The organism is Humidesulfovibrio idahonensis, from assembly GCF_054657715.1.
The window spans coordinates 114,511-171,510 of record NZ_BAAHYE010000003.1 but is presented as its reverse complement, the minus strand read 5'-3'; the positions used below and the strand labels follow the sequence as shown (position 1 = coordinate 171,510).

Genomic DNA, 57,000 nt, shown 5'->3' with positions numbered 1-57,000 from the left:
TCCGTCCGGCGCCCTGCGCTACGTGCCCTGGCGCGACATCACCCGCGAGGGCCGCCCGGGCGCGGCGACGCTGACGGCGCTTTCCGCCGCCAAGGCCAAGGCCTGCGTCGAGTGCCACGTGCCGTCCGGCAGAAAATCAACCCGCCGCTGAGCCCATTGAGGAGCGCAACATGACCATCACCGCTGGAGGCTTTGCCGGAAAGGTGCTGCGGGTGGACCTCTCCACCGGGAAGATCAGCACCCAGGACACCAGGGAAAAGTACGGGGCCATGCTGGGCGGCACAGGGCTCGGCTACCAGGTGCTGTGGGAGGAGGTGCCCGCGGGCACCGGCCCCTTCGACGTCGCCAACAAGCTTGTCTTCGCCACCGGCGCGCTGGCCGGCACCAGCGTGCCATGCAGCGGCCGCACTGCCATCACCACCATCTTTCCCTCCTGCTGGCCCAAGGCCCTGGTGGGCTCTGGCCACATGGGCGGCCAGTTCGCGGCCAAGCTCAAATATGCGGGGTACGACGCCATCATTGTGGAGGGCAAAGCCGAGAGGCCGGTGTGGCTGTTCATCCGCGACGGCCGCGTGGAGCTGCGCGACGCCGCGTTCCTGTGGGGCAGCGGCATCCACCGCACCACCCTTGAGATCAGCCAGGAGATGGGCGCGGACTGTGCGGTGGCGGCCATCGGCCAAGCGGGAGAAAAGCTCGCGCCGCTGGCAACCGTGGTCAACTCCCTGTCCCACTCCGCCGGCGGGGTGGGCGGCGTCTTGGGGTCCAAGAATCTCAAGGCCATAGGCGTGCAGGGCAGCGGCGGGCTGCGCATTGCGGGAGACAAGGAGCAGTGGGAGCGGCTCGTCAAGTTCCACCTTTCCATTCTGGGGGCCAACAACCAGCATGTGGTGCCAAGCTTCCCCAGCCCGGAGTCCGAGTACTACAACCCCGGCTCGCGCTGGGTGGGCGAACCCGGCAAGCGCTGGGGCGCGGCCAGCCCCCCCGTGGAGATCACCGGCAGCATCCGCGACATGAGCCGCATTTCTTACCGCACCAACAGCGCGGCCTTCTTCCTGGGCGAGCAGGCCTGGAAGCACACCGTGCGCGGCAACGGCTGCACCTCCTGTCCCATCCGCTGCCACACCACCCTCAAGGTTCCGGCCATGGCCACCAAATACGGCCTGAACGAGGTGGCCCAGGGCACCTGCATCGCCCTCAACTTCGGCCGGTTCTTCTTCCCGACCCTGCCCGGCGGCCCCAAGGGCGAGGCCGCGCTGGAAGCCTGCATGATCGGCATGAACATGGCCGACGACATGGGCATATGGAGCAACTACGGCCAGCTCCAGCGCGATTTCATCAAGCTCTCGCACGACGGCGTGTTCCAGGCCAAGCTCGGCTCGGCCGAGTACGCCGCCATTCCCTGGGACAAATGGCGCGCGGGCGACCCCGCGTTCCTGCTGGACATCATTCCGCGCATCGGCGAGCGGCGGGGCGAGCTGGGTCTGGTGCTCAGCGAGGGCTCCGGCGGCCCCTTCGACCACTGGGGCATCTCCGAGGAGTCCTGGGGCGCGGACCACGCCACCACCTACTGGAAGATGGGCCACCCCAAGCACCACGCCAACGAGGACGACGGCCAGTGCGGGGTCATCATCAACACCCAGTACAACCGCGACGCCCAATGCCACTCCCACACCAACTTCGTGCGCAACGGCTTGCCCGTGCACGAGCAGAAGCGCCTGGCCGGGGAGCTGTGGGGCTCGCCGGACTCCGTGGACGCCCCGGGCCACTACACGCGCATGAACAAGTACAAGGCCCAGCGCGCAAAGTGGGCGCTGATCCGCAAGGAGCTGCACGACTGCCTGGGGCTCTGCAACTGGATGGGGCCGTGGGTGGCTTCGCCCATCAAGGAGCGCGGCTACCGCGGCGACAACAGCCTGGAGTCCCGCTTTTTCAGCCTGGCCACGGGCCTGAGCCTCGACCGCGAGGAGCTGGACGCGGCCGGAGAACGCGTGTTCACCCTGCACCGCGCCCTGACCATCCGCGACATGGCCACCGCCGACATGCGCGCCGCCCATGACCACGTGCCCCGCTGGGTCTACGAGGACCCGAAGGGCGCGCAGCCCTTCACCCCGGGCACCATCCGCATGGACCGGGACGACATGGGCGTGGCCATGGACATGTTCTACGAGGTCATGGGCTGGGACAAGGCCACTGGCGCGCCCACCCGGGAAGCATACGCGCGGCTGGGGCTGGCGGACGTGGGCACGGCCCTGCACGCCAAAAATCTCGTGCCGGGGGACAAGTCATGACGTCCGAGGCCACGGCCGACTTCACCGGGGCTGCGGTGGAAGCCGTGCGCGAGGCCAGCCTCCATGGCCGCCTGGCGACCCGGGAAGACGTGCTTGCGGCCATGGAGGCCGACGGTTTTTTCCTCTCGCCCGTGGGGCTGGAAGCTGAAGCCCAGGCGCCACCGCCCGAAGACCGGGACGCACTGCTGGCTTCAGCCCTCGCCACGGCTCCGGGCATCATCGCCTTCCAGGGCCTCTCCGGCCAGACGTTCTACCACGCGCCGGACCTGCTCAGCCGGACCTTTGCGGGCATTCTGGACCGCAAGGGCTCCCCGCTTCTGCTCATGGCCGAGGAGATCCGCGCCAACTCCCGCGACTATCCCCGTCCCGTGCCGGTGGAGCTCTTCGAGGCGCCCCCCTTCGACCTGACTCCGGAGGAGATCGAAAGCGTCCTGAAGGGCATGGCGGCAAGTCCCGACTATCAGGACATCGCCTCCACCACGGCGCACACCGGGGCCGTCTATCTCTTCTCCACCCGCCACCTGGAGCAAAGCTATGCGGCGTTCCTTGCCCAGCGGGAAGAATCACTCGTCATGAACCCATAGCCGCAGTCGTCGGCGTCTTTGTTGCAGACCAGGATGAGGGAGCGTTCAGAAATAACGCGGTCAGGCAGCAATAGGGGAGCAGGCAACAAAAAACGGTCACGCCCCGAAAGACGTAACCGTTTGAACTTACATGGTGGGCAATGGGCGGCTCGAACGCCCGACCTTCGGCTCCGGAGGCCGACGCTCTATCCAACTGAGCTAATTGCCCGTAAGGACCGCTTAGCTACCCTTTCGGCCAGTGGCTGTCAAGGCGGAGGTCAGCGCTCTACATGCCCAGGCTGGCCAGCAGGTCGTCCACGGAGCCCTGGCTGCTGTCGAGTTGGGGGCCCTGCAGCGTGGAGAGCTGGTCCTTGGCCTTGGCCTGCAGGTGGGTGAAGTCCGACTCGCCGGCCGGGGCCTCGGTGCGCGCCTTGATCATGAGCCCTGTGGTCATGTACACATCAAGCACGATCTTCTCAATCTTCTTGATGGTTTCGATGATGATCTTGATGCGCTGGCCCGTGAGGTCCTGAAAGCTCAGGGTGGTCATGATGCTCATGAGGTCCTGGCTGAGGGAACTGTTGATCTCGGCCAGAGATTCGCGCTCGGCCTTGGAAACGCCGCCCTTTTCAAAGGATTTGACGATGCCGGCCAGCGTGTCGGAAAGGGTCTGCAGATTTTCGATGGTGTCGATGATCTTGACCGTGGCGCTTTCCGTGGTCTGCAAAATGGCGTCGAGCTGGTTGGAGGCCTGGCTGAACAGCTCGTTCGGATCCTCGGTGGTGGCGATGGGTCCGTTGGCGGTCTTTGCGACCTTGATTTCCTTGTAGATTTCCTTGAAGCCCTTTTGCAGGTCCTCGTTCACGCGGCGATAGAACTCGCCTTCGAGCAGGGCGCCGGAAAGGGTCTTGGAAATCTCACGCTCCACGGCGGCGGTCAGCGTCACGCGCAGGTCGTTCGTCAGCTGGTCGGCCACGCGCTGCATAAGCTCGCGCAGGAGTTCGTTGTCTTCCGCCACGGCTGCCTCCTGGGGCATGGATCAGTTCAGGTCGTTTTCGTTCATGTCCACAATCATGGCGCGCACCGGGCACACCCGGGTGCACATGCCGCAGGCCGAGCACTTCTCCACGTCGAAGATCACCTGCCGGGTCTCCAGGTCGACGCTGAGGGCCTTGGTGCGGCACAGCGAGGTGCACACGCCGCAGTGCATGCACAGGTCCTCGTCGCGGGAGACCTTCTGGGCGGCCGGGGTGATCTTGACCCCGTTCTCCTTCAAATAGGAGAGGCCCTTGTGGAAGTTCTCCTCGCGGCCGGTCAGCTCCAGGGTCAGGCTGCCCTCGTGCCTGGGGCTTATGTCCGCCTTGAGGATATTGAAGCTCAAATTGAACAGGAGCGCGAGGTTGCACACCACCGGCCTGCCGCAGGCTTCAGGCGGGAAGGAGAGGTAGATGATCTTGCGGAATGCCGAAACTTCTTCCGTCATGCTGCTGCCTTCGAGTCACATCCGGCGTGGCGCCGGGGCTACTTGTGGTCCTTCAAGAACTTCTTGGCGCTGGTGGCTTCCGGCGAGCTGGGGAAGCGCTCGATCAGGTCCTGCATCACCGCGCGGCCGGCCTTGTCCTTGCCGATCTTGAAGAAGGCCATGCCCTGCTTCAGCACCGCGGACTTGTACTTGGAGCTCTTTGGGTACTTCTCGATGACTTCCTGGTAGGCCAGCACGGCCTTGCCGTAGTCCTGCAGATTGTACGCGCATTCGCCCACCCAGTAAGTGGCGGCGGAGGTGTTGGGATGCTTCTTGAACGTCGTGGCGAACTCGGAATAATACTGGCGCGCCTCTTCGTACTTGTGCGCCTTGAAGGCCTGGTCGGCCTTGGCGAACAGGGCCTCGGCCGTGTCGGTCTTGATGCCCTCGTGTTCCTTGGCGGCGGGCTTGGCTGCCTCTGCCTTGGCGGGCGCGGTCTTGGCGCCCTTGTCCGCGGCGGCGGCATCCGTGTGCTGGGCCGGCGCGCCGTTGTCCAAATTCATGCCGAACTGGCTTTGCAGCGCGGTCTTGATGTTCTGCACGTCGTTGGCCACATCGACAAGATTCGGGCCGCCCGAGGCGGAGTTGGTCATGGCGCTCAGCTTGACGGTCAGGGTGTCGAGCTTTTCCTGCATCTTGGCGATCTGCACGCGCACGGACTCAAGCTCGGCCCAGGTGTTGGCCTGCTTGGCCTGCACGGGCGAGGTGCTCTTCTGAATCTCGTCGCGCAGCTGCTCCTGCGACTGGGCCAGCTGCTCCTCGAGCTTCTGCACCGTGCGGCGGTTCTCCTGGCGGTCCCGGTAGGACTGGTTCTGCAGGGTCTCCAGGTCGGATTTGGTGGCGCAGCCCGCAAGCAGGGCTGCCAGGCTGATGGCCAGGACGATGTTGCGGCTCGTGGTCGGCTTCATCAGATTTTCCTCCCTCTTTTTCTGCCAAAGATCAAATACGCCAGACCGCCCAAAAAAGGAACCATGACGGCGAGCTGGATCCACCCGAACTTGGCGTTGCTGGAGCCGAAGTCGCGATGGAAGGCGTCCCAGATGGCGTACAGGCTGACGGCGACGAACAGGGCCACCACGCCAAGGATGGCTATCCACTGCGAGGGGGCCAGGGCCGGTATAGTGAACATGCCAGGTCCTTCCTTGTTAGGCGTGGCGCTTTGTTGCGCTGCGCTTCTCGCGCTGGTTCTTCATGTACATGGAGATGATGATGGCGAACGCCCCGCAGGTGATGGCGATGTCCGCCACGTTGAACGCGGGCCAGTGGTACGTGCCCACGTAGAAGTCCAGAAAGTCGACCACGAAGCCGAAGCGGATGCGGTCGATGAGATTGCCCAGAGCGCCGCCCAGCACGAGGCCGAGGCCCCAGATGAAGAAGCGGTCGCCCTTGTCGGCGGAGGAAAGCAGGAAGTAGATGAAGCCCACGGCGAAAACGGTGACCGCCGCGAAGAACCATATCTGCCAACTGCTGTCCGGATTGTTCAGGAATCCGAAGGCCGCGCCCTTGTTCAGCACGTGCGCCAGGTTGAAGAACCCCGGAATGACGGGGTCCGTGTCCCATAGGGCGTACTTGCGCTGGATCACCGCCTTGGTGATCTGGTCCGGCACGATGATGCTCGCGGCCAGGATGGCCGCGGTTTTCAGACGCGCATCCACGGCTACAGCTCCCGCACAACCTTGGTGCAGCGCGGGCAGATGTCCGGGTGCGCGGCCTCTGTGCCCAGCTGCTCGTCGTAGCGCCAGCAACGCTGGCACTTGGCGCCCGCCGCCTTGGCGGCCACGATCTTGACCGGCGCGGGCAGCCCCTCGACGGCGTTCATGCCTTCCGGCGCGGCGTCGTAAGGCTCCACCAGCACCTTGGAGGCGATGAAGAACTCCTTCAGGCCCTCGTCGCCCAGGGAGGCGGCGAAGTTCTGCAGATCCTTTTCCAGGTAAAGCGTCACCTGGGTTTCCAGGGAGTGGCCGATGTCTCCGGCCTTGCGCATGGGCTCCACGGTCTTGGTCACCTCGCCGCGCACGGCGAGCAGCAGCTCGAACTCCTGGCGCACCGCGTCGGACAGGGCCGGGGCGGCTTCGGGCAGGCGCATGGTGAACACGCTTTTGCCGCCGGGCCGCAGGTGTGCGGGCAGGGTCTGGTAGGCTTCCTCCGCGGTGAAGGAGAGCACCGGAGCCATGTCGTGCAGCAGAATGAGCAGCGCGCGCCAAAGCACGGTCTGGGCGCTTTTGCGGTCCTGCCCGGCGCACACGTAAAGCCGGTCCTTGATGATGTCGAGGTAGAAGGCCGAGAGGTCCACCGTGCACAGGTTGTGCAGCGTGTGGTAAACCTTGTGGAACTCGAAGTCCTCGTAGGCCTGGGCGATGGTCTTGTGGCGGCGCTCCATCAGGTCGAGGGCGAAGCGGTCGATGGGCAGCATGGCCTCGGGCGCCACGCCATCCTTGGCCGGGTCGAAGTCGGCCAAATTGCCCAGCAGAAAGCGCGCCGTGTTGCGGATGCGCCGGTAGGCGTCCACGAGGCGCGAGAGGATCTCGTCGGAGATGCGGACGTCTTCCTGGTAGTTGACGGCCGAAACCCACATGCGCAGGATCTCTGCGCCGTATTTGTCGATGATCTCCTGCGGGGCGATGACGTTGCCGATGGACTTGGACATCTTGCGGCCTTCGCCGTCCACCACGTAGCCGTGGGTGAGCACGGCCTTGTAAGGCGGAACGCCGCGCGTGCCGACAGAGGCCAAAAGCGAGCTGTGGAACCAGCCGCGGTGCTGGTCCGAGCCTTCCATGTACAAATCGGCCGGGAAGGAGAGCTCCGGGCGCTGCTCCAGAACGGCGGCAAAGCTCGTGCCGGAGTCGAACCACACGTCAAGGATGTCGGTTTCGCGGCGCCAGTGCTCGCGGCCGCACTTGGGGCACTTCAGGCCCGCGGGCACGATCTCTTCCAGCGGGGCCTCGAACCAGTAATCGCAGCCGGTGGGATGCGTGGCGAACTTGTCCACCACGCCGAACACCCAGGAGGGCTCGAAATAGGCCTCGTCGCAGTCCTCGCAGATGAGGGCCACGATGGGCACGCCCCAGTTGCGCTGGCGCGAGATGCACCAGTCCGGGCGGTTTTCGATCATGTTGCCGATGCGCTCCTCGCCCCAGGTGGGAATCCAGCGCACGTCGTTGTGCAGGGCGGAAAGCGCCTTCTTGCGCAGGTCGTTCGCTTCCATGCTGATGAACCACTGGGTGGTGGCGCGGAAGATGACCGGCTCTTTGCAGCGCCAGCAGTGCGGGTAGGAGTGGCTGATCTTCTCCTGCGCAAGCAAGTGCCCGACCTGCTTCAGCTTCTCGATGACCTTGGGATTGGCCTCAAAGACATTGAGTCCCGCGAAGAACTCCACGTCGGTGAGGAAGCGGCCCGCGTCGTCGAGGGGGGAGTAGACCTCAAGGCCGTATTTCAGGCCCACGTCGTAGTCCTCGCGGCCGTGGCCGGGCGCGGTGTGCACGCAGCCGGTGCCGGCGTCCAGGGTCACGTGGTCGCCCAGGATGATGGGGGACTTGCGCTTGTAGAACGGGTGGCAGGCCTCCAGGCCCTCAAGCTTGGCGCCGGGCACCGTGGCCAGCACCTTGGGGGTGTCCCAGCCGAAGATCTCCGCGCAGGGAGCCAGCAGGCGCGCGGCCATGAGGTACGTGCAGCCGTTCGCCTCGGCGAAGACGTAGTCGAATTCCGGGTGGACGCACACGCCCATGTTGTCGGGCAGGGTCCAGGGGGTGGTGGTCCAAATGACCACGAAGGTCTTGGCCGGGTCGTACTTGGCCCCGGCAGGCAAAAGCCCCTGCACGCGCTTGTCGGTCAGGGGAAAGCGCACGTAGACGGAAGGCGAGGAGTGGTCGGCGTACTCCACCTCGGCCTCGGCCAGGGCGGTGTGGCACGAGCAGCACCAGTAGATGGGCTTCTTGCCCCGGATGACCGAGCCCTTTTCCATGAAGCGGCCCAGCTCTCTCGCCGTGGCGGCCTCGTACTTGGGGTCCAGGGTCTTGTAGGGCTCGTCCCAGGTGCCAAGAACGCCCAGGCGCTTGAACTCGTTGCGCTGGATGTCCAGAAATTTCAGGGCGTATTCGCGGCAGAGCTTGCGCACCACCAGGGCGGGCAGCTCCTTCTTCTTCTTTTTGAGCTCGGTCTCGACCTTGTGCTCAATGGGCAGGCCGTGGCAGTCCCAACCGGGCACATACTGGGCCTGGCGGCCGGACATGTTGCGCGACTTGACGATGATGTCCTTCAACGTCTTGTTCATGGCCGTGCCCATGTGGATGTTGCCGTTGGCATAGGGCGGGCCGTCGTGCAGGACGTAGGTCTTGTTGCCCTCGTTGGCCTGAACCATCGCTCCATAGGCGTCTTCCTGCGCCCAGAACTTGAGGGTTTCCGGCTCTTTCTGCTTCAAGTTGGCCTTCATGGGAAAGCCGGTCTGCGGCAGCTTGAGGGTATGCTTATAGTCGCTCATGTGGTGTTCGATCCTCCGCTGGGCGCCAGGCGTGAGAGCGTGCCGGGTCGCCGGTTCTTGAGACGGGGTAACTTGGAACATCGCGGGCCGGAAGTCAAGCCGCCGCGCACAACGCGCCGCCAGCCAGGCCGGGGCGCGGCGCGCGCAAAGACGGCAGCGCCGCGGCCCTACTTCGAGGTGTGGGTGTACACTCCGTCCCAGCCCTCGGCGGGCGGATGCTCCGTGAGCGTGTCGCAGCGCTCCATGTACAAATCGTAGAGCACGGCGTTGCCGGTCAGCTCCTTGAGTTCGGCAAAGGCGCTCTTGGCCTCGGCGAAGCGCATGGCCCGGTACAGGGCCAGGGCGTCGGCGTGCTTGGTCATTTCCACCGCGCGCTCCGCCGCCTGTTCGTGGGTCATGGCCGTGCAGATGGTGATGGGCTCGTGCTTGCCCTTCACGCGCACGGCGTCGAGCTCCATGTAGGCGTAGGTGTCGCCGCAGGCCTCGCGCATGGCCTCGCTGATGATGAGCACCTGGCCGTAGTACTTGGTCAGGCCCTCCAGCCGGGAGGTCAGGTTCACGTTGTCGCCGATCAGCGTGTAGTCGAACAGGTCGGCCGAGCCCATGTTGCCCACGCGCACGCGGCCGCAGTGCAGGCCCACGCCGATCTTGATGGTCAGGCCGAACTTCTCCTGAAAGCCCACGTTCAGGGTCTTCAGGTGTTCCAGCATTTGCAGGGCGGAGCTCACGGCCTTCTTCTGGTGCTCGGGCACGTCGAGGGGCGCGTTCCAAAAGGCCATGATGGCGTCGCCGATGAACTTGTCGAGGGTGCCCATGTTTTGAGTGATGACCTTGGTCATGGGCGTCAGGTAGTCGTGCAGCAGGTCCGTCACCTGGGTCGGGGTCAGCTTTTCGCTCATGGTGGTAAAGCTGCGCACGTCCGAGAACATGACCGTCACTTCCTTTTCCTGGCCTTGCAGGCTCAAGGACTCGGGCGAGTCGTAGATCTGCTTGATGACCGCCGGGGCGAGGTAGTGCGAGAAGGCGCCGTGGATGAACTTCTTCTGCTTTTCCTCGCGCCAGAACTTCATGAGCGTGAGCAGGCCGAAGTTGGCCGCAAGAATGATGTAGGAGTAGAGCGGAGAGATGTACACGCGCTGGTGGCCCATGAGGTAGGCCGTGCCCTCCCACATGCCGAAGGCCATGCCCACCAGGGGCAGAACGATCCACACAGCCTTGGCCCAGCACACCAGCAGGGTGATGGCGATGCCCGCGAAAAGCGTCAGCGCCAGCTCCACGGCCGGGGCGTAGTCGGGAATGGAGATGAAGTCCTGGGTGAGGATGTTGTCGATGATGGTGGCGTGGGTCTCCACGCCGGGATACACGGCGGTGAAGGGCGTTGCGCGCAGGTCCTTGAGCCCCGCCGCGCTGGTGCCGATGAAGGCGATCTTGCCGTTCAGCAGCGCCGGGTCCGCCTTGCCCTCGAGGATGTCCACGGCGCTGATGTACGGGAACATGTTGCCGCCGCCGCGATAGTTCACCAGCATCTGCCCGGCGCGATCCACGGGGATGACCGTGCCGCCGTAGCGCATGGAGTCCGTGCCCTGGGTGTCGAGCTTGAGCAGGACCCCCGGGTCGCCCGTGGCCTGCATGAGGGTGGCCAGGGCCAGGCTGGGATAGATCTTGCCTTGGTAGTTGATGAGCAGGGCCACGCGCCGGAGGATGCCGTCCGGGTCGGGCGTGGCGTTGAAGAAGCCCGTGGCGGTTGCGGCATCGGCCAGCACGGGCAACGGGCACACCACGCCGAAGGCCGAGTGCAGGGCCTGCTCCGGCGTGGGCGCGCCGGGCGCGGCCAGCACGGCCACCTGCGCGGGCTTTATGCCGCAGTCCGCCGTGTGGGCCTGCTGGTCGGCCTCGGCCTTGGAGAAGGAGAAATAATACCCCAGCACGTAGGGCTTGCCCTGCAGCACATTGGCCAAAAGAACGTCGTGATCCTCCAGCGCCTTGGGCAGGCCCGTGAAGTCCACGTTCACCTGCAGCTCCTGCTTGAGCTGCTGCCGGAGCAGCGAGGGCGAGGTGCGGTCGGGTTCGGCCAGCACAACGTCCATGCCCACGGCAAGTGCTCCGCCCTGGCGGATTTTCTCCAGCAGCAGCGCCACGCGGTAGCGCGGCCAGGGCCACTGGCCAAGAGCGGCGAGGCTCTTTTCGTCGATGTCCACAATGACCGGCACGCCGGAGGTCTTGCTGGTGTGCTGGCGCCGCAGGTGTTGGTCATAAATTTTGTAGTCCAGGAAACGCAGAATGCCCGGCTGCATGATGTAGAGAACGACCATGAGCAGGGAGGTGCAAATCCCGGTGAGCAGCAGCGGGAATTTGTCGCCTTTAGCAATCTTTTTGAATATATTGGACATATTTCCTCCGGCGTTGTCCACGGCAAAATTCTTGGCGGATGGGAATTCAAATCGTGTGCGTACTTGCGTTTTAAATGTCCGTAGTGTATTGCGCAATCAAATAATTCGATACATTCAGGGCACGAAAACGTCCATGCGCTGTTCCTCATTATTCGGAAGGAAAAGAAAGGCATGAACTTGCAAAAAAATTCCCGTCGCAAAATATGGGGTCGCCTGTTTGTGGCCGCCGTGTTTTCTCTCGCGTTCTCGACAGCGGCTCTGTGCGCGGAGGATGCGGACGACAGCCGGCCCAAGCAGAAGGATGTCCCGGTCACGCTCAAGGAATCCGTCGCGGTGCTCATGCAGACCCACGACCGCATCAAGTCCGCGGAGGCCACCTTCAAGTCCGCGGAGCATATGGAAGCCCGCGCCAAAGGTCTGTGGTATCCGCGCCTGAACGCCGTCGTCGACGGGGGCCGAGAGGACATCAACAAGCACGAGTCCGCCACCAGCACCGGCATGAACCGCAACGTGGAGACCCTTTCCGCCAATCAGCTTTTGTACGATTTCGGCGGCGCCAGCGGCGCCATCGACCAGGCCAAGGGCCAGCGCAACGAAGCCAAGGCCAAGCTTGAGCAAGTGCGCCAGGAAATCTCCATGCAGGGCGTCTCCGCCTACCTGGGGCTCATCCGCTCGCGCGAGATGCTGCGCTACGCCGTGCGCTCTGAAGACAACATCAAGCGGCTTTCCGGCATGCAGGAGGCTTTGGTCGAGCGCGGCGTGGGCCTTTCCTACGAGGAACTGCAGATCAAGGCCCAGCTGGCCGGAGCCCAGGCGCACCGCGTCAACGTGGAGCGCTCCATGGTCGCCGCGCGCAACAGCTACCGCTCCGTGTTCCAGGTGGACATCACCGACGCCCAGATCGACAGCCTGCTTCTGCCCTCCATGCCCAAGACCCAGATGCCCGGCACCATGGACGCCGCCGTGGAGAAGGCGCTTGACGCCAACCCCTCGCTGTTGGAGCTGCAATTCGCCATCGGCAGCCGCCAGGGCGACCTCGCCGCGCGCGAATCGGCCATGTATCCCAAGTTCGAGGCCGTGGCCGAGGCCCAGCGCAAGGAGAACGACCAGGGCGAAGCCGGAGTGCGCACCGAAGGACGCGCCGGACTGCAGGTCTCCTACAATCTTTTCCAGGGCTTCCGCGATGTGGAGAACACCCGCGCGGCCAGAAGCGACATAACCTCCGTGCGCAAGTCTTTGCTGGACCGCCGGCGCACCGTGGAGGAGCGCGTGCGCAACGCCTGGAACGACATGACGACCCTCAACACCACTGTGGCCCTGTACGACAACCAGGCCAACATCACCTGGTCCTTCCTCGAACTGGTGAAGAAGAAGAAGGCCATGGGCGGCGACGTGAACCTGCTGGACATCCTCGTGGGCGAGCGCGACTACATCTCGGCCACCAGCTCCAAGGTCACCGCGGACATCGACCTCATCACCGCCGCGTACACGCTGTTCTACCAGATGGGTCAGCTCCGCCCGGATGTCATCGAAAACTGAGCGCGGCCAGCACGTGCCGCGCGTTCCGCATTGTTTGGCCATCCCTGCCGCGCCGGTTGATCGGAAACGCCCATGAAGGAACTGCTCCGCCGCCTGTCGCTTTGCCCCCGCCTCGCCTGGGAGATTCTGGCCGCCTCTTTTCTGTCCAACCTCATGTCCCTGTCCACGTCCATCTATGTCATTCTGGTGCTGAACCGCTACGTGGGCTACGGCTCGGACGGCACCCTGTACACCCTCACCTCCGGCGTGCTCATCGCCTCGGCCCTGGGCTTCGCCTTCACCGAGGTGCGCGGACGGCTGGCCGGCGCGGTGAGCCAGGCCTCGGACGAGGACCTGAACGAGCGCACCCTGGCCGCCCTTGCCCGCGCGCGGCTGAACGACCTGAACCGCCTGCCGCCCGGCCGCCACCAGGAGATGCTGGGCGCGCTGGCCACGGTTCAGGGCGCCTACGACGCCACCAACATTTCCGCCGTGCTCGACGCGCCCTTCATGGTCATGTTCCTGCTGGCCATCGCCCTCATCAATCCGTGGCTCATGCTCATCACCTTCATCGCCGTGTCGGTGTCGGTGGTCATCACCCTGGCCGGGGTGCGCCAGGGCGAAACCGACGCCCTGGCCCTGCGCAAGCAGTCCCAGGAGCATTCGAACCTCATGACCTCCGCCGTCGCCGGAGCCGAGACCGTGCGCGCCTTTTTGGGCGCGGGCTTCATCCAGCGCGCTTGGCGCAGGCAGCTTGCCGCATTGGCCGATCTGCGCGAGGTCATCGACCGCCGCCGCGTGCGTGGGCGCATGCGCCTGGAGACCTCCACCGTGCTGCTGCGCGTGTCCATCTACGCCGTGGGCGCCATGCTGGCCGTCTCCGGCGAGATGAACGTGGGCGGGCTCATCGGCGCAAGCATCTTGTCAAGCAAGGTGCTCGGCATGGCCACGGGCTTTCTGCACGCCTACCTGACCACGCGCCGGGGCGAGGAGGCCTTGCTGCGCCTGCGCGAGTTCCATTCCATGCCGCTGGAGCCGCTTTCCGGCGCGGCCCTGCGCCAGTTCTCCGGGCGCTTGGAGTTCCGCGACATCGGCTTCGCTTATTCCGGCACGGCCAGCCCGCTGTTCGAGTCCCTGAATTTCGTCCTTGCGCCGGGCAGCGTTCTTGCGGTCACGGGCTTCAACGGCTCGGGCAAGTCGACCTTCTGCAAGCTGGCTGCGGGCCTTTTGGAGCCTGGCCGGGGGCAGGTGCTGGCCGATGGCGTTGACCTGCGCCAGATGGCCCCGGACTGGTGGCGCCGGCAGCTGCTGTATGTGCCGCAGGAACCCACGTTCTTGAACGCCACGGTACGCGAGAACATCACCCTGGCCGAGCCCGAGCCGGAAAGCGCGGAGAGCCAGGACCGGCTGCACCGTGCCGTGCGCGCCGCGGCCCTGCGCCGCTTCCTCGACACCAGCCGCCAGGGCCTGGACATGGACATCGTGGAGGGCGGCCGCACGCTGCCCGTGGGCATCCGCAGGCGCATCGCCCTGGCGCGGGCGCTGATGAACCCCGGCCGTCTGGCCGTGCTGGACGACCCGACCGAAGGGCTGGACGCCGAGGGCTGCCAGGCCGTGTACGCCGTGCTGAACGGCCTGGCCCAGGCCAAGATCACGCTCATCGTGTCCACGGCTGACCCGAATATTTTGAAGGGCGCGGGCTTTGTGCTGAACATGAACGAAAAGCCCACGCCGGTGTTCGCACAGGTGCGGCGGGAAAAGGCGGAGGAGCTCTGATGGACGAGCCCGTCGCCAGCGTTCTCGGGCCGGAGGCCGGCATGTGCAAGGTGGACGCCACGCTGGTGGCCCACCGGCGCTTTCTGTACCTGTGCTTCTGCCTGTTCGTGCTCTCGTTCTTCTGGTCCATCTGCACGGATCTGGACATCGTGAGCGAGGCCGGGGGCGAGGTCATTCCGCAGACCAAGGTCAAACGGGTGCAGCACCTTGAGGGCGGCATCGTGCGCGAGATTCTGGTGCACGAGGGCGACGCCGTGAAGCAGGACCAGCCCCTGGTGGTGCTGGACGCCGCTGCGGCCGACGCCTCCACCGAGGAACTGGACGTGCGCCTCGTCTCTTTGCAGATCGAGGCCGCCCGCCTGGACGCGGAGTCCAAGGGCCTGGCAGCGCCGGTGTTTGCGCCGGAGCTGGCCGACAAGCACCGCGACCTTGTGGATCAGGCCATGAATTTGTTCCAGGCCCGGCGCAAGCGCTTGCAGACCGACACCGCCACGCTGCTGGAGAAGGTCCGCCAGCGCGAGCAGGACGTTCAGGAGACCAGCGCCCGGCTCGACAACCTGCGCCGCAACCTGCCCCATGTGGTGCATCAGGTGGAGCGCAGCCAGGAACTCATCCGCGAGCGGCTGGTGAAAGAGGACGAGCTCATCGGCCGCATCAAGGAGCGCAACAACACCGAGAGCGCCATCCGCGAGAACTCCGCCGCGCTCTCGCGCGCCAGCGCGGCCCTCGCCGCCGCCAAGGAGGACCTGGGCCGCGTGCAGGACGCCTTCCGCGAGGACGTGGAGAACGAGCTCAAGAAGGTCCAGCGCGAGCTCATGGAGCTGACCCAGCGCATGAAGAAGTTCCGCGACAGCCAGAACCGCACGGTGCTGCGCGCGCCGGAAGCGGGCGTGGTGAAGAGCCTCAGCGTGCTGAGCGAGGGCGAGGTCGTCATGCCGGGCATGACCGTGGCCGAAATCGTGCCCAGCGGCGACAAGCTGGTCATCGAGGCCCACCTGCCCATTCAGGACATCGGCTACGTGCGGCCGGGGCAGCGCGCCGTGATCAAGCTGGCCTCGCGCGACGCCAGGCGCTTCGGCAACATCGAGGGCAAGGTGCTGCACGTGAGCCCGGACGCCGTGACCCAGACCACCGCGGCCGGAGTGAACACCTTCTATAAGGTGCTGGTGGAGACGGACGCGGACCATTTCTCGCGCAAGGCCAACCGCTACGATCTGTTCCCGGGCATGCGCGTCATCGTGGGCATCCACATCGGCTCGCGCTCGGTGCTGGGCTATTTTCTCGATCCCTTCCTGGAGGCCATGAGCGGCTCCATGCACGAGCGGTAGAGAACGGCGAAAGGGCCGGGGCGGGCTGCCGCCGCGTGCGAAAAAAAAGCCTCCAGACGGAGGCTTTTGCAAGCATCTTCAGAGGTGGGGGAGAGGGCGCCGGAGCTAGGCGGGCTTGTTCAGCAAAACGCCCGTCATCTTCTTCATGGAAGCGGAAAGCTTGAGCATTTCATCCTGCGGAATCTGGCGCAGAACCTTTTCGCTCTTCTTGTCCACAACTTCCACCTGGATAGTGTGTCCCGAATCGTCGAGCACGCGGATCTTGAGCCCGGTGTCGTTGTTCAGGAACTTTTGCTCCAACTGTTGCGCGGCTTCCTTGGCGCTGGTCTTGTCCGCGCCGACCTGGGCGGCCTTGGAGCGCTCATCGGTCGCCTCCACCGCCTTGGCGGTCGCGGCGGCGCTTCCTTGCGCTTCAGCCGGGGCGGCGCTTGCTGCGCCGGCCTGGTTGGAGGTGCCGACCTGACTTGTGGTGTCGGCCTGATTGGCGGTGCTTGCCTGGCTGACGGCTGTGCTGCTGACTGCGGCGGTTTCGGCCAGGGAGTACCCCTGCCTGACATCCGTGTCCGAGGGGTTGACGTTCATGGTCCATACCTCTTTTGTTAGATCACTGTCGCAAGGTTGGTCTTGCCCTTACGATACGTCTATCGGCATAATTAATGCGAAACTTTAGAGGGACCCCTCGATATAGTTTTGCTTGAATATCAGGTGGATGCGTTTTAAACACCTGGAAAGCCACAGGTGGCTTGCCGCTACGCTTGCGTTTTGATATCAGAGCAGGCTGAGCATTCCAGCAAAACGCGATGTGATTCTTTTACTCCGGGGGGAGCATGAAAAGATTTCTGGCCGTTGTTGTTTTGGCGTTAAGCTTGTGCGCGCAGGCGTTCGCCTCGTCCGCCGGGCCCACCATGCCCGCGGACGAAGCCATGAAGATGCTGAAGGACGGCAACGCGCGCTATGCCGGCGGCGCGTCCACCTACCCGCACCAGGGGGCGGACCGCCGGGCCGAGACAGCCAAGGGCGGCCAGCACCCCGTGGCCACCATCATCGGCTGCTCCGACTCCCGCGCGCCCCTTGAGGTCGTGTTCGACCAGGGCGTGGGCGATATTTTCGTCATCCGCGTCGCGGGCAACCTTGCCGGGCCGGACGAGCTGGGCTCCATCGAATACGGCGTTGGGCACCTGGGCACGCCCGTGGTGCTGGTGCTGGGCCACACCAGCTGCGGCGCGGTGACGGCGGCGGTGCAGAACGCCAAGGTCCACGGCAACATCCCCACGCTCATCAACCAGATCAAGCCCGCCGTGGCCAAGGCCCGGAGCTGGACGCCCACGGCCACGGGCGATGATTTGCTGAACAAGAGCATCAAGGCCAACGTGTGGCTGACCATGGAGAATATTCTGCGCAAGAGCGTCGAGGTGCGCGAGTTTGTGAAGAACGGCCAGGTGCTGCTCGTGGGCGGCATTTACGACCTGACCACCGGCAAGGTGGAATGGCTGGGCCAGCACCCGGAGCAGGGCAAGATTTTGGCCACCGCGCATATCGTCCATAAGCCCAAGCCTAAGCCGAAGCCCAAGCCCAAGGCCGAGGGCGACGCGGCCGAGGAGCAGGGCGACGCCAAGCACGATGCCGACGCCAAGGCCGAGTCCAAGGCCGACGCCAAGATTGAAGCCAAGGTGAACGGCAAGGGCGCCAAGGCCGGCGCCAAGGCCAAGACCGGCGCCAAGGCGGAAGCCAAGGACGAGATCAATCCCAACGCCCATTCCGACGGCGGCGGCGAACTGCTTGCGCCGGAGGTCGACCCGCCCGTCAAGCCCGCGAAGACCAAGCACAAGTAGCGCGGCCGCCGGGCCAGCAGAGCATCAAAAGGGGAGACGGCCTTACGCCGGGCTCCCCTTTTTTTCCTGAGGAAACAAATGGGCGAGAAGCGCCTGAATCCGCGCCAGCTCGGCTTTGTGCAACGCGGCGTCGTACCCTGGTGAAAGCGCGTTCATGAAACCATGCGCGCTGCCGGGAATAACCAGGGCGTTGTGGCCAAGGCCGCGCAGCCGCGCCGCCAGTTCGGCAGGGTCAAAGGACGCCTCTTTTTCCGCAAAGATGAGCCGCGTCTGGCGCCGGGGCTCCAGGTGCGCATGCTCGCGGATGCGCGAGCCGTAATACAGCTCGGCGCGTTTTGGCAGCCAGGGCTCCAGTTCGGCGTCGGCCAGGCACAGCCACAGGGCCGTGGCCCCGGCGCTGAAGCCCAGGGCCAAATCGAAGCAGTGTGGCGCGGCCTCCAAGGCCTCGCGCACGCGCGCCGCATAGGCGGCCACGCCGCCCGCCTCGACAAAAGCCGCGTAGCCCTCGGTCTCGTCTCGGAACGTGCGGTTGAAGGGATGCGGCGATACGAAGGTGATCGTCAGCTCCTCGGCTTCAATAAGATGATGGTCGTGCCGCTTGCGGCTGGCTGCCCCGCGCTTTGGCGGCTTGGGGGCGGCTTCGAGTGGAGCGAGGGACAGGCGGAGTTCCGGGGTGATGCCGAAGACATCGGCGGCGACGAGGATGCTGGGGGCGCGCATGTCCCAGCATAGGCCGGGGAGGGCCGCGCGTAAAGGGGCGGGGCAGACCTCCGGCCACTCGCCGCCCTTGACCTTGCGCCGGGTTTTTTTTAGCGTCAAAGACTTCGTGAGTCCCAGGCGCGTCCACTTGGCGCAGCGCCGGGGCTCCCCCCCACAATCGCGCACACAGGGAGACCCGACATGGTTCAGAAAGCGGAAAAGATCTGGTTCGACGGCAAGCTGGTGCCCTGGGAAGAGGCCAACGTCCATGTCCTCACCCACACCCTGCACTACGGCTGCGGCGTGTTTGAAGGCATCCGCGCTTATGAGTGCACCGACGGCCGCAGCGCGGTATACCGCCTGCGCGAGCACATGCAGCGCCTCATCGACTCCGCGCACATTCTGAACATGAAGATTCCCTTCAGCCTCGACGAAATGGTCCAGGCCGTCATCGACACCCTGGTGGTGAACAAGATGAAGGCCGGCTACATCCGGCCCCTGGTGTTCATCGGCGACGGCGTCATGGGCGTGCACCCGGGCACCAACCCCATCCGCCTGGCCATAGCCACCTGGCCCTGGGGCGCCTACCTGGGCGACGACGCGCTCTTGAAGGGCATCAACATCAAGACCAGCAGCTTCTGCCGCCACCACGTGAACGCCATGATGACCAAGGCCAAGGCCTGCGGCAACTACGTGAACTCCGTGCTGGCCAAAACCGAGGCCGTGGCCGACGGCTACCACGAGGCGCTGATGCTCGACACCCAGGGCTTCGTCTCCGAGGCCACGGGCGAGAACATCTTCGTCATCAAGAACGAGGTCATCAAGACCACGCCGCTGACCAGCGTGCTGCCGGGCATCACCCGCGACAGCATCATGACCCTGGCGCGCGAGTTGGGCTACGAGGTGGTGGAGCAGCTCTTCACCCGCGACGAGCTCTACGTGGCCGACGAGGCCTTCTTCAGCGGCACCGCGGCCGAGATCACGCCCATCCGCGAAGTGGACCGCCGCACCATCGGCGCGGGCACGGCCGGACCCATCACCCAGCTGCTGCAGAAGGAATACTTCCGCATCGTCAAGGGCGAGAACCCGGACTACGCCTCCTGGCTGCACGAATACAGCTTCTAAGCCCACACGGGCCGGGGCAGGCGCGGAACAATCTCCCGCCCGCCCCGGTCCACAACGACACGGAGCCCCCCGCAATGTCGAGCCTCACCGCCAAATACCGGCCCCGCCGCTTCGCCGAAGTCGCCGGCCAGGAGGCGGTCAAGGCCATCCTTTCCCGCGCCGCGGCCACGGGCAAAATCGCCCCGGCGTATATGTTCAGCGGCACGCGCGGGGTGGGCAAAACCACCATCGCCCGCATCTTCGCCAAGGCCCTCAACTGCGAAAAAGCCCCGGCGGCCGAGCCCTGCAACGAGTGCCGCCTGTGCCGCCAAGCCAACGCGGGCAGCGCCGTGGACATCATCGAGATCGACGCGGCCAGCCACGGCGGCGTGGGCGATGTGCGCGCGCTCAAAGAGGACGTGGGCTACGCCCCCCTGGAGGGCCGCTACAAGGTCTTCATCATCGACGAAGCGCACATGCTCTCCACCGCGGCCTTCAACGCCCTGCTCAAGACGTTGGAGGAGCCGCCCGCGCGCGTCACCTTCATTTTGGCCAGCACCGAGGCCCACAAATTTCCCGCCACCATTCTCTCGCGCTGCCAGCACTATGTGTTCAAGATGCTGCCCCAGGCGGAGCTCGGCGCGCACCTGGAGAAGATCCTCAAAGCCGAGAACCTGGAGTACGAGGCGGGCGCGGTGCGCATCATCGCCCGGCGCGGCGCGGGCAGCGTGCGCGACAGCATTTCGCTGCTCGGCCAGGCCCTGGCCTACAGCGCGGGCGCGCTCATCGAGAGCGAGGTGCGCTCCTGCCTTGGCTTGGCCGGGCAGGAGGTCTTCTTCGCCCTCATGGAGGCCATTGCCACGCGCGACCTGCCGCTGCTTTCACGCACCCTGCGCGGCGTGCTCGACCAGGGCCTGGACCTCGGATTCTTCCTGCGCGAGCTTTCGGGCTGCTGGCGCAACATGTTCCTGCTGCGCCAGGCCGGCGAGGCCATTGTGCCCGAGCTGGGCCTGCCCGCGGAGGAAGCCGCCCAGTGGTTCGACTGGGCCGGGCGCTTCACCCCGGCGCATATCCACGCCTGCTGGCAAATGACCCTGGACGGCCAGCAGCGCGTCATCAAGAGCCTGGAGCCCGCGCAGGCCCTGGAGCTGTTGTTGCTCAACCTGGCCTGCCTGCCGGACTTGCTGCCCCTGGCCGCCCTTGGCGGCGGGTCGGCGGCGCCCGGGCCCGCGTCCCCGAATTCCACGCCGCCCAGGTCCACCCCGCAGGGATCCGGCGGAGGCGGCTCCGCACCGAATAGTTCCGGGCCGGGCAGTTCCGGGCCGGGCAACTCGGCACCGAACAACTCGGCACCGTCCAGGCCCGCACCGGGCGCAGGCTCCGGCTACGGCGGCGGCTCCGTGAACGGTGCCGCGCCGCGCGCCTCGGCCGCGCCCGCTGCTCCCGCTCCGCAGGCTGCGCCGATCGCTGCGTCGGCCGCTGCGCAGACGTCTCCTGTTGCGCCGCCGCCTTGGCAGAACCCCGCGCCCCAGGCCTCGGCCCAGCCGAGCGAGGAAGCGCAGTACGATGCGCCGGACACGGACCCCGCGTCTCCGGCCCAGCCGGTCCACGCCGCGGAGTCGAGTCCTGCCGGATATGGCGCGGCTTCGGCGCCAACGGGCTCGGACGCTTCCGGGGCGCTGAACGACGCGGCGGCAGTTCCCGCGGACAGCGCCCAAGGCGGGCCGACAGCGGATGCGTCCGCCCCGGCTCCTGTCTCGCCCTCTGCCCCGGCCCCGGCCGCTTCTGGCGGAGCGCGCAGCTGGGAGGGCTTCGTGGAGTTCGTGGCGGGCAAAAACGGCGCCGTCACCGGGCTCAGCCAGGCCAAGGGCGAGCTGTGCGGCAGCGAGCTTGTGCTCACCTGCTTCAACGAGACCCACAGCGGCATGATGGAGAACGGCGACAACAACGTGCGCCTGCGCAGGCTCATGGCCGAATATTTCGGCCCGGACGTCACCCTGGCCTTCACCTGCGTCGACCGCGAGCCGGTCAAGTCCGACGGGCTCATCCAGCGCGAGATGCAGGAGCACCCCGTGGTGCAGCGCGTGCGCGAGACCTTTGAGTGCCGCGACCCGGCCCTGGTGTACCCCAGACATTAACCGATAGTCCGGCGCGCCCTTCGCGCCGCCAAACCCCCATACGCAACCATTCGGAGGATACCCATGCACGGAATGCAGGACATGCTGCGTCAGGCCCAGATCATGCAGAAAAAGATGGCCGCTGTTCAGGAGGAGCTCAAGACCCGCGAGGTGGAGGCCACCAGCGGCGGCGGCATGGTCACCGTGCGCGCCAAGGGCAGCCAGGAGATCGTGGCCATCACCATCGACAAGAGCGTTGTCGAGGCGGGCGATGTGGAGATGCTGCAGGACCTGGTCCTTGCCGCCGTCACCGACGCCATGAAAAAGGCCAAGGTCATGATGGAAGAGGAAATGTCCAAGATCACCGGCGGCTTCAAAGTCCCCGGCATGTTCTAAGGCATGTCCGTCGACCGGCTGCCCGGACCCTTGCGCGAGGTGGCCGAGCATCTCTCGAAGCTGCCCGGCCTGGGACCGAAATCCGCCCTGCGCGCCGCCCTCGCCCTGCTCAAGCTCCCGCGTGAGCAGGCCGAGGCCGTGGGCCGCTCGGTGCTGACCCTGCGCGAGCGCCTGTGCCTGTGCTCCACCTGCGCCAGCCTGGCGGAGAGCGATCCCTGCCCCATCTGCGCGGACCCGGAACGCAACCACGAGCAGCTCTGCGTGGTTTCGGAGTGGGACTCGCTTCTGGCGCTGGAGGAGATGGGCCTGTTCAAGGGCACGTACCTCGTGCTGGGCGGCCTGCTTTCGCCCCTGGACGGCGTGGGGCCCCAGGCTCTGGAGTTCGACCTGCTGCGCCGCAGGCTCGACGCGGGCCAGGTGCGCGAGCTGATCCTGGCCCTGGGCTCCACCCTGGACGCGGAGACCACCGCCTCGCACATCAAGAACATGGCCGACCAGGGCTACCCCGGCGTGTCCGTTTCGCGCCTGGCCCAAGGCATCCCCATGGGGTCCGAGGTGAAGTACATGGACCGCGAAACCCTGCGCCAGTCCCTGATGCACCGCCAGGCGGTGTGACCGGATGTCCGCCAGCATCAAGGCCGAGGTCCATTCCGTCGTCTACCACAACCCGGACAACGGGTATGCGGTGGTGCGCGTGCGCGCCAAGGACGAACCCGGCATTCTCACGGTGGTGGGCTGCCTGGGACAAGTGCAGCCCGGCGAGTTTTTGGAGATAGAAGGGGAGTGGAAGACCCACCCCAAGTTCGGCCGCCAGATGGAGGCCACAAGCTTCAAGCAGACCTACCCGGCCACGGCCAACGGCGTGGTGCGCTTCCTTAAAAGCTCGCTCAAGGGCGTGGGCGAAAAAACCGCCGAGGCTCTGGTGAACCACTTCGGCGTGGCCGTGCTGGATATCCTCGACACCGACCCGGACCGCCTGCGCAAGGTCAAGGGCATCACCAAAAAGCGTCTGGAGGGCATGGTCGAGTCCTGGCGCTCCCAGCGCGAGGTGAAGAGCCTCATCGTTTTTCTGCACAGCCACGACGTGCCGCCCACCTATGCCTCGCGCATCTTCAAGCTCTACGGCGCCCAGAGCGAGGAAAAGCTGCGCGCCAATCCCTATGAGCTGGCCTATCTCATCCGGGGCGTGGGCTTCCGCACCGCGGACAACATGGCCCTCAAGCTCGGCTTTGAGCCCGACGCGCCGGAGCGCGTGGAGGCCGCCCTGGGCTATGTGCTCATCATGCAGGGCGAGCGGGGCGGGCACATGTTCTGCCCCGAAGAGGCCCTGTTCAAGGAATGCGCGCGCATGCTCGGCGTGGACAACCGCACCCTGCTGGAAGAAGGCCTGGAGGCCCTGGAGCGCAAGAAGCGCGTGCATGTGGAGGACCTGCCGGAGCAGAACGTCACCCGCGCCGTGTTCCTTATGACCAACTACCGGGCCGAGCGCGAGATCGCCCAGCGGCTCTTCGGGCTCGTCAGCCACCCTGCGCCGGTCTCCCGCGCCGGGGTCAAGCAGGCCCTGCCCAAGATCGAGTCGGCGCTGGGCTTCGACCTCTCGCGCGAGCAGCGCGACGCCGTGTTCGAGGCCTGCGTGAACAAGGTCTTCATCATCACCGGCGGGCCGGGCACGGGCAAAACCACCATCACCCGGGCCATCGTCGCCGCGCTCACCCAGCTGAAGCTCAAGGTCAAGCTGGCCGCGCCCACGGGCCGTGCCGCCAAGCGCCTCTCCGAGGCCACGGGCGAGCCGGCCCAGACCCTGCACCGGCTCTTGCTCTACTCGCCGGAGCATGGCTTCTACCACTGCGAGGACCAGAAGCTCTCGGCCGAGGTGCTGCTGGTGGACGAGGTGTCCATGCTGGACGCCGGGTTGTTCCTCGCCGTGTTGCGGGCGCTGCCCGTCACCTGCCGGCTCATCCTCGTGGGCGACGTGAACCAGCTGCCGAGCGTTGGCGCGGGCAATGTCCTGGCCGACCTCATCAACAGCGGCAAGGTGCCAAAGGCTGTTTTGACGCACATTTTCCGCCAAGCCCAGGAAAGTTCCATCGTGGTCAACGCCCACCGCTTCAACGCCGGGCAGTTCCCCATCCAGAGCCCCAAGGAGCCGCCCGAGGCGGATTTCTTCTGGGTGGCGCAGGAGCAGCCCCTCAAGGTGCAGCAGGCCATTTTGGACATGGTGTGCGAGCGCATACCCGAGCGCTACGGGCTGAACCCCATGCGCGACGTGCAGGTGCTGACGCCCATGCACAAGGGCGAGGTGGGCACCAGCGCCCTGAACCAGCTGTTGCAGGAGCGCCTGAACCCCAAGCGCGGGCTGGAGCTCAAGCGCGGCTATGCCACCTTCCGCCCCGGCGACCGCGTTTTGCAGCTGCGCAACAACTACGACAAGGACGTGTTCAACGGCGACCTGGGCTGGGTGCACGAGGTGGACCCGGAGGAGGGCACGCTGTCGGTCGACTTCGACGGCAACCTGGTGGCCTTCGACGCCACGGAGCTGGAGGATTTGACCCTGGCCTACGCCGTGTCCGTGCACAAGTCCCAGGGCTGCGAATACCCGGCCATCGTGGTGCCGGTGGTGACGCAGCATTACGTGCTGCTGATGCGCAACCTGCTGTACACGGCGCTCACGCGGGCGCGCAAGCTGGCCGTGTTCATCGGATCCGAAAAGGCCCTGGCCATCGGGCTTGAGAACGTCACCTCCGGCGCGCGCATGACGCACCTGCAACACCGCATCCGCCAGATATTCACCGGCAATCTTCTGGGCTGAGGCAGCTTTTTTCCCTTTCCGCTCTTCACATTCCGAATGACAATGCGTATTTCAAATACTCGTAGAATCGCAACCGAAGCTACCCGTGCCTGAACCAACGCACCCAAAAGGAGACGCGCAATGCTGAGCAAGAAGATGGAGAAGGCCTTCAACGACCAGATCAAATGGGAATACTATTCCGCGTATCTGTACCTGTCCCTGTCCGCCTACTTCCAGAACCTCGGCCTGCCGGGCTTTGCCAACTGGATGGACGTGCAGTTCCAGGAAGAGCAGTTCCACGCGCGCAAGATGTTCGACTACGTGAACTCCAAGGGAACCCGCGTGACGCTGCAGGCCATCGAAGCCCCGGCCAACACCTGGAAATCGCCCCTGGCGGCCTTTGAGTTCGCGCTGAACCACGAGTATCAGGTCACCAAGCGCATCAACGACCTGGTGACCCTGGCCCAGAAGGAGAACGACCACGCCTCGGCCATCTTCCTGCAGTGGTTCGTAACCGAGCAGGTGGAGGAGGAAGCCAACTTCGGCGACACCGTGAGCAAGCTGAAGCTCGTGGGCGACGGCGGCGGCCTGTTCATGCTCGACCGCGAGCTGGCCACCCGCGTGTACACCGCGCCAGCGGCAACAGCGGCTTAATCAAAGCGAAGAAGAGGGGGCCTTGAGCCCCCTTGTTTTTTCCCCATCCCTTCGACCCTCTAACCAGGCGGGTCTCATCATGTCCGATTCCAGTATCGTCATCCTCGTTGGCGGGGAGGCCGGGCAAGGCCTGGTCACCATCGGCCAGCTCATGTCCAAAGCGCTTGTCCGCGCCGGGTACGAGGTTGCCGTCACCCAGGACTACCAGTCGCGCATCCGCGGCGGGCACAACACCTTCGCCATCCGCACCGGCCTGGAAATCCACCACGCGCCCACGGAAAAGGTGGACATCCTGGTGGCCCTCGACGCCGCAACAGTGGAACTGCACAAAGCGCAGCTCGCTCCGGGCGGCATCGTCCTTGCCGATGAGGCCCTGGACACGGCGGGGCTTTCCGCCCTGCGCATTCCCTTCAAAAAGCTTGCGCCCAAGGTCCTGCACGAAAACGTCGTGGCCCTTGGCGTGCTGGCCGCAACGCTGTGCAAAAACATCGTCCACCTGGAAGAGCTCCTGCGCGAAACCTTCGGCAAAAAGGGTCCGGCCGTGGTGGACGAAAATCTCAAGGTGCTGCGCGACGCCTACGCGTGGGTGCGCACCCAGGACCACAGCTTTCCCTGCATGCCGCCCCCGCCCCAGAATCCCGGCGCAAGCCTCATGCTCACCGGCAACGAGGCCGTGGCCCTGGGAGCCCTTGCCGCGGGCTGCAACTTCTGCTCGTTCTACCCCATGACTCCAGGCTCCTCCGTGGCCATGACCCTGGCGGAGAAGGCCAAGGTCATGAACACCGTGGTGGAGCAGGCCGAGGATGAGATCGCCGCCGCCAACATGGCCATCGGCGCGGCTTGCGCGGGCGGCCGTGTCATCGTGCCCACCAGCGGCGGCGGCTTCGCGCTCATGGTCGAGGCCGTGAGCCTGGCCGGCATGCTTGAAACGCCGGCCGTGTTTCTCGTGGCCATGCGTCCTGGTCCGGCCACGGGGTTGCCCACGCGCACGGAGCAGGCCGACCTCAATCTGGTGCTCTACGCCGGGCATGGGGAATTCCCACGCGCGGTTTTCGCGCCCGGCAGCGTGGAGGAGTGCTTCCACCTGACGCACCGCGCCTTTGAGATGGCGGAAAAATATCAGTCGCCGGTGTTCGTTCTGACGGACCAGTATTTGGCGGACTCCTTTCAGAACGTTGCGCCCTTTGATTTGACCAAGCTGCCGGAGATGCCCGCGCCCCTGCTCGTTCCGGCGGACCCGAAAAGCTACAAGCGCTTCGCCCTGACCGGGGACGGCGTTTCGCCCCGGGCCATTCCCGGCTACAGCGAGGCGTTGGTGATCTCGGACAGCGACGAACACACCGAGGACGGCAAGCTCACCGAGGATCTCAACATCCGCGTGAAGATGGTGGCCAAGCGGCTGCAAAAGGGCTTGGGACTGGCCGAAGACGCCGTGCCTCCCAGCTACTTCGGCGAGGACGCGGCGGATGTTCTGCTCGTGTGCTGGGGGTCCACCCTGGGCGCGGCCCTGGAGGCCAGGGAGCAGTTGGAGGAGGGCGGCCGGCGCGCCGCCGTGCTGCACTTCGCCCAGCTTTGGCCCCTGAAGGAAGACCAGTTCCTGCCCTGGCTCGAATCGGCCAAGCGGGTCGTGTGCGTGGAGGGCAACGCCACCGGGCAGCTGGCCCGGCTGTTGCGGCAGGAAAGCGGGTTCCGCATCGCGGACCTGGTTCTGCGGTTCGACGGTCTGCCCATCACCGCCGCGCATATTCTGCGCGGGCTTGAAAGCATCCTGTAGCGCAAGGAGCATGCACATGGTCAGTGTTGAAGACTACGGCCAATTCGAGACCGCGTGGTGTCCCGGCTGCGGCGACCACGCCCTGCTGGCGGCCATGAAGAAGGCCCTGGCGGGCATGGATTTGGCCCCGCACAAAGTGCTTGTCGTCACGGGCATAGGCCAGGCGGCCAAAACCCCGCTGTACATGAACTGCAACATGATAACCGGGCTGCATGGACGGGGTCTGCCCACGGCCACCGGGGCCAAGCTCGCCAACCCGGATCTTACGGTCATTGCCGAGAGCGGCGACGGCTGCAACTACGGCGAGGGCGGCAACCACTTTCTGGCGGCTCTGCGCCGCAACGTGGACATCACCCTCGTCGTGCACGACAACGGCATCTACGGCTTGACCAAGGGCCAGGCCAGCCCCACCACGGCCAAGGGCCAAGTGACCAAGTCCCAGCCCTTTGGACAGCCCTCGGAGCCCTTCAACCCCGTGGCCGTGGCCGTGACCATGGGCGCGGGGTTCGTGGCGCGCGGCTTCACCGGCGAGCCGGAGCACCTGGTGGATCTCATCCAGCAGGCAGTGCGGCACAAGGGGTTTTCCCTGGTGGATGTGTTTCAGCCCTGCGTGTCGTTCAACAAGGTCAATACCTTTGCCTGGTACAAGCAACGCTGCCGCAAGATCGGCGTGGAGCACGACCCCGGCGACAGGGCCAAGGCCCTTGCCCTGGCGCAGGAGTTCGGGGAGAGCATTCCCATCGGCGTGCTGGCCAAGGCCGACAAGCCCGTGTTCGGCGCGGAGCTGCCGACGCTCAAGGCCGGGCCGCTGGCGCGCCGCGCCGTGGACCCCGAGGCCCTGGCCAAGGTGCTGCGCTCGTACCAGTAGCGGCAAGGAAGTATGCAAACAAAAGGGCGCTGCAGGGCGCCCTTTTGTTTGCGGTCAGGTGCGGTTCCGGGTCAGACCGCCGCCTCCTGATTGCAGCAGGCAGCCAGGTGCGCCGCATCCGGCAGCGCAGTGCCGAGCGGGGGCCTGCGGTCCCAGGCGTACACGTTGCCCGGCATGGACTTGGCGTATTTCTTCACGTGGGCGGCGCGCTCGCCTATCTCCAGCAATGTGCAGGGCCCGCCTATCTCCAGAATGCCGATGGAAAGCGACACCAGCGGGTAGGTGCGCTCCACGCCGTCGCGTCCTGTGGCCAGCACTTCGCCGCGGTCGCGGTCCTGCAGGCAGTAGCAGGTGCGGATGAGCCGCTTGAAGATGCGCGTGGCGGCCAGGCAGATGCGCTCCACATGCTCGGGCTTGGTCAGCAGCACAAAGTCGTCGCCGCCGATGTGGAACAGCTTGGCCGTGGCGTCGCCGAAGCGCCGCACGCTGTGGTCCAGCACATCGGCCGCGAGCTTGATGACCCGGTCGCCGTTCTTGAAGCCGTAGGTGTCGTTGTAGACCTTGAAGTTGTCCAGGTCGGCGTAGGCGATGGAGAAGCGCTTGCCCGAGCCTATGCCCGCCTCCACCTCGCGCTCCAGGTTCACGTTGCCGGGCAGGCCGGTGAGGGGATTGGTGCCCTTGGCCATCTCCACCTGGACGTGGGCCAGGGTGTTCAGCAGCTTCTGCACGGTGACGATGCCCAGCACCTTGCCCTGGCGCGTCACGATGATGTCGTCGTAGGCCTTGATCTTTTCGCGCTGCATGGCCGACTTGGCCGTCTGCTCCACGGGCGTGGCCTCGTCCACGATGAGCGGATGCCTGTCCATGATGGCGTCGATGGGGCGCTTGGAGTAGAGCGCCGCGCCGAACTGGCCGGAGAGCTGGCGGTTGAGCTGGTACTCCATGATGAGCCCCATGGGCGTCTCCTGCTCCGGGTCCACCACCACGATGCTGGCGTGCTGGCGGCTGGCCTCGAAGCAGTGCTGGGCGTCGGGCACCAGGGTGCCCTGGCGGCGCACCTGCGCGGCCTCCACCAGGTTGCCTATGGGCATGAGGCAGGAGGTGACGATACGGCTTTGGTCCTGCTGGGGCTTGCGCAAATAAGCGGTGTCGAGGGACAGGGGCGGCTTGGGCGCGGCGGGCCGGGCCAGGTAGTAGCCCTGGCCGTAGTGCACGCCGATGTCGATGAGGCAGGCGGCCTGCGCCTGCGACTCGATGCCCTCGGCGATGATCTTGGAGCCGATCTTGTCCGCGAAGGTGACGAAGGTCTCGATGAGGGCGCGCTTCACCGGGTCCTTGTCTATGCCCTGGATGAGGCTCATGTCGATCTTGATGAACTCCGGGCGTATTTGGGCCACGCTGGTGAGGCCGGAATAGCCCGCGCCCGCGTCGTCCACGGCCACCAGGTAGCCCTGGCTGCGGTAGTGGTCGAGGGTGCGGTGGAACAGGGCGAACTCGTTGATGCTGTGGCGTTCGGTGATCTCGAAGACCACGTTCTCCGGCGAGAGCCCGGCTTCCTCGATGAGCTCCAGCGTTTTGCCGTGGGTGAACTCCGGGTCGGCCATGGTCTTTGGGTGGATGTTCAGGAAGAGCTTTTGCCCCTGGGCCATGGCGCCAAGGTTGTGCAGGGCCTTTTCGCGGCACAGGCGCTCCAGGGCGAAGAGCTTGCCGCTCTGCTCGGCAAAGTCGAACAGCACCGAGGGCGACTGGAAGGCGCTGCCCTCGGGCCCGCGCGTCAGGGCCTCCCAGGCCAAAATGGTGCCGCTGGTGAAGTCCGCGATGGGCTGGTACACGGCGCGCACGTTCTTTTCCAGCAGTATGGTGTTGAACTCCGAGGAGAGCGAGAGCTGGCTCAGGTCCAGGCGCATCTTGGCGCGCAGGCGGGCCTCGTTCACGGCCTGGAACAGCCGGGCCTCGCGGTTGGCGCCGTCGGTGGCCGTGGTGCCGTCGTGCCGTGCGCAGCCGAAGCCGAGGTCCAGCTCGCGCCCGGCCCAGCGCAGCAGGTGGGCGTTGGCCTCGCGCTGGGCCAGCAGCTTGATCTCATAGGCCGTGTCGTGCTGGGAGCGCGGGTCGCCGCCGCGGCTGGGCCAGCAGAGCAGGTACTCGCCGGGCTCCAGGGGCATGCAGGTGGGCACGGTGTGCAGGCGCTCGTTCACCGCGCCGCGCAGCACGCTGGTCAGCCGGTTTTCGATCTCCTGCGAGAGCTCTCGGCCATACAGCTCGCGCAGCAGGGCGAAGTCGCGCACGTTGATGAGCAGGATGTCGAAGTTCTGGCCCGTGCGCACCAGCTCGCGCAGGCGGCTGGGCGGCGGCGCGACGTTGATTTCCGGGGTGTGGAAGGCGCTGTGCAGGGTGCCCGCGCGCAGGCGCTTGAGAACGGTTTTGAGCATGGCTCGGCCTCGCTGTGCTGACGTGTTTTGTCTGTGTCGGGCCGGAACGTTAGGAGAAATGACCGGGTGGTGTGTGACGCGGCGGTGACGAATAGGCAATGATTGCCTGACGCGATACGTAAAAAAGCGCCCGGCAGGAGCAGGTCCTGCCGGGCGCTTTGGCGTGGTGCGGGGAGGGGGCGTTAGCGGTAATACAGGTTGCGGCCGCCCATGGTCAAAAAGGCCTGGTGCATGTTGGCGCGCACGTCGCGGCGGTCCCAGATGTCCTGGATGTGCCCGCGCGAAAGGGCCTTGTAGGCGCTGTGGTAGTCGGGCGGAATGTCCACGCCCGTCGTCTCGCGGATGACGCCGGGACCGGCGAAGCCGAGGCGCGCGCTGCGCACGGCGTACTGGTAGGGCGAGCAGCCGAGGAAGCTGGCCACGGGACCGGCGTAGGAGTTGGTGTCGTACAGCACGATGTACAGGCCGCCTTCCTCGATGTAGCGCCGCACGGCCATGGTCACGCGGGGCATCTGGATGAGGCCGTTGACGCCCTCCTGAATGCGGATGCCCGCGGTGCCGTGGATGTACGCCAGGAAGGGCTGGTGCCGCTTTCTGGCCAGGTCCAGCGCGCGGATGAGCTTTTCGCCCTCGGCCGCGCCCACGGAGCCGCCGCGGAAGTTGGCCACCAGCATGCCGCAGGTGAGGCGGATGCCCCGGATGCTGGCGTTGAAGGTGACGCAGGAGGACTGCAGGTGCGTCTTCTCCTTGGCCGCCTGGATGCGCTCGTCGAACTTGGGGAAGTTGGTGGGGTTGCCCGCGGCGATGGACTGGTTGAACTCGCGCACGCTGCCGCGGTCGAACACATTGGCCATGTACCACTGGTATTCCATGGGGAAGTGGTAGCCGCAATTGGGGCACACGCCCGCGAACTCGCCAAAGAGATCCTTGGCCCACATGTCCAGGCAGCCGCGCTCCGCCGCGTGCGGGCACGAGATCTCGCGGTCGTCCAGGGACTTGGGGCTGACGTAAGTCTGGCCGCTGGAGGCCCGCGTGTCGCGCGTGGGCTCGGAGAGGCATGTCAGGGCGTTTTCGTCGCCGCTGCCGCCCCACTGGGGAATGCCCAGAATCTCCATGGCCTGGCAGGTCATGCGGTCCATCTTGCTCGTCACCACATGGATCTCGTCGGTGACGTCCGTGGCCACGCGGGCGATCTTCTTCTGGTAGTGCTTCACGATCTCGAAGCGCACGGTGGAGTAGATGCTGAACAAGAACTCCATGTACTTGGCCGCAAGGCGCTCAAAAATGCCGCGCTTGTCGATGTAGGCCTGCCGCGACATCTTGCGGTACTTCTGGTAGCGCCGCCAAACCAGCAGTTCGCGGTCGGCGGGATCAAGCTCCCAGCGCACGATGACGTCCTCGCCCACCTGCTTTTTCTTGGAGCCGCGCATGGCCAGGCGCCGCAGCATGCTCACGCTGCGCACGTTCACCACGGCTTCGTCCGTGGCGCGGATGACATTGGCCCGCAGCTGCTTGAAGAAGTCGAAGTGCTCGTTTCTCGCGCCCAGGGGGGGCTCCTGCAGAATGCCGTCGATGTAGCCGTTTTTCAGGTTGTCCTGGGCGGTGATCTGCTGGTGCTTGGCGCAGCGCTCGATGAGCTCCGGCGTGGCCCGCGTGAGCCCGTTGAACTTGCACTCGATGGCCGCCGCGCCCTCGGGCGAGATGACCGAATAATAGCCGTGGGAGAACATGAGGCGCTTGTCGGCCAGGGCTATGGCCTCTGCGCCGCCGCTGCCGCCCTCGGAGAAGATGGCCACGATGGGCACGTCGATGCCGGCCATTTCATAAATGTTTTCCGCAATCTGCTGGGCCGCGCCGGGGTAGTCCTCAATGGGGTAGGCGCCGGGGGTGGACACGTAGGCGTGGATGGGAATGTTCTCCCGCGCCGCGACCTTCATGTACTTGAGCGCCTTGGCGTTGCCCCAGGGCTTGATGGAGCCGCCGTTGCGGAACTCTTGGCCGTGGCCCTTCTCCTGTCCCACCACCATGACCGGATGGTGGATGATGCGCTTGCCCACGCGCCGGGTGATGTAGGCGCGGGCGATGAGCATGCCGGGGTCGATGGACACTTCGTCGCGTCCGCCGATCTCGGTGTAGTTGTCGTACACGTTCTCAAGGATGTCCTTCAGGCACACGCGCTGGGGGTGGCGCACAATGCGCACCTTGTCCATGGGCGTCAGCATCTGGTCCAGGTCTTCCTCAAGGGTGGCCAGCCTGCGGGCGAGGTCGCCGGTCTTGGTCATGGCTTCTTCAAGGCTCAGGCTGTCCATCTTCTGGCTCAGGGTCTGGATGTCCTGGCTGATGGACTCCAGGCGGTCGCTGACGCGCGCGCCGAGAATGTCGCGGGCGTAGGCCACGCGCTGAGAAAGGGCTTCGAGATTCTTTTCTATATCCATACTGCCGTCCCTGGCTGGCTAGAATTCCAGCAGATCCGTGGTTTTCTCGCGCAGGAAGGCGATGTTAGACTTGAGCTCCACGCCCTGGGCGTCCACGCCCGTGAGCACAAAGGAATCGAGGAAGGCCATGCCTCTCGCCTTGGCCTCCTCCAGGTCCTTGCCCCAGATGATGGCCAGGGCCAGGTTGGGGTCGTACTCCGTGGGAATCTGATACGGCCGGTCCTGGGGCACGTGGGTGTGCATCTTGAGCCAGTCCTGGGGCTGCCAGGCGAGCTTTTCGATGCGGCCGGTCCAGGGGGCGAAACGGTTCTGCGTGTCCTCGGCGATGATGCGGTACTCGATGCCCACGCCGGCGAAGCCGACGTCTTCCTGGCCGTAGCCCATGGGCTCGCCGAGGCCAAGGCGGATCTGTTCGCGGATGAGGTTCACGTCGCCCGCGCCCTTGACGCGGGAGATGGCGGCGGAAACGCCGTTCTCCACCTGGATGCGCGTGTTCACTTCCATGAGGAAGGGCTCGCCCTTGGGCGTCACGATCCATTCCCAGGTGCCGACGTTGTCGTACTTGATCTCGCGGGCGATGGAGAGCGAGTGGCGCACGATGTCGTCCATGACCTTGCGGGCGTCGAAGGAATACGTGAGTCCTTCGGGGAAGAAGCCCGGCGCGGTCTCGATGCGCTTCTGCCGGCCCGGGCTCTGCACGGAGCAGTTGCGCGTGCCGAAGTGCACGGGGTTTTCGCCCCCGCGCGCGGAGACGATCTGCACTTCCAGGTGGTTGTAATTGAAGATGCGCTGCTCGATGAGCACGCCGGGGTCGTTGAACTGGCGCTGCGAATAGTTGCGGATGCGCCGGTACGTCTGACGGAAGCGGTTCATGTTGTGCACTTCGTCGATGCCCATGCCGCCGCCGCCGGCCGAAGCCTTGACCAGAACCATGGGGCGCGTCACGCCCTGCCGCTCCTGGTAGTCGAACAGCTGCTGGGCGATGGTCTCGGCTTCCATCTCGTCGTAAATGGCGCGGTCGCTGCCGGGCACGGTGGGCACGCCCAGGCCGCGCGCCAGGCGCTTGGTGTTGATCTTGTCGCCCAGGTCGCGGATGACGCGCCAGGAGGGGCCGATGAAGATCATGGGGCGGGAGCGTTCGGTCACGCGCCGGGCGAAGCGGTAGTTCTCCGAGAAGAACCCGTAGCCGGGGTGGATGGCCGTGGCCCCGGTCGCGTCCGCCGCGGAGAGCACGTCGCCTGCGTCCAGGTAATTGTGGATGCGCACCAGCGCTTCGTCGCCGCCAAGCTCACGGGCCAGGGCCACGTGACCGGAAGCGGCGTCTTCCTTAGTGTATATCGCCACGAACTTCAGGCCGAGATCGGTGCACGCATGCATGATGCGCACGGCGATCTCGCCCCGGTTGGCGATGAGTATTTTATGCTGATCCCTGCTCACGTCGTAGTATTCCTTTCTCATTCGCGGGGGGAGTTGAACAGCGCTCTTTAGTCGTTCTTTGCGCATCTGGCAAGTGGAGGCCCCGAGGCCAGGATATCCGGCGGGTTGGGCAGGCTTTGCCCGGGCGCGAAAAAGCCCCGCGGCGGCTGGCGCTGCGGGGCTTTGGCTCGGGGCGTCGTCGGAGCCGTTGCCGGCGCTTTTTAAATGTTGAGGTCGGTGACCGCGCCCAGGCCGGCCGCGTGCCCGCCCAGAACGGTCTTGTTGAAATCGTAAGTCTGCGCCATGTCGGAATTATGGGAATTGCCGCTGTTCAGGTAGTCCAGGGTCTTCGTCACCACCGCGGCCCCGAAGCTCTCCTTGTCGGAAAGCGCCCCGCCCGCGCCGATCATGTTGTCCTGGCTGGTGTTCGTCAGGTTGAAGGAAGAATACACCCCGCCGATCATATCCGTCGACATCTTGCGACCACCTCCCTTGCGCCGTATTGGTCAAGACAACGCCTTTCTCGTGTCGTATCGGCAAAAGCTTAAAAAACTTTAGGGCGCGGCAGAAAATACGTCCTCTTTGTTTGACAAGCGCGCTACCTTCGATAATACAGCCCCCAGGCGGCAGTTTACCGCTAATATCTTCGCGGAACATCGCACAGGAGCAGCAGATGACGGATCAGGCACAGAACACCGGGGACCAGGAGCAGAGCTTCGCCGAACTTTTCGAGGCCAGCTATGCGGGACAGGGCGAGCCCTTGAACGTGGGCGACAAGATTTCCGCCCGCATCATCACCATCGGCGCGGACAGCGTCTACTTCGACACCGGCACCAAGATCGATGGTGTGGCCGACAAAAAGGAGCTTCTGGACGCGGAGGGCAACTTCCCCTTCAAGGAGGGCGAAAACATCGACCTGTACGTGGTCTCCAAGACCCGCAGCGAGATCGTCCTCTCCCGTGCGCTGGCCGGAGCCGGCGGCTTTGAGATGCTCCAGAACGCCAAGGACGCCGGCCTGCCGGTGGACGGCCGCGTGAAGGAGACCTGCAAGGGCGGCTTCTCGATCGAGGTCATGGGCCGCCGGGCTTTCTGCCCCGTGAGCCAGATCGACGCGCGCTTCGTGGAGAACCCCGAGGAATACGTCGGCAAGACCCTGCAGTTCGTCATCAGCAAGCTGGAGGAGCGGGGCCGCAACATCGTGGTCACCCGCCGCGCGCTCATCGAGCGCGAGCGCCAGGCCGCCACCGAGGAATTCCTGGCCGCCATCAAGCCGGGCGAGGAAGTGGAAGGCACCGTTGTGCGCCTGACCGACTTCGGCGCCTTTGTGGAGCTGGCCCCCGGTTTGGAGGGCATGGTCCACGTGAGCGAGCTCGGCTTCACCCGCGTCTCCAAGCCGGACGAGGCTGTGAGCGTCGGCGAAAAGATCCGCGTGAAGGTGCTTGGCGTTGAGCCCGGCAAAAAGCCCGGCCAGATGAAGATCTCCCTTTCGCGCAAGCAGACCATGAGCGACCCCTGGGCCGACATCGCCGGCCAGTTGAAGGACGGCGAGAAGGTCACCGGCAAGGTTGTGCGTCTGGCCGACTTCGGCGCCTTCGTGGAGCTTCTGCCCGGCGTGGACGGACTCATCCACGTGAGCGAGATGAGCTACACCAAGCGCGTGAACAAGCCCTCCGAGATCCTGAACCCCGGCGACGTCGTCTCCGTGGTCATCAAGGAGATCGATCCGCTGAAGCGCCGCATCTCCCTTTCGCTGAAGGAGGCCGCTGGCGACCCCTGGCTTGAGGCCGCCGCCAAGTACACCCCCGGCACCCAGGTGACCGGCACGGTGGAAAAGCGCGAAGCCTTCGGCATCTTCGTGAACCTTGAGCCCGGCGTCACCGCGCTGCTGCCCAAGTCGCGCATGAGCGTGGCCGTGGACCCCAAGCAGTTCGACAAGCTCGCCCCCGGCGACTCGGTCACCCTGGTGGTCGAGGACCTGCGCGCGGCCGAGCGCCGCATCGCGCTTTCGCCCCTGGAAGTGCGTGAGGACGCCGCCGGCGGCTCCGGCCGCGGCCGCGAGAACGAGGACTGGAAGGGCTACAAGCAGCAGCAGTCCAAGCCCGCCGAGAAAGCCTCCGGCTTCGGCAATCTGGGCGACATGCTGGCCCAGGCCAAGGCCAAGAAGAGCAAGAAATAACCGCGACGTGATCATTCCGCCGGGGGCGACCCCGGCCTTATTTCTGTGCAACGGGACAAGAGGAGAGCATGGCCGAACCGTATAAGATCATCTATTCCATGATGCGCGTGAGCAAGTTCTACGACAAGCGGCAAGTCCTCAAGGACATCTCGCTTTCGTACTTCTACGGCGCCAAGATCGGCGTGCTGGGCCTCAACGGCTCCGGCAAAAGCTCGCTTCTGCGCATTCTGGCCGGAGTGGACCACGACTTCCAGGGCGAGATCGCGCCCTCTCCGGGCTATAGCATCGGCCTGCTCGAGCAGGAGCCGCACCTCGACGAGACCAAGACCGTGCGCGAAGTGGTGGCCGAGGCCGCCCAGGAGACCGTCGATCTGCTCGCCGAGTTCGAGCGCATCAACGAGAAGTTCGCCGAGCCCATGAGCGACGACGAGATGCAGAAGCTCATCGACCGGCAGGCGGCCGTGCAGGAGAAGCTCGACGCCTGCGACGCCTGGGACCTGGACAGCCGCCTCGAAATGGCCATGGACGCCCTGCGCTGCCCCCCCGGCGACACGCCGGTCAATGTCATCTCCGGCGGCGAAAAGCGCCGGGTGGCCCTGTGCCGCCTGCTGCTGCAAAAGCCGGACATCCTGCTTCTGGACGAGCCCACCAACCACCTGGACGCGGAGTCCGTGGCCTGGCTTGAGCACCATCTGCAGCAGTACGCGGGCACGGTCATCGCCGTCACCCACGACCGCTACTTCCTGGACAACGTGGCCGGCTGGATTCTGGAGCTGGACCGCGGCCGGGGCATTCCCTGGCAGGGCAACTACTCGTCCTGGCTGGAGCAGAAGCAGCAGCGCCTGCAGCAGGAGGAGAAGGTCGAGACCGAGCGCCAGAAGACCCTGGCCCGCGAGCTGGACTGGATCCGCATGAGCCCCCGCGGCCGCCACGCCAAGGGCAAGGCGCGCATCAGCGCCTACGAGAACCTGTTGAACCAGGAGAACGAGAAGCTGACCCCGGAGCTGGAGATCTTCATCCCCGCCGGTCCGCGCCTGGGCAATGTGGTCATCGAGGCCAAGGGCGTGAAAAAGGCCTTTGGCGACAACATGCTGGTCGACGGCATCGACTTCAGCCTGCCGCCGGGCGCCATCGTGGGCATCATCGGCCCCAACGGCGCGGGCAAGACCACGCTCTTCCGCATGATCACCGGCAAGGAGACCCCGGACGAGGGCACCATCCGCCTGGGCGACACCGTGCAGCTGGCCTATGTGGACCAGGAGCGCAGCATGGACCCGGACAAGACCGTGTACGAGGTCATTTCCGGCGGCAACGACATCATCAAGCTGGGCACCCGCGAGGTGAACGCCCGGGCCTACATAGGCAAGTTCAACATCACCGGCGGCGACCAGCAGAAAAAGGTCGGCGTGCTCTCCGGCGGGGAGCGCAACCGCGTCCACCTGGCCGGGCTGCTGCGCGAGGGCGCCAACGTGCTCCTGCTCGACGAGCCCACCAACGACCTGGACGTGAACACCATGCGCGCCCTGGAAGACGCGCTCATGAACTTCGCGGGCTGCGTGCTGGTCATCAGCCACGACCGCTGGTTCCTCGACCGCATCGCCACGCACATCCTCGCCTTTGAGGGCGACAGCCAGGTGAGCCTGTTCGAGGGCAACTGGAGCGAGTACGAGGCCGACCGCAAGGCCCGCCTGGGCGCCGCGGCGGAGCAGCCGCACCGCATCAAGTACCGGCACCTCACACGCTAGCGGACATCACATCGGGGCGGGGATTTTTCTCCGCCCCTTTTTTTTACAGGAGGCGACCATGCGCAAGAAGCTTCTCCTCACCTGTGTTCTGGCCCTGCTGCCTGTTTTGCCCCTCACCCTGGCCTTTGCCCAGTCCGGCAAACCCGCGGATGTCATCCACACCGACGCGGGCGACGTGTCCATCACCTTCCTCGGCCACGCCACCCTGATGCTCACGTGGCAGGGCAAGGTCATCCACATCGACCCCTGGACCGCCCAGGCCGACTACTCGGCGCTGCCCAAGGCCGACCTCGTGCTCGTCACCCACGAGCACCGCGACCACCTGGACACCGCCGCCCTCGATGCCATCCGCAAGCCCGGCACCCTCGTGGTGTCCTCGCTCAAGGCCTCGGCCACGCTCAAGGACGCCATCGTGCTGAAGAACGGCGAATCCAAGGAACTGCTGGGCCTGCGCGTGGAAGCCGTGCCCGCTTACAACCGCAAGCACATGCGCGGCCCGGGCGAACCCTTCCATCCGCGTGGGCAGGGCAACGGCTATGTGCTGCACTTCGGCAAGAGCCGCATCTACGTCGCGGGCGATACCGAGGACATTCCCGAAATGGCTGCGCTCAAGGGCGTCGACGTGGCCTTTCTGCCCGTGAACCTGCCCTACACCATGACCCCCGACATGCTGGAGGCCGCGGCGAGGCTGATCGCGCCCAAGGTGCTGTATCCCTACCACACCGGCGATACGGACATGGCTGCTGTGGCGGCGCGGCTCAAGGGCCTGCCCGGCGTGGAGACGCGCATCCGGCCCATGAAATAGCGACCGCGCCCGTCGTGGCCGCTTGCATTGCCCGGGCAATCGTGGTGATGCTGCAGACGAAGTGCGAAAGGACATGATGAAGCCCGGCGCTGCGCGCGCCCGGAGGCCCGCATGACCGCGACCGATATCCACGCCGACACGCATGCCGCCAAAAGGACGGCCTCACGCATGGCCGCCAACCACGCTCCCCTTTCCTGGCAAGAGATCCCCGCCGGTGCGCGGCGCTTGCTGCTGCACGGCTCGCGCGGGCGCGACCACCTGCTGGCCGTGGCCCGGCAGGTGCTGGCCCAAGCCGCCAACCCGGCCACGGAGCCCGGCTTCCGGCTGCGGCTTTTGGCCTTGGCCCAAAGCGTGCTGCTCGCCGCCTGGACCGGATCTCCCCTGGACGGCGCCCTGGCCGGAATGCTGCTCTCGCCCCCGCTGCCGGGCTGGCCCGCGCTGCCGCTGCCGGTGGAGAACCTGCTCAAGGCCCAGGTGAACTTCTGGACGCCGCCCAAGCCGGATCACCCCTGGTGGAGCGCCCAGGGCGCGGGCAGGCGCCTTGACGCCGCGCGCCAGGGCTTGGCGCAAGAGCCCAAAAATCTGTTCTGGAAGCATGCGGCCTGGGAATCGGCCTGGCCCACGGCCTTGCCCGGCGGCGACTGGTCCCTGGTGGACGAGCTGCTGGACGAGGGCAAATGGCCGCGCACCCTGGCCCCGTTGCGGCACCGCTTTGCGGCGCATGCGTTTTTGGCCCGTGGAGACGCCCATAGCGCCCTTGCCAGCCTGAACGCGGCTCCTGCCCTGGCGACCCTCGTGGGCGACGCCTGCCTGCGCTCAGAGTGCCTCATGCGCCTTGGCCCGGCCGTTGGCGCGGACGAGGCCGCCCAGGTGCTGCGGGGCAGTCTGCGCGGCTCCCCCTGGCGCACGAGCCAGTTGCTGCGCCTGCACGACCTGGCCACCGGCGCGGCCAAGGCGGCGGCGCCCCTGCCCGGCGGCGCGGCCATCCTGCTCTATACGTTCAGCAAAGCGCGCGAGTTGGACGAGACCCTGGCCTCTCTGGCGGCCTCGGACCTGGGCGAAAGCCGCATCTGGGCCCTGGACAACGGCTCCGGGGATGAGACGCCGCGTGTGCTCTCGGACTGGCGCGGCCGTTTGGGAGACCGCCTGACGGTCATCAGCCTGCCCGTGAACATCGGCGCGCCGGCCGCGCGCAACTGGCTGCTCTCCCTGCCGGAGGCGCGGCGTTATCCCTACGTGGCGTTTTTGGACGATGACGTGTCCCTGCCGGCGGACTGGCTGCCCAAGCTGGGCGCTGCGGTTCTGGCCTGCCCGGAGGCCTCGGTGTGGGGCTGCCGCGTGGTGGACGACGCCAACCCCCTGGTGTTGCAGAGTGTGGACCTGACGCCTCTGCCGCCCGCGACAAGCGGGCCCGAGGGCGGCGAGGACCAGCCGCTGGCGCTGCCGCGTCTGCACCTGGAGCAGCCGGACCAGGGCCAGTTCAGCTACCTGCGGCCCTGCGTCAGCGTCACCGGCTGCTGCCACCTGCTGCGCGAGGCCGACATCGACAAGACCGGCGGTTTCGACATCCGTTTTTCGCCCACGCAGTTCGACGATTTGGAGCGCGACCTGCGCCTGGGGCTGGCCGGGGGGCACGCGGCCTATCAAGGCCACCTGCGCGTGCGCCACAAGCGGCGCAGCGGCGCGGCCGCAGAGCGTTCCGCCGCCGAGATCGGCAACGCCACGGCCAACACGCACAAGCTGCTGACCAAGCACAAGGCCGAGGATTTCATCCGCCTGCGCGAACAGGGCGAGGCGCTTTTGGCGGTGGATCTTGAACGCAAGATGGAGCGGCTGGAGCGGGAGCGGACCTAGAAAACCTGCTGTGTTGCGCGCGGCCCTGGGACGCCGGCGACGTGAGCGGACATGGAATGCCGGTTGCGCTGGCTGGCCAGAGGCAATAGGGGAGCGCGGGCGGGGCTTGGCAAAGAGGATTGAGCGGCCCGGGTCTGCGGCCGGAAGCGGGATCAGGCGTGCGACGGAAGCTTGGCGCGCGCATCGCCGGGCGTGGCCAGCCCCATGTGGCCGTCCAAAAGGGCCAGCAGCTTCATCTGGTCCTCCACGTTCTCCAGGCGGAAGGAAAGCCCCATGTTGAAGGTGTCGCCATGGCCCGCGGCCACGCGGCGCACCTCGGCCAGCAGGGGCAGGGTGATGGACCGCGCCGCGTCTGAAATGACCAGCCGCAGCTGCGTGGCGGGCTTGAGGCCCGTCGCCGAGATGCAGCTCAACCCGCCCAGGCTCACGTCCCAGGCATCGGCCGCCACGTCGCCGAGGTGCTGCGTTTTGATGGTGAGCGGCAGGGGATCGCTCAAGGCGTAGCGCGGGTGCACGCGCTTGGTGTCGTGGAAGCGCAGCACCGTGTTGCGCAGGGCCTTGGCCTGATACAGGGCCGCGTCCGCGTTCTGCACCAGCCCGTCCATGTCCAGCCCGTCCTTGGGGTAGCACGCCAGCCCGATGCTCACCGTGACCGCGTCCAGGTCCTGCCCGCCGAAGCGCACGCGGTGGCTGGACACGGCCTCGCGCACGCGCTCCGCCACGGTCAGTGCCTCGTCGCCGTTGGTCTGCGGCAGGATGATGGCGAATTCCTCCCCGCCGAAGCGTATGACCCGGTCGTACAGCCGGGCCGTCTCGCTCAGGATGACGGCCACGTCGCGCAGGGCCTGGTCTCCGGCGGAGTGGCCGTAGGCGTCGTTGAAGTCCTTGAAGTGGTCGAGGTCGAGCATGAGCAGGGAGAAGTTCTGCCCGAACCGGCGGAAGCGCTCCATCTCGCGCGGGATTTCCTGGTTGAAGGAGCGGCGGTTCAAAAGGCCGGTGAGTTCGTCGCGCACGGCGAATTCTTCTTTTTGCTGCAGCAGGCGCACTTCCACCAGCACGGGCTCGCGCACCATGGGGTCGACCTGCATGAAGTAGTCGCAGGCGGCGGTGAGCAGGCTGACGCAGCGGCCAAGCGCCTTGGACAGCTGCCGCTGATGGTCCACGATGGCGAGCAGGCGTCCGCGCGCGTCCTCGGGCTCCAGCTCCAGTCGGGTCAGGCGGTAGAGCGCCTCGGAATAGACCTCGGACCCGAATTCCTCGGCCAAGGTGTCCCAATGGGCGGCCGTCATGGTGCAGGTTGTGGCGGACCGTTGCAGCAAGGCCTTGAGCTGGGCCGAAAACTCGCGCCTGTGACTGAAAGGCGAAGTCATGCTGAAACCAACCTATTATTATGATTAGCAATATTGAATAAGTGTTTCTACGTATTGTAGGTCTAGGTGAAAGCGGCTCCCATGTCAATGCACGTTCGAAACTTGACCAAAGCGGCACTGACGGGCAAAAGTGCAAACGCTGGCCATGCCGCCGGCGCCAAGCCAGGAGGAAACCCCCCATGCCGAAGCAGTTCCGGAACGACGACACAGTGTTGCGCGGCCGCGTGGCCAAAGTGCTGGCGATGCGCCGCGAGCTGGGGCTTACCGGGCTTGTGGGCGGGCTCGAGGCCGTGGTCATGGGGGTGGAGCCGGACCGGCTCAAAAGCGCGGCAGCGGATTTCTTGAACACCACGGGCTATTATTTCGGCACGTCCTTTGTGGATGAAGCAGGCCCGGGCTGCGTGCTGGAGCTGCCGGGCTCCGCGGATTTCGTCCTGCGCGCGCGCACGGGCGCAAGCCCCTTCGCCGCCGAGCCCCTGGGCCCCAAGTCCGCGCATCTGCCCGGCACCAGGGTGGAGGCCATGGTCTTTGCCTGCCGCGACGTGCAGCGTTTTGTGGACATACAGAAAAAACGCGGGGTGCGTTTTATGACGGACGGCATCGTCCGCTCCGACGCTTCGCTGTTCATCCAGACCGCGCCTTCGGAAAAGAGCGCCCTGTCCTTCGGCTTCGTCCAATGGCTCAAGGGCGGCCGGCAGCATCTTTCCAACCTGGTGCGCCCGGGCGATTGGTGCCTGTCCAAGCCGGACCGCGCCCACCTGCGCAACATCGGCATCTTCGACCACGCCTCGGTGCGGGTGCGCGCCAAGGACCGCGACGACGCCATCGTGGAGTTCCTGGAGCTGACGGACTACGAGTTCTCCATGGCCGTGTACGTGGACAACCTGAACTCCATCACCAACGTGGCGCGGCTTGCTGGCGAGCCATACGCCATGGTCATCACCTCCGGTTTGGGCGAGGCCGCGGCCGGGCAGGAAGGCCCCACGGAGAAGTTCATCCAGAACTACGGCAGGCGCATCCACCATTTGGCCTTCCGCACGGTGCGCATTGAGGAGACCTTTGCCGGGCTCCGGGAGCAGGGCATGGAGTTCCTGCTGGAGCTTGTGGGCTCCAAGGAGGAAGGCCTCAAGCAGACCTTCAGCCGCCCCTCGGCCGAGACCCTCATGGTCAACGAGTATATCCACCGCTTTGAGGGCTTTGACGGCTTCTTCACCAAGAGCAACGTGACGCTGCTGACCGAAGCCACCGCCAAGCAGTAGTCGCTTGACAGTCAAAGGAACCGGGCATAGATGAAACGCATGAGCGGTTGTTCACATGATTGCGTGCCGGTGAAAGCAGGACGCGAAGCAGACGGACCGGCGGAAGACGCCAACCAGGAAAGAAATCGGGACGCTGGCCTGGACGCCTGCGAGCGCCCGTGCATCCACCACGACCGCGTGGACAAGGTGCGCGCTGTGCTCCTGGACGACGAGGATGCGGCCGGGCTGGCGGAGATCTTCAGCCTTCTGGGCGACCGCACCCGCGTGCGCATTCTGCACGCGCTTTCTCTGGGCGAACTCTGCGTGTGCGACATCTCGGCGGCGCTGGGCGTCAGCGCCTCGGCCATCTCGCACCAGCTGCGGCTGCTGCGCACGGCCAAGCTGGTGCGCGCGCGCAAAGAGGGCAAGAACGTCTTTTACGTTCTGGACGACGGCCACGTGCATTCGCTCATCGCCCAGGGGCTGGAGCATGTGTTGGAGTAGGGTTTTTTTGAGATTTTACATGAACAAGTGTTCATATATGAATGTGAGCACAGGGAGCGGATATGTGGCGTGACGTCGTGATGGGCTATTTTTTCGAATGCTGGTCGGTGCTGCGCGAGGCCGCGCCTTTTGTGTTGTTCGGGTTCTTCATCGCCGGGCTGCTTAAGGCCCTGCTGCCGGAAACCTGGCTGACGCGACACCTGGGCGGACGCGGGCCTCTTTCCGTGTTCAAGGCCGCGCTCATGGGCGTGCCGCTGCCCCTGTGCTCCTGCGGGGTGCTGCCCACCGCCCTCGGGTTGCGGCGGCAAGGCGCAGGCCCCGGCGCAACCACAGCCTTCATGATCTCCACCCCTGAGACCGGCGTGGACTCCCTGGCCGTGACCTACGCCATGATCGATCCGCTCATGACCGCGCTCCGGCCCGTGGCGGCCTTTGTTACCGCCGCCGTGGCCGGGCTGGCCGCCAACATGCTGCCGGAGCGGCTGATCTCCGCGCCCGCTCTTGTTCCCGCCGCCGCGAGCGCCCAGCATGGCTGCTCTTGCGGCGGAAGCTGCGCCGCGACGACGCGTGCGCCCTTGTCAGCCGCCAGCCCCCTGGCCGCCAGCCCCGGCGAAGCCAAGCCCGGGCCCGGCCTGCGCGCGCGCCTGCGTCTCGGCCTGGGCGACGCCTTTGGCGAAATGCTGGCCGACGTGGGCGGCTGGCTTTTGGCCGGCGTGCTTGTGGCTGGCGCAATCTCCGCCTTTTTGCCCCCGGACCTTTTTGTCGACATTCCCGGCGGCGAGCTGAGCTCCATGCTGGCCATGCTGCTGGTGGGCATTCCCTTGTATGTGTGCGCGTCCAGCTCCACGCCCATCGCGGCCTCGCTGCTGTTGAAGGGCCTTTCGCCCGGCGCTGCGCTGGTGTTCCTGCTTTCCGGCCCGGCCACCAACGCCACGACCCTCACGGTCATGGCGCGCACCTTCGGCACCGCGCTCACCGGGGTCTATGTGGGGGCCATCGCCGTGTGCTCGCTGTTCTTCGGCTATGTGGCCAACCGCGTGTACACGGCGTTGGGCTTCAACATCCACGCGGTGCTGGGCCAGGTGACCGAGGCCCTGCCGCCCTGGCTGGAGGTGGGCAGCGCGTTGCTGCTGCTGGCGCTCATCGCCCGCGCGCTGTACGCCGCCCGCCGCCACGGCCCCTGCTGCGGCTAGAGGCGGGAGACATCTCGTTCGACCGGCCGGCTGTGCGCCGCCGTGAGAATGCGAGACCGTCGCAGTGCGCTCCTTTGCGAAATGTGTTGGCGGATGCCTTCCCGTTTCAGATCAGGCTTCGCGAGGACGTTTCATCTCGAAAGGCTCATGGGCTCGCGCTCATGGGCCTTCTTTTCTTGCGCTGCGGAAAGCGTCTGCGCCAGCCCAACGCTTCGGCAGGGCGTGGGGGGCTCCCGTGCCGCCATTGCGTTTGCGCGCCGGGTCTTGCGTTGACCGGAGATCGCCGCGCCCTCCGCCTCGTGACGGTCTTGCAGCCCTGGCCTGATTGCTGTAGCCAAGGGCAACGAGCTTTTTCTGGAGGCAGCCGCACTTCATGAACACGCAAAGCGCAACGGTCCGCAAGCTGGAGTTTCAGGACTCCACGCTGGCCAACAAGCTTTTTGGGCCGCAGGGTGCGAACCTGGCCCTGCTCACGGAAAAGAGCGGGGTGGTCATAGAGACGCGCGGCGCCAGCGCCACCCTTTCCGGCGCGGAGGATCTGGTGGAGGTCTGCGCCAGCGTGCTGACGCAGCTCTATGGGCTGCTGCGCGAGGGCAGGCAGGTGCATCCCCAGGATGTGGACTGCGCCTGGCGCATCCTGCTGCGCGAGCCCGGCTCCGACATCCGCCGCATCTTTCAGGACACGGTCTACGTGGCCTCCCCCAAAAAAACCATCGCGCCCAAGACCTTGAGCCAGCGCGACTACCTCACCGCCATCCGCGAGAACGACCTGGTCTTCGGCATCGGTCCCGCGGGCACGGGCAAGACCTACCTCGCCGTGGCCCTGGCCGTGTCCGCCCTCATGCGGCGCGAGGTCAAGCGCATTGTGCTGGCGCGCCCGGCCGTGGAGGCGGGCGAGAAGCTGGGCTTCCTGCCCGGCGACCTGGCCGAGAAGGTGAACCCCTACCTGCGCCCCTTGTACGACGCCCTGCACGACATGCTGGACTTCGCCCGCGTGCAGGACATGCTGGAGACCGGCGTCATCGAGGTGGCTCCCCTGGCCTTCATGCGCGGCCGCACCCTGAACGACGCCTTCGTCATTCTGGACGAGGCGCAGAACACCACGCCCGAGCAGATGAAGATGTTTTTGACGCGCCTGGGCTTCGGCTCGCGCTGCGTGGTCACGGGCGATGTGACCCAGATCGACCTGCCCACCCAGACCCGCTCCGGCCTGGTGGAGGCGCACCGCATCCTGCAAGGCGTCACGGGCATCCGCTTCGTGCAGTTCCACGAGCAGGACGTCATCCGCCACCCGCTGGTGGGGCGCATTGTGCAGGCCTACGAGCGCCACGAGCGCGAGCGCAAGGGCGGGGCCAAAGCGTGAGCCGCTCCTCCGTCACCCTGAACGTCGCCACCCCGCCCGCCACGCTGGACCCGCGCTTTCCCCTGGCCCGGCGCGAGCTGTGCGCCCTGGTGGAGACGCTGCTGGCCTCCCTTGGGCTGAGCGGCTCGCGGCTCACCCTCACCCTTGTGGACGATGCGGGCATTGCGGCCCTGAACGCCAAGTACCTGCGCTGCCAGGGCCCGACGAACATCCTGAGCTTTCCCGAGGGCGACCCCGAAGCGCCCAAGGAGCTTGGCGCGTTGTTCCTCTCGGTGGAGACCCTGGCCCGCGAGGCCTTTTTGTTTGGCCAGGAGCCCGGCGCGCACACGGCGCGGCTTTTGGCCCACGGCATTCTGCATCTGGCCGGGCACGACCACGGCCCGGAGATGGACAGCCTGACCGACCTTGCCGTGGGCATCGCCGTGAGCGTGAGCGCCTGCGACGGCTGCGGCTGCGGCGCGTCCTGCGATTCCGATTGGTAGCGACGGGCTGGTCGGGCCGGACTGGTAAGGCTGGACTGATCGGGCGGGCCGGACTCTTCAGTCGTACGCCCGCGCTTGCAAACGATTCCGACCGGCATGGCCGACTGGGGCGCTCAAGCAAGCGTTGTCCGTGTTTTCCCGACTCATGCTCCGGCCGATCAGCTAGGCGGCCGCGTTGTTTTGCTCCTTTGCGGGGGCAGCTCCGCGCCGCGCGGCGGACCGCCAGGATGCAGTTCCGCGCGCCGGATGCCGGGGGCGTTGTTCTTCCCCTCTTTACATCCGCCGCTGCGTTGGGCAAAATGTCCTTTTTCGCGCCAATTCCGCAGCACTATTTTCGCACCAATCGCCCCCCGGCAGTCCCTGTGAGGAGAATCCGCCATGCCCAGACATTTCTTGAACATCCTGGACCTCTCGAAGGAGGAGGCGCGCGCGGTTCTCTCGCGGGCCAAGACCCTCAAGGAAGGGAAGATCCGCACCAAGCTTCTGGATGGCAAGACCGTCATCCTGATTTTCGAAAAAGCCTCCACGCGCACCCGCGTGTCGTTTGAAGTCGGCGTGCGCCAGCTTGGCGGGCAGACCGTTTTTCTGACGCCGAACGAGTCGCAGTTGGGCCGCAACGAGCCCTTGAAGGACACCGCCCGCGTGCTTTCCCGCTATGCGGACGCCATGGTCGTGCGCACCTTCGGGCAAGAGAAGCTGGAGGCGCTCGTGGAGTGGGGCACCATTCCGGTGGTCAACGCCCTGACCGACCAGCACCACCCCTGTCAGGTCATGAGCGACGTGTTGACCATGTTCGAGCGCACTCCGGACCTGCCCTCCCTCAAAGTGGGCTGGATCGGCGACGGCAACAACATGGCCCATTCCTGGATCGAGGCCGCCGTGCAGTTCGGCTTTGCCCTCACCCTGGCCTGCCCGGCGGGCTACACCCCGGACATGGACATCGTGGCCAAGGCCCAGGCCGCGGGCGCGCGCATCACCCTGACCGAAGACCCGGCCGTGGCCGCCAAGGACGCGGACTACCTGAACACCGACGTCTGGGCCAGCATGGGCCAGGAGGCCGAACAGCTGCGCCGCGAGCAGGCCTTCGAGGGCTACCAGCTGGACGACCGGCTCATGGCTCTGGCCAAGCCCGGCTGCAAGGTCATGCATTGCCTGCCCGCCCACCGGGGCGAGGAAATCTCCGACGAGGTCTTCGAGGGCAACGCGGACATGATTTTCGATGAAGCCGAGAACCGTCTGCACATGCAGAAGGCCATTCTCGAATGGGTCTTCGAGGCCCTCTAATCCTATCTCGAAAGGGAGCAGAACATGAGTTCCATCAAAAAAGTCGTCCTGGCCTACTCCGGCGGGCTGGACACCTCCATCATCCTCAAGTGGATCAAGAACACCTACAATTGCGAGGTCGTCACCTTCACCGCCGACCTGGGCCAGGGCGAGGAGCTGGACGGCGTTGAGGCCAAGGCGCTGGCCACCGGCGCAACCAAGGCCTATGTCGAGGACATCCGCGAGGAGTACGCCCGCGACTTCGTGTTCCCCATGCTGCGCGCCGCCGCCCTGTACGAGGGCCGCTACCTGCTCGGCACCTCCATCGCCCGGCCGCTCATCGCCAAGCGCATGTGCGAAATCGCCGAGGCCGAGGGCGCTCAGGCTGTGGCTCACGGCGCCACGGGCAAGGGCAACGACCAGGTGCGCTTCGAGCTCACCGCCATGGCGCTCAATCCCAAACTCAAGACCATCGCCCCCTGGCGCGACTGGGACATGAAGTCCCGCTCCGACCTCGTGGCCTACGCCGAAAAGCACGGCATCCCCGTTCCCGTCAGCCAGGCCAAGCCCTGGAGCCAGGACGCCAACCTGCTGCACGTCTCCTTCGAGGGCGGCGAGTTGGAGGACCCCTGGAACGCGCCCGCTGCCGGCTGCCACCGCTACTGCGTGCCCATCGAGGAAGCCCCGGACAAGGCCGAGGAGATCACCCTCGACTTCGAGGCCGGCAACGCCGTGGCCCTGAACGGCAAGCCCCTTTCCCCGGCGCAGATGGTGCTCACCCTGAACGAGATCGGCGGCCGCCACGGCATCGGCCGGGTCGACATGGTGGAGAACCGCTTCGTGGGCATGAAGTCGCGCGGGGTGTACGAAACACCCGGCGGCACCATCATCCACATCGCCAAGCGCGACCTGGAAGGCCTCTGCCTCGACCGCGAGGTCATGCACCTGCGCGACTCGCTCATTCCGCGCTACGCCGAGATGGTCTACTACGGCTACTGGTTCGCGCCCGAGCGCGAGGCTTTGCAGGCCCTGGTCGACAAGACCCAGGAAAAGGTCACCGGCACCGTGCGGCTCAAGCTGTACAAGGGCAACTGCGTGCCCGTTGGCCGCAAGTCGCCGTTCTCGCTGTACCGCATGGACCTCGCCACCTTTGAGGAGGACGAGGTTTACAATCAGGCCGACGCCGCGGGCTTCATCAAGCTCGTGGGCCTGCGCCTGAAGGGCCGTATGGCTGGCAAATAGTCGATTGTGAATCAGGGGGCGCCGCCCCCTGAACCCCCGCCAAAGGGCCAGGGGCCCTTTGGAATCCCCCATGGCCGCGAGGGATGCGGGCTGCGAAGCCAGCCCGCATCCCTCGCGGCGGATTGGAGACGCCGGGTTGCAAGCGCCGGAAGTTATCTCCGCATCGGACGCTGCGGACCGGACGTTTTGCCTCAGGAATGGTAGTCCAGGCATATTTGGCTCAGACCCGCAAAGAAACAAGACGCATTTCCTCGACACCCCTTTGAGGGTTCCAAGGGGAATCATTCCCCTTGGCGGAGGGGGCCTGGGGGAGGCGGAGCCTCACCCAGAGACAGCGCGACACGCCGGGAGGATCATCATGACCAAGAAAATGTGGGGCGGGCGCTTTGCCGAGGCCGCAACGGCTTCGGTGGAGGAGTACACCCAGTCCGAGAGTTTCGACCGCGCGCTGTACCGCGAGGACATCATCGGCTCCAAGGCCCACGCCACCATGCTGGGCGATTGCGGCGTCATCACCTGCGACGAGGCGGCGCAGCTTGTGCGCGGGCTGGATCAGGTCCTGGCCGAGATCGAGAGCGGCGCGTTCGTGTGGAAGCGCGAGCTGGAAGACGTGCACATGAACATCGAGCGCAGGCTGACGGAGATTGTCGGCCCGGTGGGCGGCAAGCTGCACACGGCGCGCAGCAGAAACGACCAGGTGGCGCTGGACTTCCGGCTGCATGTTTCGGCCCGGCTGGACGTGTGGAGCCATGAGCTGGCGCGGCTGGTGGAGGTGCTGGCGGCAAGGGCGGAGGAGCATGCGGCGACGCTGCTGCCCGGCTGCACGCATTTGCAGCCCGCCCAGCCCGTGAGCCTGGCGCAGCATCTGCTGGCCTATGCGCAGATGTTTCGGCGCGACCACGAGCGTTTGCAGGACTGCCTGAAGCGCGTGCGCGTTTCGCCCCTGGGCGCCGCGGCCCTGGCAGGCACCACGCATCCCATCGACCCGGCCAAGGTGGCCGCGAGCGTGGGCTTCGGCTCCACCTTCGCCAACAGCATGGACGCGGTGAGCGACCGCGACTTCGCGTTGGAGGCCTTGTTCTGCGCCAGCGTCGTCATGATGCACTTAAGCCGCATGAGCGAGGAGTTCATCCTCTGGGCCAACCCGAACTATGGCTATGTGAAGCTGCCCGACGCCTACTCCACGGGCTCCAGCATCATGCCGCAGAAGAAGAACCCGGACGTGTGCGAGCTGATGCGCGGCAAGACCGGGCGTGTGTATGGCGCGCTGACCACGCTCTTGACCATCATGAAGGGCCTGCCGCTGACCTACAACCGCGATCTGCAGGAAGACAAGGAGCCGTTCTTCGACACCGACAGGACGGTCAGCGCCTCCGTGTCCATCATGGCCGACATGCTGAAGGTGCTGGAGTTCCAGCCCGCCGCCATGCGCCGCGCGTTGGACAAGGGCTTTTTGAACGCCACGGAGCTTGCCGATTATCTGGCCGCAAAGGGGCTGCCCTTCCGCGAGGCGCACCACGCCACGGGCGCGGCGGTGGCCCTGGCCGAGAAGAAGGGCGTGCGGCTTGAGGATTTGAGCCTGGAGGAGCTGCGGGGCTTCTCGACGCTGGTCGAAAAAGACGTGTTCGCCGTGCTGGAGCACGAGGCGGCCGTGCGCCGCCGCGCGCTTTCCGGCGGCACCGGTCCAGGCCCTGTGGCCGCGCAGTTGCAGAATCTTCGCGCCTGGATCGCCGGCCTGCGCTGAAGAAAATTCGTTCGTCCATCATGCAGGGAGGAGCGCCTTTGGGTGTTCCTCCCTTTTTTGCAAGCAAAACCATGTGCATTTTGGAACATGGGTTGCGTTCTCCCAGGATTATACCCTATGGGATTGTACGCAGAGTCACAGCCATCCGATCCCGGAGGGGAATCATGACGACGTACACCGTGTACAAGGAGCAGTTGCCCGGACTGTTCGAGAAGTGGAGCGAGTCTTACGCGCTCTATGTTCCGGCGAAACTGCGCGAAGGTTTTTACGATCTTGTGCCCTGGAAAAGGGATTTGGAGATCGCCTGGGACTTCGACGTTGCCTACAACTCGCCCAAGCGTTTTCTTTTGCCCCCGCGCGAGACGCTCATCACCTTCAACCGCAGGACCTGCGAGGCCTCCCCGGTCTTCGAGGCCCCGCCGCAGATCCTTTTTGGCGTGCACCCGTACGACGTCAAGGCCATTAATCAGCTCGACCAGCTGCTGGAAAGCGGCGCGCCGGACCAGAATTATGTTCGCCGCCGCGCGGCGACCGTGATCATGGCCTATGAGCCACTCACCGTTTCGCCCACGGCCTTTTGGGCCAGCGTGGGCGCGGCCACGGCGGCGCACGGTTTCGACCTGTACTGGACCAAGATCGGCCCGGCCGCGTTCACCGTCGAGGTCGGCTCGGTCAAGGGCGAAGAGCTGCTCAGCATGTGCGGTCCGCTCATGCATGCCACGGCGGGCGACAAGGAAGGCGCGCGCCGCGCCAAGAACCGCGTGCTCTTCCGGGCCAGGCGCACCGGCCTGCGCTACAACTGGGAGGAGACGCCGCGCCTCTTGTCCAAGTGCTGGGACTCGCCCCTGTGGCGGCGCTACTCGCAAATGTGCCTGGCCTGCGGCTCGTGCAACATCGTGTGCCCCACCTGCTACTGCTTCGACATCCGCGAGGAGGCCGACGACCAGTTGGAGGAGGGCATCCGCTACCGCGAGTGGGACGGCTGCATGCTGGAGGGCTTCGCCAAGGTCGCGGGCAACCACAACTTCCGGCCCAAGGCCCAGGATCGTTACCGCCACCGGTACTTCCGCAAGGGCAAATACATTTACGACAAGATCGGGGAGCTGGGCTGCGTGGGCTGCGGACGCTGCGTGCGCGCCTGCACCGCGGGCATCGCCAATCCCCTCAAGGTGTTCAACGAACTTTGGGAGGAGACCGCCCATGAACACTAAACCCTTCTCGCCGTACGTGCCGCGTCCGGTCACGCTGGTGGAGAAGACCAAGCTCTCCGACTTCGTCACCCGCTTCACCTTCGAGCAGGACAACGGACGCCCCCTGGCCCACAAGCCCGGCCAGTTCGTCAACGTGTCCATCTATGGCATCGGCGAGGCCCCGTTCTCCATCAGCTCGCCGCCGCGGCGCACGCAGAACACCTTCGAGATCGCGGTGCGGCGCATCGGCGCCGTGACCCAGGCCCTGCACGCCCTTGAGCCCGGTGCCAAGGTCGGCATCCGCGGACCCTACGGCTCGTCGTTCCCGGTCATGAAGTTCGTGGGCAAGGACATCCTCATCGTGGCCGGCGGCCTGGGCTACATCCCTCTGCGCTCGCTTTTGTTCTACCAGCTGCGCCACCGCGACGAGTTCAACCGCATGGTGCTCATGGTGGGCACGCGCGAGCCCAAGGAGCGCATCTTCGTCGACGAGATAGCCGACCTGGCGAAAAGCGGCGACGTGGAGGTGCTGGAGACCGTGGACATGCCCGACGAGACCTGGAAGGGCAACGTCGGCGTCATCACCACGCTTCTGCCCAAGGCCGAGCTCGATCCCGGCAACACCTACGTGGCCATGGTCGGCCCCCCGATCATGTACCGCTTCGTCATCGCGGAGTGCCGCAAGAAGGGCATCGCCTCGGACCAGATCTTCGTCTCGCTGGAGCGCAAGATGAAGTGCGGCCTGGGCAAGTGCGGCCACTGCCAGATCAACGAGCTCAACACCTGCATCGACGGCCCCGTGTTCTGCTACACGGACATCGAGGCCTACCAGGAAGCCATCTAGGCGCTTGGCGGGGAGGGATCACATGGCAAGAAAACCAAGAATAGCCTTCTTCGACTTCGCCGGATGCGAGGGCGACCAGCTCCAGATCGCCAACCTTGAGGAGCGTCTGCTCGACATTCTGGGCCACGTTGAGGTGGTGAGCTTCCGCGAGGTGGCCACCGGCCACAGCGACGACTACGACGTGGCCTTTGTCGAGGGCTCCATCACCCGCCCGGAGGACGAGATCCGCCTCAAGGAGATCCGCAAGAACGCCAAGATTCTTGTGGCCCTGGGCGCTTGCGCGGCCATCGGCGGCATCAACTGCCTCAAGAACTTCCTGGCGGAGAACGTCTACCGCGAGGAAGTGTACGGTTCGAGCGCGCGCTGGTTTCCCACCTACGCCGCCCGGCCGCTCAAGAGCGTGGTCAAGGTCGACGCGGAGGTGCCCGGCTGCCCCATCGACCCCACCGAATTCGCGCGCATCACCAAGGAACTGCTGCTGGGGCGCACGCCCTGGATAGCCGACTTCCCCGTGTGCGTGGAGTGCAAGCAGGCGGGCAACGTGTGCCGCTACGAAATGGGCCGCATGTGCCTGGGCATCATCACCCGCGCGGGCTGCAAGGCCGCCTGCGTGAGCCAGGGCGCGCACTGCTGGGGCTGCCGCGGGCTTGTGCCCGGCGCCAACCTCGACGCCGCGCGCATCGTCATGGACCGCCCCGGCACCAGCCGCAAGGCCATCCAGGACCTGCTGCGCTTCTTCCTGGGCGATACCGGCGCCGCCCTTTAGCGCGCCCGCTTTGTCTCTGACGTCAGCCACCGGCCCGGCCAACGGGCCGACGAGAGGATAGGAACATGGCCAAGACAGCCGCCCAAGCGCCCGCAAAAAAAGCAGGAAAGACCGCCGCCAAAGCCCCGGCCAAGCCGAAGAAGGCCGCGTCGCCCGCGACCCCTGTCTCCACGCCGCCGGCCGAGAGCGTGCCGGGACCCAAGAAGGTCCGCGTTCATTACCTGACGCGCGTGGAAGGCCACGGCAACATCACCGTGGACGTGGAGGCGGACGGCACGGTCTCCACCTGCCGCTGGGAGGTGCCCGAGGCCCCGCGCTTCTTCGAGGCCATGCTGGTGGGACGCGACTACGCCGACGTGCACCACATCGTCTCGCGCATCTGCGGCATCTGCGCCATCGGCCACCAGCTGGCCAGCCTGCAGGCCACGGAAGACGCGCTGAACATCAACGTGACCGAGCAGACGCACTTGCTGCGCCGCCTGGCCCTGCACGGCGAAAATCTGCAAAGCCACCTGCTGCACATCGCCTACCTCGTTCTGCCCGACCTCATGGGCGTGGACTCCATTTTGCCCCTGGCGCAGACCCACCGCGACGTGGTGCTCAAGTTCATCGCCGCGCGCCGCGTGAGCAACGAGTTCAGCCGCCTCATCTGCGGCCGCACCACGCACCCGCAGCGCATGGTTCCCGGCGGGTTCACCATGTTCCCCACCACCGAGGAACTGCAAAGCGTGCGCACCATGTTGAAGGAGACCCTGCCGAACCTGGACTTCGCGGTGGATTTCTTCGCCACGCTTTTGGACCGCTTCCCCAAGTTCGAGCGCGAGACCGAATACGTCGGCCTCGTCTCCCCGTCGGAATACGCCATGTACTGGGGCGAAATCGGCTCCAGCAAGGACGAGCGCCGTCCGGTGCGCCAGTACCGCAACATCTCGCGCGAGTACATCATCCCCACCTCCACCGCCAAGTGGACCAAAAACATGGGCGAGTCGTACATGGTGGGGGCGCTGGCCCGCTTCAACCTGAACGCCGAGCACCTGATGCCCGGCGCCAAGGCCGCGGCCAAGAAGCTCGGCCTCAAAAAAGGCTGCACCAATCCGTACATGATCACCGTGGCCCAGCTTGTGGAGTGCGTGCACACGGTGGAGGAATCCATCCAGCAGGTGGAGGAGCTTCTGGCCCGCGGCATCCGCGAGGAAGCCCCGGCCAAGCCCACCAGCCTGTGCGCCGGGCGCGGCGCGGGCGCTGTGGAGGTGCCGCGCGGCATTCTGTTCCACTTCTATGAATACGACGACAACGGCCGCATCTTCCAGGCCGACTGCGTCATCCCCACCAATCAGAACCACGGCAACATCCAGAAGGATCTGGACGCGCTGGTGCCGCAGCTCTCCGGCCTGAGCGAAAAGGAGCTGGAGCTTCGGCTCTCCATGCTCGTGCGCGCCTACGACCCGTGCATCAGCTGCTCCACCCACTGCATCGACGCGCGCGGGCTGGACACGGGCGCGCGCAGCCTGGTGCGCATCAACAGGAAGAAATAGAGCTTGAGGCCCGGGGCGAAGCGTTGCCCCGGCCCCGCATTGTGAGGCGAAAGGGCCTGGACGGAGTCTTGCTCAGTCCAGGCCCTTTCGCCTAGTGTGGGCGCAGAGAATGAAGACCGGCCGGGAGAAAGAAGCGGGGCGGCGGGGCGTTCGCCGCTCTCAAGGCTGGCGACATCGCCGAACCCAAGGGCCGCGCCGGCCAGAGCCGGAGGGCAATGCCCTTGCGCAACACAATGGAGGTTTGCGGTCATGCGGCGCACATATCCGCTCTATCAGGTCGATGCCTTCGCGGACGGCGTGTTCAAGGGCAACCCCGCGGCGGTGGTGCCCCTGGAGACGTGGCTGCCGGACGAGACCCTCGCGGCCATAGCCGAGGAGAACAACCTGTCCGAGACGGCGTTCTTTGTGCCCAAGGCCGGGCCGGGGCAGTACCATCTGCGCTGGTTCACCCCGACCTTTGAGATAGACCTGTGCGGCCACGCCACCCTGGCCACGGCCTGGGTGATCTTTCACGAGCTGGGATATGCGGGAGAGCGCATCTGCTTCGAGTCGCAAAGCGGGCCGCTTTTTGTGGAGCGCGCGGGCGACCGACTGGTGCTTGATTTTCCCTCCTGGCCGCCGGAGCGCGTGGAGGTGACCGAGGCCATGACGCGGGCCTTTGGCGCACAGCCGCTGGAGGCCTGGGCCGGGCGCGACCTTTTGTGCGTGTTCGCCCACGAGGACATGGTGCGCGGCATGCGTCCCAACCATGCGGCGTTCTACGATCTGCCCTACGTGTGCAACATCGCCAGCGCTGCGGCCAAGGCGGGCGGCGAGTTCGACATCGTCTCCCGCGTGTTCTGCCCGGAGGCGGGCATACCCGAGGACCCGGTGACGGGGTCGGCGCACAGCCTGCTGACGCCTTTTTGGACCGCGCGCCTGGGCAAGGCGCAGCTCCGGTCCTACCAGGCCTCCAAGCGCGGCGGAAGGCTTTGGTGCGAACTCAAGGACGGCCGCGTGCGCATTGCGGGCAACGCGGCGCTTTACTTGCGCGGGCTCATCGAACTGGAGGGCGCGGCATGAGCGAAAAGAACACGGCGGCGGACGCTCCTTCGCCGCATTACAGCATCGCGGGGCGGCAAAGCATCATCGAGACGCCGGAGGTGCGCGTGACGCTGATGACCCTGGCGCCGGGCGAGGCCACGCCCTGGCACCGCCATACCGAGGTGACGGACACGGCCTTCCGGCTGGACGGCGAGGTGGAGGTGCAGGCGGGCGAGCCCGTGGAGGACCTGCCCCTGCTGCCGGGCGTGCCGTGCGTCATGGATGCCGG

General features: G+C 65.8%; 47 protein-coding genes and 1 tRNA gene (2 of these 48 cut by a window edge). 33 read left to right on the top strand and 15 right to left on the bottom strand.

Going from position 1 to position 57,000, the window contains the following annotated elements:
- The 3 genes in view from ACYQ4W_RS07525 to ACYQ4W_RS07515 are tightly spaced (at most 19 nt apart) and all read left to right on the top strand, a layout consistent with a single transcriptional unit that may run on beyond the window.
- Positions 1-151 carry the final stretch of a 4Fe-4S dicluster domain-containing protein gene (locus ACYQ4W_RS07525; RefSeq protein WP_459854806.1) on the top strand. 611 nt of this gene lie to the left of the window's left edge, so 151 of the gene's 762 nt are visible here — the last part of the coding sequence; the start codon falls outside the window, past its left edge; it ends in the stop codon at positions 149-151.
- 19 nt (positions 152-170) lie between these two features.
- The gene (locus ACYQ4W_RS07520) at positions 171-2,288 is read left to right on the top strand and encodes an aldehyde ferredoxin oxidoreductase (RefSeq protein WP_459854804.1); all 2,118 of its coding nucleotides are present in this window, start codon (positions 171-173) and stop codon (positions 2,286-2,288) included.
- Positions 2,285-2,872 (top strand): hypothetical protein, encoded by a 588-nt coding sequence (locus tag ACYQ4W_RS07515; protein WP_459854801.1) that lies wholly within the window; start codon positions 2,285-2,287, stop codon positions 2,870-2,872. Before ACYQ4W_RS07520 ends, ACYQ4W_RS07515 begins: the two co-directional genes overlap by 4 nt.
- 131 nt (positions 2,873-3,003) lie before the next feature.
- Here ACYQ4W_RS07515 and ACYQ4W_RS07510 read toward each other — a convergent pair.
- The 8 genes from ACYQ4W_RS07510 to ACYQ4W_RS07475 all read right to left on the bottom strand — a co-directional run bounded on the left by ACYQ4W_RS07510 (position 3,004) and on the right by ACYQ4W_RS07475 (position 11,240).
- Positions 3,004-3,080 (bottom strand) — tRNA-Arg (locus ACYQ4W_RS07510).
- Positions 3,081-3,137: 57 nt separating this feature from the next.
- A complete protein-coding gene (locus tag ACYQ4W_RS07505; protein ID WP_459854799.1) occupies positions 3,138-3,869 on the bottom strand; it encodes a protein phosphatase CheZ in 732 nt (243 codons plus the stop codon).
- Positions 3,870-3,890: 21 nt separating this feature from the next.
- Positions 3,891-4,334, bottom strand: coding sequence for an NIL domain-containing protein (locus ACYQ4W_RS07500; protein ID WP_459854797.1), 444 nt, complete (start codon positions 4,332-4,334; stop codon positions 3,891-3,893).
- A 38-nt stretch (positions 4,335-4,372) separates the two neighbouring features.
- Positions 4,373-5,281 (bottom strand): tetratricopeptide repeat protein, encoded by a 909-nt coding sequence (locus ACYQ4W_RS07495; RefSeq protein ID WP_459854794.1) that lies wholly within the window; start codon positions 5,279-5,281, stop codon positions 4,373-4,375.
- On the bottom strand, positions 5,281-5,502 hold the full coding sequence (locus ACYQ4W_RS07490; RefSeq protein ID WP_459854791.1) for a PLDc N-terminal domain-containing protein: 222 nt from the start codon (positions 5,500-5,502) through the stop codon (positions 5,281-5,283). The genes ACYQ4W_RS07495 and ACYQ4W_RS07490 overlap by 1 nt, the downstream gene beginning before the upstream one ends.
- Before the next feature lie 16 nt (positions 5,503-5,518).
- Positions 5,519-6,028 carry a signal peptidase II gene (lspA, locus tag ACYQ4W_RS07485; RefSeq protein WP_459854789.1) on the bottom strand — a complete coding sequence of 170 codons (510 nt, stop codon included), beginning with the start codon at positions 6,026-6,028 and terminating at the stop codon, positions 5,519-5,521.
- A gap of 2 nt (positions 6,029-6,030) precedes the next feature.
- Positions 6,031-8,850, bottom strand: coding sequence for an isoleucine--tRNA ligase (gene ileS, locus ACYQ4W_RS07480; protein ID WP_459854787.1), 2,820 nt, complete (start codon positions 8,848-8,850; stop codon positions 6,031-6,033).
- A gap of 167 nt (positions 8,851-9,017) precedes the next feature.
- Positions 9,018-11,240, bottom strand: coding sequence for a CHASE2 domain-containing protein (locus tag ACYQ4W_RS07475; RefSeq protein ID WP_459854785.1), 2,223 nt, complete (start codon positions 11,238-11,240; stop codon positions 9,018-9,020).
- A 171-nt stretch (positions 11,241-11,411) separates the two neighbouring features.
- On the opposite strand from ACYQ4W_RS07475, the gene ACYQ4W_RS07470 reads away from it, so the two are divergent.
- The 3 genes from ACYQ4W_RS07470 (at position 11,412) to ACYQ4W_RS07460 (ending at position 15,862) form a co-directional block, all read left to right on the top strand.
- Positions 11,412-12,779, top strand: coding sequence for a TolC family protein (locus tag ACYQ4W_RS07470; RefSeq protein WP_459854782.1), 1,368 nt, complete (start codon positions 11,412-11,414; stop codon positions 12,777-12,779).
- 72 nt (positions 12,780-12,851) lie between these two features.
- Positions 12,852-14,534 carry an ATP-binding cassette domain-containing protein gene (locus tag ACYQ4W_RS07465; RefSeq protein ID WP_459854780.1) on the top strand — a complete coding sequence of 561 codons (1,683 nt, stop codon included), beginning with the start codon at positions 12,852-12,854 and terminating at the stop codon, positions 14,532-14,534.
- On the top strand, positions 14,534-15,862 hold the full coding sequence (locus ACYQ4W_RS07460; RefSeq protein WP_459854778.1) for an HlyD family type I secretion periplasmic adaptor subunit: 1,329 nt from the start codon (positions 14,534-14,536) through the stop codon (positions 15,860-15,862). Before ACYQ4W_RS07465 ends, ACYQ4W_RS07460 begins: the two co-directional genes overlap by 1 nt.
- 105 nt (positions 15,863-15,967) lie before the next feature.
- Here ACYQ4W_RS07460 and ACYQ4W_RS07455 read toward each other — a convergent pair whose 3' ends face one another.
- Entirely contained in the window at positions 15,968-16,444 is a 477-nt protein-coding gene (locus tag ACYQ4W_RS07455) for a flagellar protein FlaG (protein WP_459854776.1), read from the bottom strand.
- 245 nt (positions 16,445-16,689) lie between these two features.
- Here ACYQ4W_RS07455 and ACYQ4W_RS07450 point away from each other — a divergent pair, with 245 nt between their 5' ends.
- Positions 16,690-17,694 (top strand): carbonic anhydrase, encoded by a 1,005-nt coding sequence (locus tag ACYQ4W_RS07450; protein ID WP_459854773.1) that lies wholly within the window; start codon positions 16,690-16,692, stop codon positions 17,692-17,694.
- 42 nt (positions 17,695-17,736) lie between these two features.
- Here the strand turns inward: ACYQ4W_RS07450 and ACYQ4W_RS07445 are convergent, their stop codons facing one another.
- On the bottom strand, positions 17,737-18,414 hold the full coding sequence (locus ACYQ4W_RS07445) for a dienelactone hydrolase family protein (protein WP_459854771.1): 678 nt from the start codon (positions 18,412-18,414) through the stop codon (positions 17,737-17,739).
- Positions 18,415-18,594: 180 nt separating this feature from the next.
- Between ACYQ4W_RS07445 and ACYQ4W_RS07440 the strand changes: the two genes are divergently transcribed.
- The 8 genes from ACYQ4W_RS07440 to ACYQ4W_RS07405 all read left to right on the top strand — a co-directional run bounded on the left by ACYQ4W_RS07440 (position 18,595) and on the right by ACYQ4W_RS07405 (position 28,094).
- Complete coding sequence (locus ACYQ4W_RS07440; protein ID WP_459854768.1) at positions 18,595-19,518, top strand: branched-chain amino acid transaminase; 924 nt, start codon at positions 18,595-18,597, stop codon at positions 19,516-19,518.
- 74 nt (positions 19,519-19,592) lie between these two features.
- Positions 19,593-21,635, top strand: coding sequence for a DNA polymerase III subunit gamma/tau (gene dnaX, locus ACYQ4W_RS07435; RefSeq protein ID WP_459854766.1), 2,043 nt, complete (start codon positions 19,593-19,595; stop codon positions 21,633-21,635).
- A gap of 63 nt (positions 21,636-21,698) precedes the next feature.
- The gene (locus ACYQ4W_RS07430; protein ID WP_459854764.1) at positions 21,699-22,010 is read left to right on the top strand and encodes a YbaB/EbfC family nucleoid-associated protein; all 312 of its coding nucleotides are present in this window, start codon (positions 21,699-21,701) and stop codon (positions 22,008-22,010) included.
- Positions 22,011-22,013: 3 nt separating this feature from the next.
- Positions 22,014-22,625 (top strand): recombination mediator RecR, encoded by a 612-nt coding sequence (recR, locus tag ACYQ4W_RS07425; protein ID WP_459854762.1) that lies wholly within the window; start codon positions 22,014-22,016, stop codon positions 22,623-22,625.
- A gap of 4 nt (positions 22,626-22,629) precedes the next feature.
- Positions 22,630-24,819, top strand: a complete 2,190-nt coding sequence (recD2, locus tag ACYQ4W_RS07420; protein WP_459854760.1) for an SF1B family DNA helicase RecD2 — start codon at positions 22,630-22,632, stop codon at positions 24,817-24,819.
- A gap of 120 nt (positions 24,820-24,939) precedes the next feature.
- Complete coding sequence (locus ACYQ4W_RS07415) at positions 24,940-25,452, top strand: ferritin (RefSeq protein WP_459854758.1); 513 nt, start codon at positions 24,940-24,942, stop codon at positions 25,450-25,452.
- Positions 25,453-25,531: 79 nt separating this feature from the next.
- Positions 25,532-27,226: a 2-oxoacid:acceptor oxidoreductase subunit alpha gene (locus tag ACYQ4W_RS07410; RefSeq protein ID WP_459854755.1), complete on the top strand. Its 1,695-nt coding sequence runs from the start codon at positions 25,532-25,534 to the stop codon at positions 27,224-27,226.
- Between the two features lie 16 nt (positions 27,227-27,242).
- On the top strand, positions 27,243-28,094 hold the full coding sequence (locus tag ACYQ4W_RS07405) for a 2-oxoacid:ferredoxin oxidoreductase subunit beta (protein ID WP_459854752.1): 852 nt from the start codon (positions 27,243-27,245) through the stop codon (positions 28,092-28,094).
- A 71-nt stretch (positions 28,095-28,165) separates the two neighbouring features.
- On the opposite strand, the gene ACYQ4W_RS07400 is transcribed toward ACYQ4W_RS07405, so the two are convergent.
- From ACYQ4W_RS07400 to ACYQ4W_RS07385, 4 genes are all read right to left on the bottom strand, one after another.
- Positions 28,166-30,523, bottom strand: a complete 2,358-nt coding sequence (locus ACYQ4W_RS07400; RefSeq protein ID WP_459854750.1) for a GGDEF domain-containing protein — start codon at positions 30,521-30,523, stop codon at positions 28,166-28,168.
- A gap of 182 nt (positions 30,524-30,705) precedes the next feature.
- Positions 30,706-32,958 carry an acetyl-CoA carboxylase carboxyl transferase subunit alpha/beta gene (locus ACYQ4W_RS07395; protein WP_459854747.1) on the bottom strand — a complete coding sequence of 751 codons (2,253 nt, stop codon included), beginning with the start codon at positions 32,956-32,958 and terminating at the stop codon, positions 30,706-30,708.
- An 18-nt stretch (positions 32,959-32,976) separates the two neighbouring features.
- On the bottom strand, positions 32,977-34,395 hold the full coding sequence (locus ACYQ4W_RS07390) for a biotin carboxylase N-terminal domain-containing protein (RefSeq protein WP_459854745.1): 1,419 nt from the start codon (positions 34,393-34,395) through the stop codon (positions 32,977-32,979).
- Positions 34,396-34,595: 200 nt separating this feature from the next.
- The gene (locus tag ACYQ4W_RS07385) at positions 34,596-34,850 is read right to left on the bottom strand and encodes a hypothetical protein (RefSeq protein ID WP_459854742.1); all 255 of its coding nucleotides are present in this window, start codon (positions 34,848-34,850) and stop codon (positions 34,596-34,598) included.
- 197 nt (positions 34,851-35,047) lie between these two features.
- Between ACYQ4W_RS07385 and ACYQ4W_RS07380 the strand changes: the two genes are divergently transcribed.
- The 4 genes from ACYQ4W_RS07380 (at position 35,048) to ACYQ4W_RS07365 (ending at position 40,954) form a co-directional block, all read left to right on the top strand.
- Positions 35,048-36,550 carry a 30S ribosomal protein S1 gene (locus tag ACYQ4W_RS07380; protein WP_459854739.1) on the top strand — a complete coding sequence of 501 codons (1,503 nt, stop codon included), beginning with the start codon at positions 35,048-35,050 and terminating at the stop codon, positions 36,548-36,550.
- 68 nt (positions 36,551-36,618) lie between these two features.
- On the top strand, positions 36,619-38,295 hold the full coding sequence (ettA, locus tag ACYQ4W_RS07375) for an energy-dependent translational throttle protein EttA (protein ID WP_459854737.1): 1,677 nt from the start codon (positions 36,619-36,621) through the stop codon (positions 38,293-38,295).
- Between the two features lie 58 nt (positions 38,296-38,353).
- A complete protein-coding gene (locus tag ACYQ4W_RS07370) occupies positions 38,354-39,100 on the top strand; it encodes an MBL fold metallo-hydrolase (protein ID WP_459854734.1) in 747 nt (248 codons plus the stop codon).
- 111 nt (positions 39,101-39,211) lie between these two features.
- Positions 39,212-40,954, top strand: a complete 1,743-nt coding sequence (locus ACYQ4W_RS07365) for a glycosyltransferase (RefSeq protein ID WP_459854732.1) — start codon at positions 39,212-39,214, stop codon at positions 40,952-40,954.
- 152 nt (positions 40,955-41,106) lie between these two features.
- Here ACYQ4W_RS07365 and ACYQ4W_RS07360 read toward each other — a convergent pair whose 3' ends face one another.
- Positions 41,107-42,324, bottom strand: a complete 1,218-nt coding sequence (locus ACYQ4W_RS07360; RefSeq protein WP_459854730.1) for a diguanylate cyclase — start codon at positions 42,322-42,324, stop codon at positions 41,107-41,109.
- A 179-nt stretch (positions 42,325-42,503) separates the two neighbouring features.
- On the opposite strand from ACYQ4W_RS07360, the gene ACYQ4W_RS07355 reads away from it, so the two are divergent.
- From ACYQ4W_RS07355 to ACYQ4W_RS07290, 14 genes are all read left to right on the top strand, one after another.
- Positions 42,504-43,583, top strand: a complete 1,080-nt coding sequence (locus ACYQ4W_RS07355) for a hypothetical protein (protein WP_459854728.1) — start codon at positions 42,504-42,506, stop codon at positions 43,581-43,583.
- A gap of 39 nt (positions 43,584-43,622) precedes the next feature.
- Complete coding sequence (locus ACYQ4W_RS07350; protein ID WP_459854725.1) at positions 43,623-44,066, top strand: ArsR/SmtB family transcription factor; 444 nt, start codon at positions 43,623-43,625, stop codon at positions 44,064-44,066.
- Positions 44,067-44,128: 62 nt separating this feature from the next.
- Positions 44,129-45,259 (top strand): SO_0444 family Cu/Zn efflux transporter, encoded by a 1,131-nt coding sequence (locus tag ACYQ4W_RS07345; RefSeq protein ID WP_459854723.1) that lies wholly within the window; start codon positions 44,129-44,131, stop codon positions 45,257-45,259.
- A gap of 373 nt (positions 45,260-45,632) precedes the next feature.
- Complete coding sequence (locus ACYQ4W_RS07340; protein ID WP_459854720.1) at positions 45,633-46,622, top strand: PhoH family protein; 990 nt, start codon at positions 45,633-45,635, stop codon at positions 46,620-46,622.
- Positions 46,619-47,104, top strand: coding sequence for an rRNA maturation RNase YbeY (ybeY, locus tag ACYQ4W_RS07335; RefSeq protein ID WP_459854718.1), 486 nt, complete (start codon positions 46,619-46,621; stop codon positions 47,102-47,104). Before ACYQ4W_RS07340 ends, ybeY begins: the two co-directional genes overlap by 4 nt.
- 378 nt (positions 47,105-47,482) lie before the next feature.
- The gene (argF, locus tag ACYQ4W_RS07330) at positions 47,483-48,388 is read left to right on the top strand and encodes an ornithine carbamoyltransferase (RefSeq protein WP_459854716.1); all 906 of its coding nucleotides are present in this window, start codon (positions 47,483-47,485) and stop codon (positions 48,386-48,388) included.
- Between the two features lie 24 nt (positions 48,389-48,412).
- Positions 48,413-49,609, top strand: coding sequence for an argininosuccinate synthase (locus tag ACYQ4W_RS07325; RefSeq protein ID WP_459854714.1), 1,197 nt, complete (start codon positions 48,413-48,415; stop codon positions 49,607-49,609).
- Between the two features lie 355 nt (positions 49,610-49,964).
- Positions 49,965-51,353 (top strand): argininosuccinate lyase, encoded by a 1,389-nt coding sequence (argH, locus tag ACYQ4W_RS07320; protein WP_459858510.1) that lies wholly within the window; start codon positions 49,965-49,967, stop codon positions 51,351-51,353.
- Positions 51,354-51,517: 164 nt separating this feature from the next.
- On the top strand, positions 51,518-52,564 hold the full coding sequence (locus ACYQ4W_RS07315) for a 4Fe-4S dicluster domain-containing protein (RefSeq protein WP_459854712.1): 1,047 nt from the start codon (positions 51,518-51,520) through the stop codon (positions 52,562-52,564).
- Positions 52,554-53,387 carry an FAD/NAD(P)-binding protein gene (locus tag ACYQ4W_RS07310; RefSeq protein ID WP_459854710.1) on the top strand — a complete coding sequence of 278 codons (834 nt, stop codon included), beginning with the start codon at positions 52,554-52,556 and terminating at the stop codon, positions 53,385-53,387. The genes ACYQ4W_RS07315 and ACYQ4W_RS07310 overlap by 11 nt, the downstream gene beginning before the upstream one ends.
- A gap of 22 nt (positions 53,388-53,409) precedes the next feature.
- A complete protein-coding gene (locus tag ACYQ4W_RS07305) occupies positions 53,410-54,153 on the top strand; it encodes an NADH-quinone oxidoreductase subunit B family protein (protein WP_459854708.1) in 744 nt (247 codons plus the stop codon).
- Between the two features lie 65 nt (positions 54,154-54,218).
- Positions 54,219-55,688, top strand: a complete 1,470-nt coding sequence (locus tag ACYQ4W_RS07300) for a Ni/Fe hydrogenase subunit alpha (RefSeq protein ID WP_459854706.1) — start codon at positions 54,219-54,221, stop codon at positions 55,686-55,688.
- Positions 55,689-55,937: 249 nt separating this feature from the next.
- Entirely contained in the window at positions 55,938-56,750 is an 813-nt protein-coding gene (locus tag ACYQ4W_RS07295) for a PhzF family phenazine biosynthesis protein (RefSeq protein ID WP_459854704.1), read from the top strand.
- On the top strand, positions 56,747-57,000 hold the 5' portion of the coding sequence (locus tag ACYQ4W_RS07290; RefSeq protein ID WP_459854702.1) for a cupin domain-containing protein. It continues 97 nt past the right edge of the window; 254 of the gene's 351 nt are visible here — the first part of the coding sequence; it begins with the start codon at positions 56,747-56,749; its stop codon lies beyond the right edge, outside the window. The genes ACYQ4W_RS07295 and ACYQ4W_RS07290 overlap by 4 nt, the downstream gene beginning before the upstream one ends.

What these genes read in the sequence shown, in the direction of transcription:
- ACYQ4W_RS07520 (WP_459854804.1), top strand. Translation starts at nt 171, where the DNA reads ATGACCATCACCGCTGGAGGCTTTGCCGGAAAGGTGCTGCGGGTGGAC.
- ACYQ4W_RS07515 (WP_459854801.1), top strand. Translation starts at nt 2,285, where the DNA reads ATGACGTCCGAGGCCACGGCCGACTTCACCGGGGCTGCGGTGGAAGCC.
- ACYQ4W_RS07500 (WP_459854797.1), bottom strand. Translation starts at nt 4,334, where the DNA reads ATGACGGAAGAAGTTTCGGCATTCCGCAAGATCATCTACCTCTCCTTC.
- ACYQ4W_RS07495 (WP_459854794.1), bottom strand. Translation starts at nt 5,281, where the DNA reads ATGAAGCCGACCACGAGCCGCAACATCGTCCTGGCCATCAGCCTGGCA.
- ACYQ4W_RS07490 (WP_459854791.1), bottom strand. Translation starts at nt 5,502, where the DNA reads ATGTTCACTATACCGGCCCTGGCCCCCTCGCAGTGGATAGCCATCCTT.
- ileS (WP_459854787.1), bottom strand. Translation starts at nt 8,850, where the DNA reads ATGAGCGACTATAAGCATACCCTCAAGCTGCCGCAGACCGGCTTTCCC.
- ACYQ4W_RS07475 (WP_459854785.1), bottom strand. Translation starts at nt 11,240, where the DNA reads ATGTCCAATATATTCAAAAAGATTGCTAAAGGCGACAAATTCCCGCTG.
- ACYQ4W_RS07470 (WP_459854782.1), top strand. Translation starts at nt 11,412, where the DNA reads ATGAACTTGCAAAAAAATTCCCGTCGCAAAATATGGGGTCGCCTGTTT.
- ACYQ4W_RS07465 (WP_459854780.1), top strand. Translation starts at nt 12,852, where the DNA reads ATGAAGGAACTGCTCCGCCGCCTGTCGCTTTGCCCCCGCCTCGCCTGG.
- ACYQ4W_RS07460 (WP_459854778.1), top strand. Translation starts at nt 14,534, where the DNA reads ATGGACGAGCCCGTCGCCAGCGTTCTCGGGCCGGAGGCCGGCATGTGC.
- ACYQ4W_RS07455 (WP_459854776.1), bottom strand. Translation starts at nt 16,444, where the DNA reads ATGAACGTCAACCCCTCGGACACGGATGTCAGGCAGGGGTACTCCCTG.
- ACYQ4W_RS07450 (WP_459854773.1), top strand. Translation starts at nt 16,690, where the DNA reads ATGAAAAGATTTCTGGCCGTTGTTGTTTTGGCGTTAAGCTTGTGCGCG.
- ACYQ4W_RS07445 (WP_459854771.1), bottom strand. Translation starts at nt 18,414, where the DNA reads ATGCGCGCCCCCAGCATCCTCGTCGCCGCCGATGTCTTCGGCATCACC.
- ACYQ4W_RS07440 (WP_459854768.1), top strand. Translation starts at nt 18,595, where the DNA reads ATGGTTCAGAAAGCGGAAAAGATCTGGTTCGACGGCAAGCTGGTGCCC.
- dnaX (WP_459854766.1), top strand. Translation starts at nt 19,593, where the DNA reads ATGTCGAGCCTCACCGCCAAATACCGGCCCCGCCGCTTCGCCGAAGTC.
- ACYQ4W_RS07430 (WP_459854764.1), top strand. Translation starts at nt 21,699, where the DNA reads ATGCACGGAATGCAGGACATGCTGCGTCAGGCCCAGATCATGCAGAAA.
- recR (WP_459854762.1), top strand. Translation starts at nt 22,014, where the DNA reads ATGTCCGTCGACCGGCTGCCCGGACCCTTGCGCGAGGTGGCCGAGCAT.
- recD2 (WP_459854760.1), top strand. Translation starts at nt 22,630, where the DNA reads ATGTCCGCCAGCATCAAGGCCGAGGTCCATTCCGTCGTCTACCACAAC.
- ACYQ4W_RS07415 (WP_459854758.1), top strand. Translation starts at nt 24,940, where the DNA reads ATGCTGAGCAAGAAGATGGAGAAGGCCTTCAACGACCAGATCAAATGG.
- ACYQ4W_RS07410 (WP_459854755.1), top strand. Translation starts at nt 25,532, where the DNA reads ATGTCCGATTCCAGTATCGTCATCCTCGTTGGCGGGGAGGCCGGGCAA.
- ACYQ4W_RS07405 (WP_459854752.1), top strand. Translation starts at nt 27,243, where the DNA reads ATGGTCAGTGTTGAAGACTACGGCCAATTCGAGACCGCGTGGTGTCCC.
- ACYQ4W_RS07400 (WP_459854750.1), bottom strand. Translation starts at nt 30,523, where the DNA reads ATGCTCAAAACCGTTCTCAAGCGCCTGCGCGCGGGCACCCTGCACAGC.
- ACYQ4W_RS07395 (WP_459854747.1), bottom strand. Translation starts at nt 32,958, where the DNA reads ATGGATATAGAAAAGAATCTCGAAGCCCTTTCTCAGCGCGTGGCCTAC.
- ACYQ4W_RS07385 (WP_459854742.1), bottom strand. Translation starts at nt 34,850, where the DNA reads ATGTCGACGGATATGATCGGCGGGGTGTATTCTTCCTTCAACCTGACG.
- ACYQ4W_RS07380 (WP_459854739.1), top strand. Translation starts at nt 35,048, where the DNA reads ATGACGGATCAGGCACAGAACACCGGGGACCAGGAGCAGAGCTTCGCC.
- ettA (WP_459854737.1), top strand. Translation starts at nt 36,619, where the DNA reads ATGGCCGAACCGTATAAGATCATCTATTCCATGATGCGCGTGAGCAAG.
- ACYQ4W_RS07370 (WP_459854734.1), top strand. Translation starts at nt 38,354, where the DNA reads ATGCGCAAGAAGCTTCTCCTCACCTGTGTTCTGGCCCTGCTGCCTGTT.
- ACYQ4W_RS07365 (WP_459854732.1), top strand. Translation starts at nt 39,212, where the DNA reads ATGACCGCGACCGATATCCACGCCGACACGCATGCCGCCAAAAGGACG.
- ACYQ4W_RS07360 (WP_459854730.1), bottom strand. Translation starts at nt 42,324, where the DNA reads ATGACTTCGCCTTTCAGTCACAGGCGCGAGTTTTCGGCCCAGCTCAAG.
- ACYQ4W_RS07355 (WP_459854728.1), top strand. Translation starts at nt 42,504, where the DNA reads ATGCCGAAGCAGTTCCGGAACGACGACACAGTGTTGCGCGGCCGCGTG.
- ACYQ4W_RS07350 (WP_459854725.1), top strand. Translation starts at nt 43,623, where the DNA reads ATGAGCGGTTGTTCACATGATTGCGTGCCGGTGAAAGCAGGACGCGAA.
- ACYQ4W_RS07345 (WP_459854723.1), top strand. Translation starts at nt 44,129, where the DNA reads ATGTGGCGTGACGTCGTGATGGGCTATTTTTTCGAATGCTGGTCGGTG.
- ACYQ4W_RS07340 (WP_459854720.1), top strand. Translation starts at nt 45,633, where the DNA reads ATGAACACGCAAAGCGCAACGGTCCGCAAGCTGGAGTTTCAGGACTCC.
- argF (WP_459854716.1), top strand. Translation starts at nt 47,483, where the DNA reads ATGCCCAGACATTTCTTGAACATCCTGGACCTCTCGAAGGAGGAGGCG.
- ACYQ4W_RS07325 (WP_459854714.1), top strand. Translation starts at nt 48,413, where the DNA reads ATGAGTTCCATCAAAAAAGTCGTCCTGGCCTACTCCGGCGGGCTGGAC.
- ACYQ4W_RS07315 (WP_459854712.1), top strand. Translation starts at nt 51,518, where the DNA reads ATGACGACGTACACCGTGTACAAGGAGCAGTTGCCCGGACTGTTCGAG.
- ACYQ4W_RS07310 (WP_459854710.1), top strand. Translation starts at nt 52,554, where the DNA reads ATGAACACTAAACCCTTCTCGCCGTACGTGCCGCGTCCGGTCACGCTG.
- ACYQ4W_RS07305 (WP_459854708.1), top strand. Translation starts at nt 53,410, where the DNA reads ATGGCAAGAAAACCAAGAATAGCCTTCTTCGACTTCGCCGGATGCGAG.
- ACYQ4W_RS07300 (WP_459854706.1), top strand. Translation starts at nt 54,219, where the DNA reads ATGGCCAAGACAGCCGCCCAAGCGCCCGCAAAAAAAGCAGGAAAGACC.
- ACYQ4W_RS07295 (WP_459854704.1), top strand. Translation starts at nt 55,938, where the DNA reads ATGCGGCGCACATATCCGCTCTATCAGGTCGATGCCTTCGCGGACGGC.